This window comes from Schinkia azotoformans, from assembly GCF_035811335.1.
Taxonomy (GTDB): domain Bacteria; phylum Bacillota; class Bacilli; order Bacillales; family Bacillaceae_J; genus Schinkia; species Schinkia azotoformans.
The window spans coordinates 57,672-115,342 of sequence record NZ_JARSMD010000002.1 but is presented as its reverse complement, the minus strand read 5'-3'; the positions used below and the strand labels follow the sequence as shown (position 1 = coordinate 115,342).

General features: G+C 36.9%; 52 protein-coding genes and 2 pseudogenes (2 of these 54 cut by a window edge). 47 read left to right on the top strand and 7 right to left on the bottom strand.

Annotation, left to right across the window (positions count from 1 at the left end; all coding sequences use genetic code 11):
- From P9E47_RS01955 to P9E47_RS01910, 10 genes are all read left to right on the top strand, one after another.
- A protein-coding gene (locus P9E47_RS01955; protein WP_326162480.1) for a hypothetical protein crosses the window boundary here: on the top strand, positions 1-122 show its final stretch. 2,440 nt of this gene lie to the left of the window's left edge; the window shows 122 of its 2,562 coding nt (coding positions 2,441-2,562); its start codon lies off the left edge, out of view; its stop codon occupies positions 120-122.
- Positions 123-159: 37 nt separating this feature from the next.
- Positions 160-2,025, top strand: a complete 1,866-nt coding sequence (gene asnB / locus P9E47_RS01950) for an asparagine synthase (glutamine-hydrolyzing) (RefSeq protein WP_326162478.1) — start codon at positions 160-162, stop codon at positions 2,023-2,025.
- Positions 2,026-2,043: 18 nt separating this feature from the next.
- Positions 2,044-4,008 carry an asparagine synthase (glutamine-hydrolyzing) gene (asnB, locus tag P9E47_RS01945; protein ID WP_326162477.1) on the top strand — a complete coding sequence of 655 codons (1,965 nt, stop codon included), beginning with the start codon at positions 2,044-2,046 and terminating at the stop codon, positions 4,006-4,008.
- A gap of 3 nt (positions 4,009-4,011) precedes the next feature.
- On the top strand, positions 4,012-5,160 hold the full coding sequence (locus tag P9E47_RS01940) for a glycosyltransferase family 4 protein (RefSeq protein ID WP_326162475.1): 1,149 nt from the start codon (positions 4,012-4,014) through the stop codon (positions 5,158-5,160).
- A 3-nt stretch (positions 5,161-5,163) separates the two neighbouring features.
- Entirely contained in the window at positions 5,164-6,405 is a 1,242-nt protein-coding gene (locus P9E47_RS01935; protein ID WP_326162474.1) for a glycosyltransferase family 4 protein, read from the top strand.
- A 96-nt stretch (positions 6,406-6,501) separates the two neighbouring features.
- Positions 6,502-7,872 (top strand): sugar transferase, encoded by a 1,371-nt coding sequence (locus tag P9E47_RS01930; RefSeq protein ID WP_326157272.1) that lies wholly within the window; start codon positions 6,502-6,504, stop codon positions 7,870-7,872.
- A 159-nt stretch (positions 7,873-8,031) separates the two neighbouring features.
- Positions 8,032-9,126, top strand: coding sequence for a non-hydrolyzing UDP-N-acetylglucosamine 2-epimerase (wecB, locus tag P9E47_RS01925; RefSeq protein WP_326162472.1), 1,095 nt, complete (start codon positions 8,032-8,034; stop codon positions 9,124-9,126).
- Positions 9,127-9,143: 17 nt separating this feature from the next.
- The gene (locus tag P9E47_RS01920) at positions 9,144-10,223 is read left to right on the top strand and encodes a Gfo/Idh/MocA family protein (protein ID WP_326162471.1); all 1,080 of its coding nucleotides are present in this window, start codon (positions 9,144-9,146) and stop codon (positions 10,221-10,223) included.
- On the top strand, positions 10,223-10,783 hold the full coding sequence (locus P9E47_RS01915) for an acyltransferase (RefSeq protein ID WP_326162470.1): 561 nt from the start codon (positions 10,223-10,225) through the stop codon (positions 10,781-10,783). Before P9E47_RS01920 ends, P9E47_RS01915 begins: the two co-directional genes overlap by 1 nt.
- A gap of 25 nt (positions 10,784-10,808) precedes the next feature.
- Complete coding sequence (locus tag P9E47_RS01910) at positions 10,809-11,930, top strand: DegT/DnrJ/EryC1/StrS family aminotransferase (protein WP_326162469.1); 1,122 nt, start codon at positions 10,809-10,811, stop codon at positions 11,928-11,930.
- A gap of 370 nt (positions 11,931-12,300) precedes the next feature.
- On the opposite strand, the gene P9E47_RS01905 is transcribed toward P9E47_RS01910, so the two are convergent.
- Positions 12,301-12,522: a YgaP family membrane protein gene (locus P9E47_RS01905; protein WP_326154416.1), complete on the bottom strand. Its 222-nt coding sequence runs from the start codon at positions 12,520-12,522 to the stop codon at positions 12,301-12,303.
- A gap of 185 nt (positions 12,523-12,707) precedes the next feature.
- Here P9E47_RS01905 and P9E47_RS01900 point away from each other — a divergent pair, with 185 nt between their 5' ends.
- The 4 genes and pseudogenes from P9E47_RS01900 to P9E47_RS22895 all read left to right on the top strand — a co-directional run bounded on the left by P9E47_RS01900 (position 12,708) and on the right by P9E47_RS22895 (position 16,015).
- Positions 12,708-14,291, top strand: a complete 1,584-nt coding sequence (locus tag P9E47_RS01900; RefSeq protein WP_326162467.1) for a hypothetical protein — start codon at positions 12,708-12,710, stop codon at positions 14,289-14,291.
- Entirely contained in the window at positions 14,239-14,649 is a 411-nt protein-coding gene (locus P9E47_RS01895; protein WP_326162466.1) for a hypothetical protein, read from the top strand. The genes P9E47_RS01900 and P9E47_RS01895 overlap by 53 nt, the downstream gene beginning before the upstream one ends.
- Before the next feature lie 116 nt (positions 14,650-14,765).
- Positions 14,766-15,310 (top strand): annotated as a pseudogene (locus P9E47_RS01890) (GDP-mannose 4,6-dehydratase); the annotation flags it as partial.
- Between the two features lie 510 nt (positions 15,311-15,820).
- Positions 15,821-16,015 (top strand): glycerate kinase, encoded by a 195-nt coding sequence (locus P9E47_RS22895; RefSeq protein ID WP_407697160.1) that lies wholly within the window; start codon positions 15,821-15,823, stop codon positions 16,013-16,015.
- 112 nt (positions 16,016-16,127) lie between these two features.
- On the opposite strand, the gene P9E47_RS01885 is transcribed toward P9E47_RS22895, so the two are convergent.
- Both P9E47_RS01885 and P9E47_RS01880 read right to left on the bottom strand, forming a co-directional pair.
- On the bottom strand, positions 16,128-16,928 hold the full coding sequence (locus tag P9E47_RS01885) for a M48 family metallopeptidase (RefSeq protein ID WP_326162465.1): 801 nt from the start codon (positions 16,926-16,928) through the stop codon (positions 16,128-16,130).
- A gap of 12 nt (positions 16,929-16,940) precedes the next feature.
- Entirely contained in the window at positions 16,941-17,276 is a 336-nt protein-coding gene (locus tag P9E47_RS01880; protein ID WP_326162464.1) for a TM2 domain-containing protein, read from the bottom strand.
- Positions 17,277-17,816: 540 nt separating this feature from the next.
- Between P9E47_RS01880 and P9E47_RS01875 the strand changes: the two are divergent.
- The 4 genes and pseudogenes from P9E47_RS01875 to P9E47_RS01860 all read left to right on the top strand — a co-directional run bounded on the left by P9E47_RS01875 (position 17,817) and on the right by P9E47_RS01860 (position 20,830).
- Positions 17,817-18,815 (top strand): annotated as a pseudogene (locus tag P9E47_RS01875) (ATP-binding protein).
- Positions 18,808-19,332 (top strand): VRR-NUC domain-containing protein, encoded by a 525-nt coding sequence (locus P9E47_RS01870; RefSeq protein WP_326162462.1) that lies wholly within the window; start codon positions 18,808-18,810, stop codon positions 19,330-19,332. Before P9E47_RS01875 ends, P9E47_RS01870 begins: the two are co-directional and overlap by 8 nt.
- Complete coding sequence (locus P9E47_RS01865; RefSeq protein WP_326162461.1) at positions 19,325-20,071, top strand: HIRAN domain-containing protein; 747 nt, start codon at positions 19,325-19,327, stop codon at positions 20,069-20,071. The genes P9E47_RS01870 and P9E47_RS01865 overlap by 8 nt, the downstream gene beginning before the upstream one ends.
- 135 nt (positions 20,072-20,206) lie before the next feature.
- Positions 20,207-20,830, top strand: a complete 624-nt coding sequence (locus P9E47_RS01860; RefSeq protein WP_003333284.1) for a hypothetical protein — start codon at positions 20,207-20,209, stop codon at positions 20,828-20,830.
- A 49-nt stretch (positions 20,831-20,879) separates the two neighbouring features.
- Here the strand turns inward: P9E47_RS01860 and P9E47_RS01855 are convergent, their stop codons facing one another.
- From P9E47_RS01855 to P9E47_RS01845, 3 genes are read right to left on the bottom strand one after another with little or no spacing between them, the layout of a single operon-like run.
- Positions 20,880-21,644, bottom strand: a complete 765-nt coding sequence (locus P9E47_RS01855; protein WP_326162499.1) for a tyrosine-protein phosphatase — start codon at positions 21,642-21,644, stop codon at positions 20,880-20,882.
- A gap of 58 nt (positions 21,645-21,702) precedes the next feature.
- Positions 21,703-22,410: a CpsD/CapB family tyrosine-protein kinase gene (locus P9E47_RS01850; RefSeq protein WP_326162460.1), complete on the bottom strand. Its 708-nt coding sequence runs from the start codon at positions 22,408-22,410 to the stop codon at positions 21,703-21,705.
- Positions 22,400-23,155: a YveK family protein gene (locus P9E47_RS01845; RefSeq protein WP_407697159.1), complete on the bottom strand. Its 756-nt coding sequence runs from the start codon at positions 23,153-23,155 to the stop codon at positions 22,400-22,402. The genes P9E47_RS01850 and P9E47_RS01845 overlap by 11 nt, the downstream gene beginning before the upstream one ends.
- 827 nt (positions 23,156-23,982) lie before the next feature.
- Between P9E47_RS01845 and P9E47_RS01840 the strand changes: the two genes are divergently transcribed.
- From P9E47_RS01840 to P9E47_RS01745, 20 genes are all read left to right on the top strand, one after another.
- Positions 23,983-25,806: a polysaccharide biosynthesis protein gene (locus P9E47_RS01840; RefSeq protein WP_326162458.1), complete on the top strand. Its 1,824-nt coding sequence runs from the start codon at positions 23,983-23,985 to the stop codon at positions 25,804-25,806.
- 122 nt (positions 25,807-25,928) lie between these two features.
- On the top strand, positions 25,929-27,290 hold the full coding sequence (locus P9E47_RS01835; RefSeq protein ID WP_326162457.1) for an AAA family ATPase: 1,362 nt from the start codon (positions 25,929-25,931) through the stop codon (positions 27,288-27,290).
- Positions 27,283-27,846 carry a hypothetical protein gene (locus tag P9E47_RS01830; protein WP_326162456.1) on the top strand — a complete coding sequence of 188 codons (564 nt, stop codon included), beginning with the start codon at positions 27,283-27,285 and terminating at the stop codon, positions 27,844-27,846. The genes P9E47_RS01835 and P9E47_RS01830 overlap by 8 nt, the downstream gene beginning before the upstream one ends.
- 57 nt (positions 27,847-27,903) lie before the next feature.
- Positions 27,904-28,794 carry a UTP--glucose-1-phosphate uridylyltransferase GalU gene (galU, locus tag P9E47_RS01825; protein ID WP_326162455.1) on the top strand — a complete coding sequence of 297 codons (891 nt, stop codon included), beginning with the start codon at positions 27,904-27,906 and terminating at the stop codon, positions 28,792-28,794.
- A 118-nt stretch (positions 28,795-28,912) separates the two neighbouring features.
- Positions 28,913-32,383, top strand: a complete 3,471-nt coding sequence (locus P9E47_RS01820) for an SIR2 family protein (RefSeq protein WP_326162453.1) — start codon at positions 28,913-28,915, stop codon at positions 32,381-32,383.
- Between the two features lie 167 nt (positions 32,384-32,550).
- Positions 32,551-32,928, top strand: coding sequence for a type II secretion system protein (locus tag P9E47_RS01815; protein WP_326162452.1), 378 nt, complete (start codon positions 32,551-32,553; stop codon positions 32,926-32,928).
- Positions 32,929-34,094: 1,166 nt separating this feature from the next.
- A complete protein-coding gene (locus P9E47_RS01810) occupies positions 34,095-34,730 on the top strand; it encodes a sugar transferase (protein ID WP_326162451.1) in 636 nt (211 codons plus the stop codon).
- A 17-nt stretch (positions 34,731-34,747) separates the two neighbouring features.
- Complete coding sequence (locus P9E47_RS01805; RefSeq protein ID WP_326162450.1) at positions 34,748-35,509, top strand: glycosyltransferase family 2 protein; 762 nt, start codon at positions 34,748-34,750, stop codon at positions 35,507-35,509.
- A 127-nt stretch (positions 35,510-35,636) separates the two neighbouring features.
- Positions 35,637-36,725 carry a glycosyltransferase gene (locus P9E47_RS01800; RefSeq protein WP_326162448.1) on the top strand — a complete coding sequence of 363 codons (1,089 nt, stop codon included), beginning with the start codon at positions 35,637-35,639 and terminating at the stop codon, positions 36,723-36,725.
- Between the two features lie 3 nt (positions 36,726-36,728).
- Entirely contained in the window at positions 36,729-38,246 is a 1,518-nt protein-coding gene (locus P9E47_RS01795; RefSeq protein ID WP_326162447.1) for a nucleoside/nucleotide kinase family protein, read from the top strand.
- Positions 38,246-38,965: a hypothetical protein gene (locus P9E47_RS01790; RefSeq protein WP_326162446.1), complete on the top strand. Its 720-nt coding sequence runs from the start codon at positions 38,246-38,248 to the stop codon at positions 38,963-38,965. The genes P9E47_RS01795 and P9E47_RS01790 overlap by 1 nt, the downstream gene beginning before the upstream one ends.
- On the top strand, positions 38,943-39,848 hold the full coding sequence (locus P9E47_RS01785; protein WP_326162444.1) for a glycosyltransferase family 2 protein: 906 nt from the start codon (positions 38,943-38,945) through the stop codon (positions 39,846-39,848). The genes P9E47_RS01790 and P9E47_RS01785 overlap by 23 nt, the downstream gene beginning before the upstream one ends.
- A 63-nt stretch (positions 39,849-39,911) precedes the next feature.
- On the top strand, positions 39,912-41,162 hold the full coding sequence (locus P9E47_RS01780) for an O-antigen ligase family protein (protein ID WP_326162442.1): 1,251 nt from the start codon (positions 39,912-39,914) through the stop codon (positions 41,160-41,162).
- A 41-nt stretch (positions 41,163-41,203) separates the two neighbouring features.
- Positions 41,204-41,821: a CatB-related O-acetyltransferase gene (locus tag P9E47_RS01775; RefSeq protein ID WP_326162440.1), complete on the top strand. Its 618-nt coding sequence runs from the start codon at positions 41,204-41,206 to the stop codon at positions 41,819-41,821.
- A gap of 20 nt (positions 41,822-41,841) precedes the next feature.
- On the top strand, positions 41,842-43,260 hold the full coding sequence (locus tag P9E47_RS01770) for a lipopolysaccharide biosynthesis protein (RefSeq protein ID WP_326162438.1): 1,419 nt from the start codon (positions 41,842-41,844) through the stop codon (positions 43,258-43,260).
- Between the two features lie 440 nt (positions 43,261-43,700).
- A complete protein-coding gene (gene rfbA, locus P9E47_RS01765; RefSeq protein ID WP_326162436.1) occupies positions 43,701-44,579 on the top strand; it encodes a glucose-1-phosphate thymidylyltransferase RfbA in 879 nt (292 codons plus the stop codon).
- Positions 44,580-44,600: 21 nt separating this feature from the next.
- The gene (gene rfbC / locus P9E47_RS01760; protein WP_326162435.1) at positions 44,601-45,158 is read left to right on the top strand and encodes a dTDP-4-dehydrorhamnose 3,5-epimerase; all 558 of its coding nucleotides are present in this window, start codon (positions 44,601-44,603) and stop codon (positions 45,156-45,158) included.
- A gap of 4 nt (positions 45,159-45,162) precedes the next feature.
- Positions 45,163-46,017 (top strand): dTDP-4-dehydrorhamnose reductase, encoded by an 855-nt coding sequence (gene rfbD, locus P9E47_RS01755; protein ID WP_326162434.1) that lies wholly within the window; start codon positions 45,163-45,165, stop codon positions 46,015-46,017.
- On the top strand, positions 46,018-47,037 hold the full coding sequence (rfbB, locus tag P9E47_RS01750; RefSeq protein ID WP_326162432.1) for a dTDP-glucose 4,6-dehydratase: 1,020 nt from the start codon (positions 46,018-46,020) through the stop codon (positions 47,035-47,037). It abuts the gene before it with no gap.
- Positions 47,038-47,141: 104 nt separating this feature from the next.
- On the top strand, positions 47,142-48,308 hold the full coding sequence (locus P9E47_RS01745; protein WP_326162430.1) for a nucleotide sugar dehydrogenase: 1,167 nt from the start codon (positions 47,142-47,144) through the stop codon (positions 48,306-48,308).
- 73 nt (positions 48,309-48,381) lie between these two features.
- Here the strand turns inward: P9E47_RS01745 and P9E47_RS01740 are convergent, their stop codons facing one another.
- On the bottom strand, positions 48,382-49,065 hold the full coding sequence (locus P9E47_RS01740; RefSeq protein ID WP_326162429.1) for a helix-turn-helix domain-containing protein: 684 nt from the start codon (positions 49,063-49,065) through the stop codon (positions 48,382-48,384).
- A gap of 409 nt (positions 49,066-49,474) precedes the next feature.
- Between P9E47_RS01740 and P9E47_RS01735 the strand changes: the two genes are divergently transcribed.
- The 9 genes from P9E47_RS01735 to P9E47_RS01695 form a co-directional block, all read left to right on the top strand.
- Positions 49,475-49,684: a hypothetical protein gene (locus P9E47_RS01735; protein ID WP_326162428.1), complete on the top strand. Its 210-nt coding sequence runs from the start codon at positions 49,475-49,477 to the stop codon at positions 49,682-49,684.
- 338 nt (positions 49,685-50,022) lie between these two features.
- Positions 50,023-50,493 (top strand): sigma factor-like helix-turn-helix DNA-binding protein, encoded by a 471-nt coding sequence (locus tag P9E47_RS01730; RefSeq protein ID WP_326162427.1) that lies wholly within the window; start codon positions 50,023-50,025, stop codon positions 50,491-50,493.
- A gap of 40 nt (positions 50,494-50,533) precedes the next feature.
- Positions 50,534-50,725, top strand: coding sequence for a hypothetical protein (locus P9E47_RS01725; protein WP_326162426.1), 192 nt, complete (start codon positions 50,534-50,536; stop codon positions 50,723-50,725).
- Entirely contained in the window at positions 50,700-51,041 is a 342-nt protein-coding gene (locus tag P9E47_RS01720) for an rRNA biogenesis protein rrp5 (RefSeq protein WP_326162425.1), read from the top strand. The genes P9E47_RS01725 and P9E47_RS01720 overlap by 26 nt, the downstream gene beginning before the upstream one ends.
- Before the next feature lie 11 nt (positions 51,042-51,052).
- Positions 51,053-52,216 carry a DUF2800 domain-containing protein gene (locus tag P9E47_RS01715; RefSeq protein WP_326162423.1) on the top strand — a complete coding sequence of 388 codons (1,164 nt, stop codon included), beginning with the start codon at positions 51,053-51,055 and terminating at the stop codon, positions 52,214-52,216.
- An 18-nt stretch (positions 52,217-52,234) separates the two neighbouring features.
- Complete coding sequence (locus tag P9E47_RS01710; RefSeq protein WP_326162422.1) at positions 52,235-52,783, top strand: DUF2815 family protein; 549 nt, start codon at positions 52,235-52,237, stop codon at positions 52,781-52,783.
- Between the two features lie 5 nt (positions 52,784-52,788).
- Complete coding sequence (locus P9E47_RS01705) at positions 52,789-54,738, top strand: DNA polymerase (RefSeq protein WP_326162421.1); 1,950 nt, start codon at positions 52,789-52,791, stop codon at positions 54,736-54,738.
- A 135-nt stretch (positions 54,739-54,873) separates the two neighbouring features.
- Positions 54,874-57,276 carry a virulence-associated E family protein gene (locus tag P9E47_RS01700; protein ID WP_326162420.1) on the top strand — a complete coding sequence of 801 codons (2,403 nt, stop codon included), beginning with the start codon at positions 54,874-54,876 and terminating at the stop codon, positions 57,274-57,276.
- 250 nt (positions 57,277-57,526) lie between these two features.
- On the top strand, positions 57,527-57,671 hold the 5' portion of the coding sequence (locus P9E47_RS01695; RefSeq protein ID WP_326162418.1) for a VRR-NUC domain-containing protein. 134 nt of this gene lie beyond the right edge of the window; the window shows 145 of its 279 coding nt (coding positions 1-145); the start codon lies at positions 57,527-57,529; its stop codon lies beyond the right edge, outside the window.

Sequence of the window (57,671 nt, the reverse complement as noted above, 5' to 3'; positions counted from 1 at the left end):
AGGATTTAAATTTATGGTCTGTAAATGCATTTAAACTTGAAAATATTTCAAAGGTAGATAGCCTAAATATCTATATAACTGGACCAATTGACATCGTAGAAATAGATTTTTCAAAGCTATAATTTTGACATAAATTTTGTCATTTACAAGGAGAAAATTATGTGTGGTATATTTGGACAAATAACTAATAGAAAATTAACTAATAATGTTTCCTTAGCACTTGATAAACTAATGCACCGTGGTCCAGACGGAAAAGGTGAATGGACTTCAGAAGATAATCGAGTGTATCTAGGTCATCGCCGCTTAGCGATTATTGACCCGGAAGGTGGCAAACAGCCCTTATCCAATGAAGATGACACGATTTGGATTACCTTTAATGGCTGTATCTATAATTATGTAGAGCTGGCACAAAGATTAAAAGCAAAGGGACATAGGTTTAAAACAAATTCGGACACAGAAGTAATCATCCATGCTTATGAAGAATATGGTGAACAGTGTGTGAATTACTTTATAGGAATGTTTGCTTTTGCATTATGGGATGTTAAGAAACAAAAACTATTTTGTGCAAGAGATAGGTTAGGAATTAAACCCTTTTATTATTCTAGGGTCGAAGGTACCTTCCTATTCGCATCGGAAATAAAGGCCATTTTAGCTTCTGATCTTATTGAACGAAAGGAAGATGCCGAATCTATTCAACAATATTTAGTTTTCCAAACGATAACAAATGATAAAACATTATTTCAAAATGTCAAAAAGCTTTTACCAGGCCATTGCATGATTGTCGATAGAGCAGCCAATGTACTCGAAATTAAAAAATATTGGGATGTAGAATTCAATCTCGATTATACGCGCTCAGAAGAAGAGTTTCTTGAAGAACTTGACTATCTTATTAGAGATGCGGTGAAAATTAGACTGCGTTCAGATGTACCGTTAGGGGCTCATCTATCAGGCGGCTTAGATTCCAGTACGATTGTGACACTAGCAGCCGAATATAATCAAACTGGTCAACCGTTAAAGACCTTTACAGGTGCTTTCAGTGAGGGTGAACAGTTTGATGAAACAAAATACGCAAGATTGGTCGCTGAACGATCCCGTACACAATATATGGAAATTTATCCGGATGAAAATGATTTTATCGAATCATTAGCGAACATTTCCTATTTTATGGATGAACCTTCTGCGGGCCCCGGTGTATTCCCGCAATATATGGTATCCAAACTTGCTGCTGAAAATGTAAAGGTAGCATTAGGCGGTCAAGGCGGCGATGAAATTTTTGGCGGCTATACTCGTTATTTGATAGGTTATTTAGAAGAATGCTTAAAAGGTGCTATTTATGAGAGTAAAACTGATTTGGCATCTTTAGTACCTAATCTTTCTACCATAAAGCAATATGTCCCAATGTTAAAATACTTTTGGTCTGATGGACTATTCGAGTCAGAGGATAAAAGATATTATAAATTGATGGACCGTTCAGGTGGAATTGAAAAATTATATAACCCTGAAATTTTTAGCGGGAATGATTTAATTTTTGCGGAATTTCAGAAGGTGTTTAATGGCTCAAATGCTGACTCATTTTTAAATAAAATGCTTTATTTTGATCTTAAAGTTCATTTACCAGCATTATTGCATGTTGAGGATCGCACTAGCATGGCTGTCGGTTTAGAATCACGTGTCCCATTATTGGACCATCGCATCGTTGAATTGGTTGCTAAGATTCCGCCAGCAATCAAATTTAAGAACGGAGAACCAAAGTATTTATTTAAGCAAGTCATAAAGAATATAATTCCTGAAGAAGTATTATACCGAAAAGATAAAATGGGCTTCCCAGTTCCTTTGCAAAAATGGTATAAGAACAAAGTTGGAGATTATGTAAAGGAAATTCTATTGGACAAACGAGCGCAAGAACGCGGTTTATTTAACATAAAGGAATTAGAAGCCAAAATTAATAATGAAAATGACTTTGGCCGAGCAATATGGGGTGCACTTTCATTGGAGTTGTGGTTTAAGACACATATTGATCAATAATTCTAAAGGGGCATATGTATGTGTGGTTTCGTAGGTGTTTATCAGCTAGATAAACAAAAAGTTGAATCAAACAAATTAATCCATATGAGAGACAGCATCATCCACCGCGGCCCAGACGACGCCGGCCTATATCTCGATAATAACATCGGCCTAGCCTTTCGCCGTCTCAGCATTATCGATCTTAAATCCGGTCATCAACCAATGTCAACGGTTGATGACCGTTATACGATTGTCTTCAATGGCGAGATATACAACTATGTCGAGCTGCGGGAGGACCTGATCAAAAAAGGAGCCGAATTTCAGACGCATTCTGACACTGAAGTGATTCTGCAGCTGTTTGCGGAAAAAGGACCGGAGTGTTTGCAATTGTTGAATGGCATGTTTGCGTTTGCGATTTGGGATAAAGAAAAGCGGGAGCTGTTTTTTGCTAGAGACCGCTTAGGCATTAAGCCGTTTTATTATTATCATGATAAGGATCGTTTCGTATTCGGCTCGGAAATAAAAGCGATTATTGCAGATTCCTCTATTAAAAGAGAGCCAAATTTTGCAGCGATTTACGATTATCTTTCGTTTATGTATGTTCCAGACAATAAAACGTTTTTCAAAGGCATTTACAAGTTGTTGCCAGGTTATTATGGGACGATTTCTGAAGCATCCGGGTTACACATTGAGCAATACTGGGATGTTGACTTTAAAGAAACGAACAAAACGGAAGAGGAATATATCAGCGGCTTGCGCGATTTAATAGAAGATGCTGTGAAGATTCATTTGCGCAGCGATGTGCCAGTTGGCTGCCATCTAAGCGGTGGGTTGGATTCCAGCACGGTGACAGTATTATCGGCCCAAAATCTAGACCAAAAAATTAAAACCTTTTCAGGAAAGTTTGCCGAGAATGAATTTTACGATGAAACGAAGTATGCAAAGTTAGTAGCGAAACAAGCGGGCACAGAATATTTGGAAACAGTGCCGAATCAAGCATGGTTTGAAAATGTGCTACCAAAAATCATTTGGCATATGGATGAGCCTTGTGTTGGACCGGGGATTATCCCGCAATATGCGGTTTGCCAACTGGCGGCTGATAACGTTAAGGTGGCATTAGGAGGCCAAGGCGGGGATGAAATTTTTGGCGGCTATCCACGCTATTTTTTGACGTATGAGGCTTATCTGAAAAATAACAAAGACGACCAAGCCATCCAACATACGCAGAAAACGAGAGTGGCACGTCTTATTAATAAATTCGTATTCCTAAAAGGGTATATGAAGCAGCACGGTGTCAAAACGACGGTGAAAAAGGTTTTTCGTACGATGCAAAGGGATAATGAACTCCAATCCAACTCTTTTCCAGCAATTTGGAGAAATTATAGTACATCCTTTAAGTTCGCAGACATGTCACTCCTGACAGAGCATTTTAAAGAATTCGTCAAAGAATATGACGCGGACAAGGTATTTACACGATATATCAACAATTGCCCGTCTACCGATATATTTAATAAAATGCTCTACCATGATATGAAAGCTTACCTACCGGGCTTATTACAAGTGGAAGACCGGATGAGCATGGCTGTCTCGCTGGAATCACGGGTACCATTATTGGATTACCGGATAGTCGAATATGCGGCATCCATACCAAGTGCCATCAAAGTGAAGGGCCTAGAACCAAAGTATATTTTTAAAAAGGCCATTCAAGGCATTATCCCTGATGAAGTATTAAATAGGAAAGATAAAAAGGGCTTTCCAACGCCGATCAATATCTGGTTTAAGAGCAATCCGAAACTAGTTAAGGATATCTTGCTGGACAAGTCTGCAAAAGAGCGGAATTTATTTAATTCCAAAGCAATCGAAAACATGATTAACTCTACAGAAGATTATAGCTGGCAATTATGGACGTTAATGAATATTGAGCTCTGGTTTAAAATCTATATCGATCAAGACCCTAAGTATGTAAATGCTGATGGATCTATCAAAGAAAAGGTTGCGAAGTAAACCATGAATAAAAAAGTATGTATGCTTGTCATGAATGGGGTTAGCTCTGACCCTCGTGTAACGAAAGAAGCCAATGTCGTTGGGCAAAAGTGCTCCTTAACTGTTGTCGGGGAACGACACTCCCTTACTACAGCTGAACACGAGAATGCCGGCGCTTATCAAATTCAACGGGTGAATAGTATTAAAAAGGAAAACGGTAGCGGTGCTTCGATTTTGAATAAAATCGTCAGAAAATTAGCTTCTACTGTTAAAATTGGCCTTGCCGCCTATAAACAAAATGCAGATATCTATCATGCCCATGATTTCGAAATGCTTCCGGCAGCTTTCCTAGCTGCGAAACTAAGAAATGCAAAATTAGTCTATGATTCCCATGAGCTTTGGATTGAACAGCGTCCTGACTTTCCACCATTGTTTAAAAAAGTCGTCATGATCGTTGAAGGCTGGCTTGTCAAAAGAACAGATGAGATCATTACGGTCAATGAGTCGATTGCCAATGAATTACAAAATCGCTACAAGCTTCAAAAGAAACCGATTATTCTTCATAATTTCACAACGAAGCAAACCGTCACAACTAAGATACCTACAAAACAAGCGCCCGAGCCAATTATCGTCCTTTATCATGGCGGTTATATGAAGGACCGCGGCTTAGAGGAATTAATACAGGCTTTCGAACATGTTACAGGAAACGTGGTTCTCCATCTCAGAGGATTCGGCCCAATCGAAGATGAGCTACGGAACATAGCAAAAGACCTGACGAAGGAAGGGAAAGTTGTCTTTTGTCCGCCCGTGTCGATGAGGGAGCTCGTGACCGCTGCCCAAAGCGCCGATATCGGTATCATCCCGTATAAACCAACGTGCTTGAATAATCTTTACAGCTTTCCGAATAAGCTTTCTGAATATTTAATGGCAGGCCTTGCCGTATGTGCCAGTGATATCCCGGAAATTGCCCGTTTAAATCAACAGGTACATTTTGGAGCGCTATTTGACCCTTTTAGTCCGGAAAGTATTGCCGTAGCCATTAATGAACTTACTGCCGACAAAATGAGGCTGCACAATTGTCGGGAAAATGCCTTGAATTGGAGTTTAACCGCGGGAAATTGGGAAGAGGAAAGCAAAAAATTAGACGACCTATATAATCGATTGTTGGTGTAAATCATGAAAAAAAGCATTTGGATCATTAATCAATATAGTATTACCCCTGAGTATCCAGCCAGCACAAGGCATTATGAATTGGCTAAATACTTAGCGAGGGAATTTCGAGTAAGATTGTTTGGCTGCAATTTTATTCACCATAATAAAAAGTACCGCTTCTATCCTTTTACAATTAGTAAGGAAGAAAAAATGGAAGGCTTCATTTTTCAATGGATCGGTGCCAACTCCTACAAAGGAAATGGAGCACTGCGCAGCATTAATATGTTGTTATTTTCATTCCTGCTACTACTAGTTGGTCTATGTAAAAGGGATAGGCCCGATGTCATTATTGGCTCGTCTCCGCCATTGTTTACTGCTTTTTCATCTTTATTAATCGCGAAGCTGAGACGAACGCATTTCGTGTTGGAAATTCGTGACTTATGGCCAGATTCATTAGTACAAATCAATGGTGTACCGGAAAATAAGAGGATTGTCAAAGTCATGCGCTGGATGGAGCGGACGCTTTATCAGCATGCGGACCGTATCATCGCGCTTACCAACGGAATTTATTCAAGATTATTAGAAAAAGGAATACCAGAAGAGAAGGTTTACTTTTTGCCAAACGGCATTGACATGGATACGTTTAACATCAACGTAAAACTACATGCTTCGAAACGAGAACAGTTAAGGGAAGAACTCCATTATCAGGCAGACGACTTTGTGTTTGTTTACGCCGGCTCCCACGGCCCAGCCAATGACTTATATCAGATTATTGACGCTGCAGAACAATTAAAAGAGAAAAACCATCTTAAATTTTTGTTGATTGGCTATGGTCCTGAAAGAGAAAACTTAATAAAAGCCGTTGCCGACCGGAAGCTTACAGATAAAGTGACACTCTTGCCGTCTGTCCCCAAGGATCAAATAAACGATTATTTAACAATGGCAGATGCCTTTATTATTTGCTTGAAGAATATCCCACTGTTTAAAGACGCACTCCCAAATAAATTATTTGATTATATTCTTCATGATAAGCCGATTATTTCAACAGTTAACGGGGAAATAGAGAACGTATTAACGACCTATAAAATTGGAATGTACGGTTCTTTAAGTGAACGAGGAAACCATCATTTAGTTAATGTTTTGAAAGCTGTAGCAAATCATCAAATTCACTGTGAACCTGGTCAAGGTCTAGAAATTATTCAAATGCATTTTAGTAGGGAAAAACAAGCACGACAGCTTGCAGAATGGCTACATCAGTTGAGTTGAAATAACTTGGCAATAATACCTATAAAATAACATACTTTAAACCCTCTAGTTATGCTAAACTTAAACTATGAAAATAGCGAAACTAGGGGTTTTTTTATGCAAATTGTAGAAAGACGTAGAAAGGCGATTATTCTTGTGGTCGACTTGCTTTTAGTGTGTGCGGCCTATATATTGGCCTTTTATCTTCGTTATGATGAAATTCCACAAAGAAACTGGGAATCATTTATCTCGTTAATACCGTGGATTCTGTTAATTTCTTTATTCTTTTTAGCCATTTATGATTTATATAATTTGAGCAGAAAAGGCAAATGGGATATTATTCGCAATGTGTTGGTGGCTTCTACCTTTATGAGTTTTCTAACGATGTCATTCTCATTTTTATTTAGAGAGTTTGCATTACCAAGAACCATTGTATTGCTGGCCTTTTTGATTGAAATATTCCTTTTAATTGCGTGGAAAATTTTGTTTAAAAAATTTTCTGAACAAAAATTTGAAGGAACCGTGCTCGTAATCAGCGATGACATTTACGAAAAAGATAAGATGATTGAACAAATAAAAGAGAGCCTCGGCAAAACTGTTATAATTAAAGAAATTGGCGCACAAAATTCAACAAGTAAGGTTAACAACTTGATTGAAACGGTCGATTATGTTTTCGTCGGTTCTAGTGTTGCTGGTGAAAGCCGCTCTGAGTATCTATACCATTCTATCAAAAATGGAAAAATTGTCTTTGTCATCCCCGACCTTTACGATTTAATGCTATCAAAATCGTCGATCACATCTGTGGGGGATACTATGGTTATGGCGGTCAAGCCATTTGGGCTGTTATGGGACCAACTGTTATCGAAAAGACTCTATGATATTATCTTTTCCGCTTTGGTGTTAGGATTGTTGGCACCGCTGTTTCTCATTATCGGCATCATCATCAAGCTGGAAGACCCAAAAGCACCTGTTTTCTATAAACAAAAAAGATTAGGCAGGGATAATAAAGAGTTTACGATTTATAAATTTCGCTCGATGGTCAATGGTGCTGAAAAACAAACAGGACCGACTTTAGCGACAGAAAATGATCCTCGGATAACAAAAGTTGGTAGTTTTATTCGAAGAACTCGGATCGATGAACTTCCGCAGTTTTGGAATGTATTAAAAGGCGATATGGCTGTCGTTGGCCCAAGACCTGAAAGAGAGTTCTTTATCAATCAATACATGCAGGACCATCATTATTATGGCTACCGGACAACCGTGAAGCCGGGAATCACGGGGTATGCTCAAGTGATGGGGAAATATACAACCGATGTCGAGGATAAACTTCGATTTGATTTATATTACATTCGGAATTATTCTTTTTGGTTGGATATTGTTATTCAATTAAGAACGGTTATTGTCCTGTTCGACAAGACGAAAGCTGAAGGTGGGAAACAAGTAGGATCTCCAAAAAAGGTTGATAAGAATGTACCGATGAATCTTTGAAACTGGTTATGACATGACCTGTCTTTTTTGGCAGGTCTTTTTTGGTTTTGTTAATTTGATGATATGGCAGTATATAATTTGCTACTTTATGTTACAATGAAGTCAAAAACTACCTAGTAGTTATAGTATGGAATATTGGATGAAAGGGTAATGTAGAAAATGAAAATTATCACAATTATCGGTGCTCGTCCGCAATTTATTAAAGCAGCACCTTTTTCTGAAGTATTCAGAAAAGAAAACGAAGAAATATTAGTACATACAGGTCAGCATTATGATACCAATATGTCTGACATTTTTTTCGAAGAATTGGGCATCCCGAAACCGGACTATCATTTAGGTGTAGGCTCCGGTGGACATGGGATGCAAACAGGTCGGATGCTTGAAAAAATTGAAGAAATTATTGTAAAAGAAAATCCAGATGGGTTGCTTGTCTATGGTGATACAAACTCTACCTTGGCAGGCGCATTAGCGGCAAGTAAATTACATATTCCGGTATTCCATGTCGAAGCAGGTCTACGTAGTTACAATAAAAGGATGCCTGAGGAGCAAAACAGAGTACTTACAGACCATCTTTCTGATTTGCTTTTATGCCCAACGGCTACAGCTGTACATAATTTAGAAAAAGAAGGCGTTACAGCTGGTGTCATCCAGACTGGCGATATCATGTATGATGTCGTGGTGCGAAATATTGAAATCTCCAAGAGCCGCTATGCCAATGGTGCTTGGTTAGAAGAGTTAAGAAAGGAAAATAGCAATTTTCCTGCTTTGAAAGAAAAGGACTTTCACCTTGCGACCATTCATCGAGCTGAAAATACTGATGACCCTAACAAACTGCGCTCCATTTTTGCGGCATTTGAAAAAATGGACAAGCCGGTGCTGTTGCCACTGCACCCAAGAACGCGGAGGTTAATAGAGGATTACGATATTGAAATCAATAATACAATCATTATAAAACCTGTGGGTTATTTGCTCATGCTATACTTAACAGCCCATGCTTATATGGTTGTGACCGATTCCGGCGGACTGCAAAAGGAGGCTTATTTCCTAAAAACACCTTGTACAACATTGAGGGATCAAACAGAATGGGTCGAGACGTTGGAAAATGGCTGGAATGTGTTAAGTCCAATTGAAGTAGATAGGATTTTAAAACTAGTGACTAGGGAATTAACGTGTTTATTACATCCGCAGCCTCCGCTATTTGGAGATGGTCATGCGGCAGAGAAGATTAATAAGGCCATTTTAGAATTTAAATAAGTAAGAGGGGGAGTATCATGACTTTGAAATATGCCTTAATTGGATGCGGAAGAATTTCACCGAATCATATCGCGGCAGCAATCAAAAATGAACTTGAGATTGTGGCATTATGTGATATAGTACCTGAAAATATCAAGGATAAAATCTCAAAATTCAACTTACCGGAAGCAACTCATCGCTATACAGACTACCAGGAGATGCTGGAAAAGGAAAAGCCGGCGTTAGTAGCCATTTGTACGGAAAGCGGCAAGCATGGTCAAATTGCTTTAGATTGTATTGAAGCTGGAGCGAATCTGATCATTGAAAAACCAATCGCTCTTTCACTCGAGGAAGCGGATGAAATTATTCAAAAAGCGAAAGAAAAAGGGGTAAAGGTAAGCGCCTGCCACCAAAACCGTTTTAATAAATCGATTCAAAAAATTAGGGAAGCTGTAGAACAAGAACGCTTTGGCAGACTGCTCCATGGTGCGGCCCATATCCGTTGGAACAGGGGTGAAGATTATTATAAGCAAGCTCCGTGGCGTGGAACATGGGAACAAGACGGGGGGGCACTGATGAATCAGTGCATCCATAATATTGACCTGTTGCGTTGGATGATGGGCGATGAGATCATGGAAGTAGTCGGTATGACCGATAACCTGAAACATAACTTCATCGACGCAGAGGACTTAGGGCTTGCGCTTATTAAGTTTGCTAATGGCAGCTATGGCATTGTCGAAGGGACGACGAATATATTTCCTACGAATCTTGAAGAAACATTGTATATATTTGGTGACAAAGGCACTGTTAAGGCAGGCGGAAAGTCGGTCAATATTATTGAAGAGTGGCAATTTGCTGATAAGTTAGATGACCCGGATGAAGTGAAAGAAACCTATCATGAAAATCCACCAAATGTATATGGGTTTGGGCATAATCCGCTCTATGCTGACGTGATCGATGCAATTCTGACTGATCGCGAGCCATATGTAACAGCAGAAGATGGTAGAAGAGCTTTAGAACTTGTATTGGCAATCTATAAATCAGCAGCCGAAGGGAAAAGCGTCAAGCTTCCACTGGCGAAATGTAGTACATTGGATTTCAAAGGCAGGTTTAATTGATGAGCTATTTTGTCCATGAAAGTAGTTATATAGATGAAGGGGTTACGATAGGTGATGGCACGAAAGTGTGGCATTTTTGCCATGTCCAAAAAGGCGCTAGTCTTGGAGAAAAATGTTCACTTGGCCAAAATGTCAATATTGCCAACAATGTGAAAATCGGCAACGGTGTTAAGATTCAAAATAATGTATCGGTTTATGAAGGCGTTGAATTGGAGGATTATGTTTTTTGTGGTCCTTCAATGGTATTTACGAATGATTTAACGCCAAGAAGTAAATATCCTAAAGGCACGGAAGGATATAAGCGGACATTGGTGAAATACGGAGCATCGATAGGGGCAAACGCAACGATTGTCTGTGGCCATACGATTGGCCGCTGGGCGATGATTGCTTCCGGTGCGGTTGTCACAAAAGATGTTCCTGACTATGCTTTAATGGCAGGGGTCCCTGCGAAACAAATTGGTTGGGTCTGTGAATGCGGCACAGTGTTAAAAAACGAATGGAAATGTCAAGAATGTGACCGGGAATATACACTTAACGATGGGGAACTGCAAGAGAAATAAATCCTATTTTGATGGAGATTGATAAATGATGGAATTTAGAGATTTAAAGACACAATACGAAAAATATAAAGAGGAAATTGATGCTGCAATTCATGAAGTTATCACCAATGCCCATTTCATTGGCGGTAAAGAAGTGGCGGAACTGGAACAAGAATTAGCTGACTATGTTGGTGTAAAGCACTGTATTACTTGTGCCAATGGCACGGAAGCGATGACGTTAGTGATGATGGCTTGGGACATTAAAGCGGGAGATGCTGTTTTTGTTCCAGACTTTACGTTCTTTTCAACGGGAGAAATTGTCTCCTTTAGAGGGGCAACTCCCGTTTTCGTGGATGTCGACCGAGACACATTTAATATTGATCCAGTAAAATTAGAACAGGCGATTGTCAAAACATTGGAAGAGGGTAGGTTAACACCAAAGGTTGTTATTCCAGTTGACTTATTCGGCCTTCCTGCCAATCATGGGGAAATAGCAGGAATTGCTGAAAAATATAATTTACTAGTGTTAGAAGATGGCGCCCAGGGATTTGGCGGTAATATAAAGGGGAAACGAGCCTGCAGTTTTGGCAATGCTGCAACGACTTCGTTCTTTCCGGCCAAACCGCTCGGCTGTTATGGTGATGGCGGGGCAATTTTTACGAATGATGGTGATTTAGCAAAATTACTGAAATCCTTAAAGATTCACGGCAAAGGCGAAGATAAATATGACAATGTGCGGGTTGGTGTGAATTCTCGACTTGATACAATCCAAGCAGCCATTTTAAAAGTAAAGCTGAAGGCATTTATTGATCATGAACTGGATGATGTGAATCGGGCTTATCAATTATACAATGAGAGGCTGACTGGCGTCGTTGAAACCCCTATAATTCCTGACGGTTATTATTCAAGTTTTGCCCAATATACGATTAAGCTTAAGAATAAGGAAGAGCGCGATGAATTGCAAGCGAAATTGAAAGAACATGGTATTCCGAGCATGATTTATTATGTGAAACCAATGCATAAGCAAGGAGCTTTCTCCGATTTGCAGTTTACTGATGACGACTTTGCAGTCACGAATGAACTCTGCGATATCGTCCTTTCCTTACCAATGCATCCTTATCTGAGTGTGGAGGAAATCGATAAGATTTGTAATGTAATAAAAGCTTAGTGAAACATATGTGGAACGAGGGGACGGTTCGCACGTTCCAAAATATGCGTAAAATCAGGCTGCAGGGACGTTTGTTTCCTGCAGCCTGATTTGTTTTGACATGGAACATGCGAACCGTCCCGCTGTTCTATTTTTCATATTTTCGTAATGTTCGTTCTATATATTTTCTATAATTTGTTGGATTCCCTTGAAATATTTCTTTTGAATTATTCATTTTTCTCCAATACCTCCAATAGTTCCTCCATTTCTTCCCACATCTCAAGTTGAGCTCTTGAATAATTTTTAACTTTCCCTTGATGGGACAAGGGGTCGGGAACTCCGGCCTTAAAGACGCATGGGGACAGTTTTTTACTTTACTTTTTATTCCAAGCTAGTTTCTTACGCAGCATTTTTCTTCTTTTACTCCAATTGCTTTTAATATGAGTGCCAATGGGCAAAATCCTGTAAGAGAAGCAATAATCAACATGAAGCCAACAAAACCTGTGAAAAAGAGCCAATTGCTGTTGACAAAAATACTTAATAAAACACTGCCTAAAACAAAAATTCCAGCAAGAAGATGGATGATTGAACCTTTTGATGGACAAATATTCATTTTTTTCCCCCTATAGCATTAATTACCCTATATGGTATTCATTATATGTTATTATTCAATGCAAAGCCAATATTTTCTTCCTTTTAGTTTTATAGTTTAGACACAGGGTCGGGAACTCCGTCCCAGAAATGGTTCACCTCCCCCGTTTCTGTAACCACTTTATAATGACTTCCGGGAAGTCCGCTGTGAGTTTTGCGCCGAATGATGCCGTCACACGCGGGGAAATGGCCGCTTTCGTCCACAAGGCAGGAAAGGTCAGTAAAGAAGTGGAGGAATCACCTGTGAATCAGGTTCCTTGGGTAAATAGCGGTGTTCTTGAAAAAATAACGAGCAATAGTGTGAAAATTTCAGGATTAACCTATTCATTGGCAAGTGGTGTAAAAAATATCCTTGGTACACATAATGACGCCGTATTGAATGGGGCAAAAATTGAAGTTGAACAGTCCAATGGTTTGATTAAGAAGATAGAAAAATTAGAGTTAAACAAAAGTGGCCGTTCATCATCAAAAGTAGTGCTTGATGGAAAAAATGGCACCATTGATGGTGATTTAGTCATAAGTGCGGATTACGTAACCGTAGAAAATATGACAGTTCAAGGTGATTTTATAATAACGAACAAGTTGAAAAATGACTTCTATGCAGAGGATTTAAATGTTAGAAGCGACACCATGATCAATAGTGACGATGGTGGCAAAATTGTATTCGAAGACTCCAAACTTCAAGCTGTGAAAGTCAATAGTGAAGATGTCCGTATAGAAGCAAGAGGAAGTACGACTGCAAACTATTTTATTTTTACAAAAGATGCAACGATTATTTCTGAAAAAACAATCTCTAAAATTATTGTCGATAAAAAAGACGTTGACCTCATACTTGGCACAAACACCAAAGTATATAACATCGAATTGCCACGTAGTGTCGACCTTAAAGATGTCGTAGCAAGCCGGTCTCAAAGGGAAAATATTGAACACATTAATGGATGGGATAATCCGGAGTATGATCCTTACGATTATTATGACGATGATGATGATGACGATGACGATGACGATGACGTCCGTTACATTAACGGTGGTCATTATGGCAAGCTTACCATTCGGGAAGATGCCCATATTCGAAATGTATCCGTTGATGAATTAATTCTTGATCCGGGTAATAACGGTGATGTGACATTAAATAATGTTGAAGTTGACTACATTACGATAAAATCTGGAGGGACGAATAGTATTCGATTGATTGATACAACAGTATTTAAAACTATAACAGTTGAAAATGATCGAACAATCCGCATTGTTTTTGGGTCTGGAACGGATGTTAATAGGGTCATTCTAGAAACAGCTACAATTCTCGATGCCGGCACTTCCAATGCAGATATTAATGAAGTAGAGATTCGACCAACTTCGGGAAATGATGTCATATCATTTAATGGGGATGCTTTTTCTAACACGTATGTGGCAGTATCAAAGCCTGCTTTTGTGGAAACAGTCAGAAATACAGAATTGAGAAAAATTGCTGTAACGGCCGAGACGGGTTCGGTTTTCTTGGAAACTGCTACAAATACTCTCTATATTTCAGGAAAAGCGGAGGTTATTATCGATAACACAAAAATAAAAGATGTAATAATGGCTGCGCTGCAAGCCGTTTTAAATATTCGATCATCTGCGACGATTGCAGGTACATTAACCATACTGGAGGACGGAACAATTAAGGTTGCTAATCACATTGATTGTCACCCCAGTAGCAGATGTGGTCGAAGATGGAGAAACAACAATTGAGGTAGACGTATCAGATGGTAAAGAAACAATTCAGGTTGCTTTTACACTCCAAGTAAAAAATATAATATATGCTATATTATTACCTCTGCGTGAATTAAATGAAAGGGAAACCGCAAGATATACAGTGCCCGAATCAGTAAGCTATGAAAAGTACAATCTCTACACATTTGTACCAGGATCAGTTACTTCAACTAAAACAGAAGTTGCAACAGCAACTATCGGGAGTGGAGGAGTATTAGAAATTAAAGCAAACGAAGTAGCCACAGATACAACCACAACAATAACAGTAGAAGTCACAAGTAGTAAAGGAAAGATTCTTCTAACATTTGATGTCAATGTAAAAAACGTTAAAGAGTAGGAACATGGGGACGGTTCACGCGTTCCAAAACATGTATAAAATCAGGCTGCAGGGACGTTTGTTTCCTGCAGCCTGATTTGTTTTAACATGGAACACACGAACCGTCCCTGTGTTTTCATGGTGAAACAAAAGCGATGAGTGAGCGGATTCTAACTGATGTAGCAAAAGCAAATCCCTATTTTTCTGTTTCCATCCTACGGTATTTTAACCCTGTTGGAGCTCATGAAAGTGGCTTAATTGGAGAATCACCTAAAATAACCTTATGCCATATGTTACTCAAGTGGCTAAGGGGAAATTAGAGAAATTGAGAGTCTTCGGAAATGACTATCCTACGGTTGATGGTACAGGAGTACGTGACTATATCCATGTGGTGGATCTTGCTAAGGGACATGTCGCTGCATTAGACCATTTAACGGAAGGCGTTCATAACTATAATTTAGGAACGGGAAAGGGAACCAGTGTGCTAGAGCTGGTCAAAGCCTTTGAAGAAGCGAATGAAATTAAAATACCTTATGAAATCGTGGACCGTCGACCTGGGGATATCACTGAGTTTTATGCAGATGCATCAAAAGCAAAGCAAGAACTAGGATGGACTGCAAAACGTGATATTATCGCCATGTGCCGGGATGCTTGGTGCTTTGAGAATGGACAAGGGGAGTAGTGGCTGGTTCTAGAATTGTGCAAAAGAACCTTCTATATGTTTAGGCAAAGCTCCTTCAGTAGAAATACATATACACAGGGGGCTAGTGCCTTTCTTAATCCTAGGGATATTTGTGGATTTCATGGTTTACCGATATTTTTTCAATCGGGTTTTTTAAAGTTTTGGTCGTTTTTAATTTGCGAATCACCAGTCTAAAGGCTTCAATTGAAATGGCAAGCACTTTATCCGTTTTCTCCTCACAGCTATTTTTATAAATAGCTATGGTCACCTGTTTTTGATAATCCAAAATGACAGAAAGTTGACGGTATTGCCTGTCCGGAATTTGACGATTATAAGTTTTTGGTGCCTGTCACCACCCGAAAAATGTTGAGATTTGTAGAATAAAAAAATGAAAGTTTTTGACTTATGACTTGATGAGGATAGGCTCTGTGGAGATGAATAACATACCTACAGGGCTTCTCATTTTCTAATAGAAAAATAAATGTGAAAAAATAAACATTATAGATTTGAATGAGCGGTCAAAAATCAATCTTATTACTATCTGGCTCACTTGGTAAAGGTTATGAACAGCTTTATGATTATTTTGTGAGTTGTCGATCGATAATAAATGAACCTATTAGTTTACAAGATTCAATGGAAAATGCGGAACAACTACTTTTTAATTCCTCACGAGACATAACTAGGTTTATCAAATTAATAAGTTAGTAATTTCATAACCAAAATTGACACTTCGTTAGGGGAAGTGCCATTTTTGGGAAATAAATTCATCTAATTTATAATTGCATTAAATTATGAATAATAATACATTACTTTAAGACTAACTTTCAGTAATGGTAATTGACTTTTTATTTTTGTAAACTGTCTGAAATCCAAAATACTCAGGAAATTCGTTAAAGTATTCCACTTCCTTGATTCTTAAAGGTAGTGGTGGATGTGTCGATAAGATATCATTTAACCAAATAAAAAAACCAGTCTCTCTTTTATGGTTTATTTTAAAATCTTCGACATTTACGTCCATAAATAGTGTTTTTCCAACTGCTAATATTAATAATGCATTAACAGAAGCTTTTGCATTTCCAATATAAGCAGTTGCAAATCGATCACATGTATATTCACAAGCACGACTATATGCATTCCCAAGAAAGGGGATCCACATAGCAGGTAGAATTAATGAATTCTTAGTAATATGATTTCGTTGAATATGTGCAAGTTCATGTGCAATGATAAAGTTTAACTCATCATCATGTTTGTCCTTCGTTATTTCAACAATTTCAGAGTAAAGAACAATAAAATTCCGACCAAAGAAACGTGTTGCAAAAGCATTTAGTAAACCATCTGATTGAATAATAAAAACATCAGGAATATCCCTAATTCCCATTTTTGCTGATATCTCTTGAACCTTTTTATTAATATTGGGGAATTGATATTCAGATATTTTGACACCATTTGATCGAATTTGTGCAAGGGCAAGGCCATGAAGGATAACAGTAATTAAAATACCAATAAGAATATATACTATCCCAATTACAGAGATAATAAGCGATAAATACATAATAATACTAATTACTAGACAAATAGTATAATATGTTTTTTCATTAGCATGAATTAACTTTTCCATCATAACTCCTACTTAATCCAAAGTCGCAGCTGCTTCATTCATTTTTGCTTTTTTCATCAGTTGAATATCTTGGATGATATTCATCTCTATCTTTTCATTTTCTTGTCTAATCATACCACTTATCAAAAATAAATCGATCAATGCCCAAATACCTAGACCGCCCAATGTTAATGTCTGCGCTATTGCTGTACCGGTTCTACCTAAGTAATAACGATGTCCTCCTAATGAACCTAGGAAAAACCATAATAGCCAAGTAACAACCACCTGTTTTTGGCGTTTTTCCATTTCCGATGAAAGCATTTGCAGTTCTTGACTTGTGAGTTCTTGCTTGGATAGCATATTTTGCATAAAAATTCCTCCTAATTTAATGGTAAATACTATTAAATTTTATATCAATCAAATGGAAAATTCCACATAAAATGTGATTATGTGTAAAAATTGAGTAAAAAATGTAGTTTTATAGTATTTGTTAACGTTTTTGTATAGATTTCTCTAGGAAAGAAGCAAATGAACCGCCCCTAAATTAGTTCTGGGTGCCTGTGACCACACGAAAATTATCGAAATTTGCAGGGTTGATAAAATCAATAATTATTTGTTAAAAGGAACAAGAGGGAGTAGTACTCCTTGTCCCATGATTACTAAAATCTTAGGATGCACCTGGCTGTTCGTTGCATTTACTTTTCTAGTACATAGTAATTTCGTTTAATGTTATTTGCTGACCACTTTAAAATTTATGATGGAAAATGAAATGTGTCAGTTTGATAAAAGAAAAGCAATTATAGGATTATGCATAAAAATAGTTTTTTTGGAAGGTACACCCTATTCCTTGTCGAATATTTATGAATAATGAGGAGATTTTAGTTTTCTACGGGGAAAGAGGTGTAGCTTGTGAATATTGCCAAATTTAAAGTTCAGCCTAGAGTTGTTTATTTGCTTAGTAATCAATACAGGTCCTCGGAACAAGCATTGAAGGAATTGGTAGATAATGCTTGGGATGCTGATGCTGAGCATGTACATATTACAATTCCAATGGAACTTTTCTCTACAGAATCGATAATCATTTAAGATGATGGTGTAGGAATGAGTGCCAATCAAGTAATAAATGACTATTTAAACATTGCTTACAACCGAAGACCCCGAAAGGGTGAACTAACCCCATTTAAGAAAAGAAAAGTACGAGGACATAAGGGAATAGGTAAATTTGCTGGTCTAGTTGCAGCTAGTCAAATGGAAGTACAGACTACTCACAATAAGATCACATCCACACTAGTGATTAATAAAGACGATCTGTATAACTATGATAATGATCTTGAAGAACTTAATATTGAGGTTATTTCGAGGGCATCTGATAATCCTAGTGGAACCAAAATTATTCTTTCAGGTTTAAATCAAACCCTTAATCTGCCATCTATTGAAAAATTGCGCGAATTGCTCATTTTTGAATTTGGGCGTCAGCCGGACTTCTGCATTTATATTAATGAGGAAAAGGTTACCTTTGAAGATATTCAGGGAACAAAAAAGGCTTTCACAAAAAGGTTGAATGAGACTGGGAATATAACTGTATCCTTAGTCATTTCTGATCAGAAAAAGAGTCTTAAAAATCCGGGACTAATTATTCGGGTTGGAGGCAGAGTTATTGGAGAACCAACGTTTTTTGGATTAGAGCATGAATCTTTAGTTCCAAAGAAATTTTTAAATCGTATATATGGAGAGATTGAAGCAGATGGATTAATAGAAGCGGTTAATTCAGGCTGGGATTATATTTATAAAAACAGCAAAGGATATGCAGAATTAACAAGTTTTATGAAGAGATTTTTAATAGAAGAACTTAAAAGTAAATTCAAAGATGAAACAATCGAATTGGAAAATGAAATTCTACATGAATGAATACTGGGATATCATGAAAAAAATTGAAGAGGCAAGTGCAAAGGATGTTGATTCATTGGCCACAGCACTCAATATCTTCGGTATTATGGAACTGTCTAATGTAGCTAAACAAGCTCAAAAAAGAATTGAGTTTTTGGGACACTTAAATCAACTTATATCTAATCCAAAGACCTTAGAAAAAGAAATGCATATTGCGTTGGAAAATAATTTGTGGATATTCGGAATTAAGTATTCAATGAAGGCATCAAATGAAACCTTGAAAAATGTGATCTCAAATTACTGTCAGCAGAAGTTCAAAGGTAGTAGAGCGAATAAAAGACCGGATCTTTTGCTTGCCAATGATATTTTAAATAACTATCTAATTATTGAATTTAAAAGACCCTCAAAATATATAAAATTCATTCAATCCTTGGATTTGTTAAGTGAGGCACAAAGGGTATGGTTGCAGCATATAATACCAATTCGTAGACAGAAAATATTAGAGTGGTTTGGAAAGGAGGAAGAAAATTATGAGTAATGTTCATACACTGCTAGTTGTGTGGCAAAATAAAAATAATCGTCTGTATTATCATATTGGGACTCTTTCTTATTATAATAATCAGTACGAATTTACTTACACGCATTCAGAACAAGGCGGGCGAAAGTTAGGTGATGCAATAAAAAACGGTTATATACATCATCCGGCTTTTCCTAATCCTAGTAAGGTTTATCGATCAAATACTCTTTTTCCTGCTTTTGATCGCCGATTACCTTCAAATGACCGTTCGGATTTTAAAGCAATTCTATCTGATTTAGGTTTAGATGAAAGGTCTACGAAGATGGATTTGCTTCAACAAACTCGTGGTCGACTAGCGAGCGATACGTATTCTTTTGAACAACCTCTTCGACTTGAAAAGGATGGAAAACTACATTCTAGTTTCTTTGTTCACGGAATGCGTCATCGGAATTTACCGGATCAATGGTATTTATGGTTAGCTAAAAGTGATTCGCTAAAATTAATACCTGAGCCTACTAATAACTATGATCCTAACGCTGTAGGCATTTACACTCAAAGTGGGAAACATCTTGGATACGTACCTAATTTTTATAGTAAGGCTGTCTTTTCATTATTGGAAAATGGGGCTGCCCCTTCTGTTAGAGTGGTCTATCTTAATGAAAAGTCAACCCCTCATTGGTGGTTAAAAGTGGACTTTCAATGTGAGATCCCTTCCCTACAAGGTACCACATCTGATGAATTAATCCCTGTTATGCAATGAAAGCGAAGAAGTAAAGATGTAATTTTTTTGCCTCTTTTTCGAGATGTCAGATGTCTTGTTTTGGGAAAAATATTGGTTAAAAAAGAAGTCAACTTATGTTAAAATATATTCAAAAATGAATTCGGGGTACACTTTATGAAAAAAATTATTTTATCAATCCTGCTATTACTAGTTTTAGCTGGTGGGGGAACGGCCTATTATTTTCTGAAAGTAAAAACATATGATATAAGTCAGGATGCTAAGCTTCAAGAAATTGTTGCTGATGAGGATTATGACATTGTCCTGCCACCACAGGACTCCCCAATAGAAGCGACTGATCCGCAAACAGAGAACGGCGGTGTTTCCGAACAAGCGCCAAATGACGATAGCAACCCCACTTCAACTAACAGTACTGCAAAACCAGGGGTGACAGCGGAAACGATAAAAGGTAAATATCGACCATCCTTTGAAAGTTTAGAGTCTCAAGCCAATGGGAAAATTAATGCTTTAGTAGGTCGGGCTATAGGTGAGTATAAGGAAAAAAAGGCAAGTGGCGAAAAGATTTCTTATAGCTATTTTTTAAGTAAATATAAAACAGCTGGTGAAGCATTGGAAGCGAAGACAGACCAAGCGTTTAATAAACTCTATGGTGCCTTGCAAGAAGATTTGAAAGCTCATGGCTTCGACCCAAATGAAGCAGCAGAATTCCGCAGCGCCTATGAAGCTGAAAAAAAAGCAAGACGAAATGCCTTGCTTTCAAGCGCAATGGAGAAAATGTAAGGAACATGGGTGCGGTGATGGAACAAGCGAACCGCCCCCATGTTCCATCCTAGAATATCCCCAAAAACTTCTTCTTTTTAATTCGTTCCGGTTGTCCGGCATAAACCGTTTGATTACGCACTACAAGCTCGGCATTTTCTTGAAAATAGAAGCGGGCTTCTATCCCATATTCTTTTTCTACAACCTCATATGCTTCTCTAAGTTTAAATGAACGTGAAGTAACATTATGGGCGTCTGAAGCTATAAAATGGGCCATTTGTGCTTCGATTAATTCGAACGTAAACTTTTGAATTTTTTTTCCGAAATGTCCCGTAGCGGATGAGGCTGTTACTTGTGTTAAGATCCCTTTTTCAACAAGATGATAAAGGGTATCTGGATGACTAATAATTTCCGAATTTCGTTCTGGATGAACGATAATTGGTTTTAATCCTTTCACTTGCAAGTCAAAGAGCAGGCGTCCCGTGTATCTTGGGACATGACTTGAGGGTAACTCAATTAAAATATAGGATGTGTCCGCAATGGTTTGAAGCATGCCTGCGTCATAATCCTCGGAAATCTCTCCAAAAATACGGTTTTCCTGTCCTGGCTGGACGACGATATCGATTCCTTCCGCTTTTAATCTATCATTATAGGTTTGTACGTTTCGAATGATGGTTTGTTTAGGATTTTCATAGCTTCCGTTTTTATGATGGGGTGTTGCAATGATTGTTTTGATGCCTGTTTCAGCTGCATGTCTTGCCATTTCAAGACTAGCTTCGATTGTTTTTGGTCCATCATCAATATTCGGTAGGATATGACAGTGTAAGTCTATCATCATCTATTCCTCCAGTATTAAAAAAATAAGTGGGACAAGGAACCTGTCCCTCGTCCCACTACTTGTTTCCATAATAGTAGTAATAATTGCTTTGTTTTTGATCTTTATGATTTAAGACTGCGCCTAATAGTTTTGCCCTTGAATTCTTTAATAACTCTGTTGCTTTGATTGCCATATCATATTCTGTTTGGCCGCTTTTTGTAACGAGGACGACACCGTCTGCAAGATTTGCAAGTATTTGAGCATCGGTAACAGCTAATACTGGTGGTGAATCGATGATAATGATGTCAAATTGCTCCGCCACATGTTCAAGAAGCTTTTTCATTGCATCGGATCCAAGCATTTCGGCAGGATTAGGCGGAATCGGTCCACATGTTAAAACGCTTAAATGCTCAACTTCAGAGCTTTTGATTGCTGCATCACAAGCTGATTGTCCGGTTAAAATATTTGTTAAACCAATCGTATTATCAAGCTGAAATGTATAATGTACGGTAGGTTTACGTAAATCACCATCAATTAATAAAACTTTTTTATTCTGCTGTGCAAAGACTACAGCGAGATTGGCGGTAGTTGTTGATTTTCCCTCACCGGGTCCGGCTGATGTAACAACAATGGTTTTATAACTTTTATCTACCGCTGAAAATTCTATATTTGTGCGGATTGTTCGATATTGTTCAGAGATTGGTGATTTCTTATCAAAATGAGTGATTAAACTACGAAATTTGCTATTTGTCGTGTTTAGCTTTTTCTTCCGTCTAAGATTCAACTTTTTCACTTCCAATCTTTGCAGCAAAGGCTGGCTGCTGTCGTTTATTCTCCTCTGCGTCTAAATTAATAACTGTAATAATCCCAAGAACCGGGATATCAAGAATTTTAGTAATGTCTTGTTCAGACTTAATTGTATTATCTAAATATTCGAGTAAGAAGGCAATACCAACACCGGCCATTAATCCGACAACAATAGCGATTGCAATATTCAACACCGGCTGTGGTTTGATTGGTGATGGGTTTTCACCAACAGTGGCTTTTGCAAGAATATTTACGTTATTAACATTCATAATTTTAACAATTTCCCGTTGAAAGACAGTTGCTGTTGTGTTGGCAATTTTTGCTGCTAATTCAGGATCAGGGTCTTGGACAGTAATGGAAACAACCTGTGATTGGTTTTGACTTGCCACAGTGATTTGATTATTCAATTGATCATATGAGTGATCAAGCGCTAATTCCTCTATAACTTTATCCAAAATCGCTGGACTTTTAATGATGACATTATACGTATTAATAATCTCAAGATTGCTACGGATAGCATTTACGTCATACACAGCCTGATCATTACGAGACTGATTGACTAGAATCTGGGTAGAAGATTGATAGATTGGCGTTAATACAAAAAAACTTATGATAGCACTTGCAATTGCAGCAACACTTGTTATCGAAATAATTAACCAAATCCGTTTTTTCAACGTTTGGAAAATTTCTATTAAACTAATCTCTTCCATCGTTTCCTTCATTTTATTTCCTCCATGCTTATTTTTCAAAAAACTAGTTGTAATTATAACATACTCTCTACTGATTATATTATAAATCTTGGATTTTTCTATAGATGGTAGGTTGTTTTTCAATAAAATTATTAGAAGTAGTTTTTACAGGTGTACTATTCTAAATTATAAAGTGATTTAATTTGACAAGTATCGACAAGGTAAAATACATAAAAAGTAGGTCTAAATACCCGTTTGTTAACCAAAATTATACATCTTATTGACCATTAAATATAATGCGAGTAAAATAATTACTCAGGTATTGTAAAAATTCGTAAGATTTTAAAAGGGTATGGTGTATTTTGTTAGATATTTTGATTACTTCCAAAACTAGAGTGAAGTTGTTGGTTAAGTTTTTTGGAAATCCAAACACAAAAAGCTACTTGCGAGAACTGGCAGATGAATTCGGTGATTCGACCAACTCAATTCGCATCGAATTGAATCGAATGGTAGAAACGGGCCTTCTTAATGTTTGGTCTGAGGAGCCCTACAAAGTCTATCAAGCTAATAAACAACATGAGTATTTTACGGATATACATAATATAGTTTTGAAGATGATTAATAAGAGATGCACATAAGTCTGTTTTCGGTAATGTCTCCTCGCCGTTATCAATGGGGGCACTCGGTCATGCTGTGGGTCAATAGAATCAGTACCTTAGACGCGGGTCGTCGCTAGTGTGATGTGAGGCGGGGTTAGATGCCCTTACTTATAAATGAAGATTCTCGATAGGCTGTTTTTGTTTAAAGCAATTTATCTAGAGTCTTTATTTCGCTAATGTGAAAATAGGGGGGGATGGTTGGTGTCGTATCGAAAACGGGTATTATTTTTGGTGACAATTGATTCAATTATCGTATTAACTGCAATCTTTTTCAGCCAGTACATACTTGATACGAAGAATGTATTTACACCTTTTTTGTTTGTGACGGCTTTTTCATTATTGATTGGTCATCATATATTTGCTTATATTTTTAAACTTTATAAAAAAGTTTGGCAGTATGCGAGTATTGGAGAATTAATCGGTATTTTTAAGGCGATCACATGGACGATTGTATTTGCAGGGATTGTGCAAGGGGTTATTTTCCATGATGTTTATTTTCGGGCGCTTGCAATCACTTGGATGCTTCATATGTTATTGATAGGTGGGGCAAGATTTTCTTGGCGTCTCTATCGTGACACATATGTGAAGCAAAATGCAAATAAAAAGCGGACGCTTGTGGTTGGGGCGGGAGCTGCTGGAACGATGGTTGTAAGACAGCTACAGCATAATAATGAAGCAGAACTGTTGCCGGTTGCCTTTATTGATGACGATAATCATAAGCACAATCTGGAGATTTTAGGTGTGCCCGTTGTGGGTGGGATCGAATGTATTGAAAGTGTTGTGAAGGAAAAAGAAATAACAAATATCGTGATTGCGATTCCTTCTTTAAGTAAGAAAGAATTAAATAAGATTTTCCAAGAATGCTCGAAGACAAGGGCAAAAACGCAAATCTTGCCGATGATTGAAGATTTAATGAGTGGGAAAGTTTCGGTCAATCAGTTTCGGGATGTTCAAGTGGAGGATTTGCTTGGAAGAGAGCCTGTCCAGCTAGATTCAGAAAGTATCGTTGATACAATTAGCGGAAAGACAGTGCTAGTAACGGGTGCTGGCGGTTCGATAGGTTCGGAGATTTGTCGACAAATTGCTAACTTCAATCCTAGTAAACTCATTTTGGTCGGCCATGGCGAAAATAGTATTTATTCGATTGATATGGAATTAAGGCAAAGCTTTTCTGGGAAGATTGAAATTATCCCTGTTATTGGCGATATCCAAGATCGGGCACGAATTTTTTCAGTTATGGAAATGTACAAGCCTGATGTGGTTTATCATGCAGCAGCCCATAAACATGTGCCATTGATGGAATATAATCCGGTCGAAGCGGTTAAGAATAATATATTTGGAACAAAAAATGTAGCGGAGGCTGCGGATACCTTTAGTGTCAAAACGTTTGTAATGATTTCGTCTGACAAGGCGGTTAATCCAACAAATGTAATGGGAGCAACAAAGCGATTTGCAGAATTAATCGTGCAGCAGATGGCAAAACAAAGCCAGACAAAGTTTGTAGCTGTACGATTTGGGAATGTACTAGGGAGCCGTGGAAGTGTTATTCCACTCTTTAAAAAGCAAATTCAAGCAGGCGGTCCGGTTACCGTTACTGATCCTGAGATGACTCGCTATTTTATGACAATTCCGGAAGCATCACGATTGGTGATTCAGGCGGGAACATTGGCGCGTGGTGGCGAAATCTTTGTTCTTGATATGGGTGAACCGGTGAAAATTGTTGATTTAGCGAAGAATTTGATCAAGTTGTCCGGGTACTCCGTTGATGAGATCGGGATAGAATATACAGGATTACGGCCTGGAGAGAAGATGTTTGAAGAACTATTGAATGAAAATGAGGTCCATAAGAAGCAGGTGTTTCCGAAGATTCATATTGGCAAGGCTGTAGTGATTGAGCGGAGAGTCTTGGATTATTTTATGGAGAATTATGAGCAGATGAATGCGGTTGAAGTTAAAGATTATTTATTGATGGTAGCAAATAATCGGGTTGAAGAAGAGGCGTTTTTGGAGTTGGTTGGGAGTTAGTGGAACACTAGAACCGTCCCTGTGTTCCAGTATAAAATCTTGTAATCTTGTATAGACTAGTAACAATTGGAGTAATGATGATAAAATAGGAATAAGTATTGTATGAAAAGGTGGTGGGATCAATGGAGCAGTCTTGGGTGTTATCCATTCGTGACTTTGGAAAAATTAAGAGTGGTGAGATTGAAATTGCCCCATTCATGTTATTTGTTGGTGAAAATAATAGCGGTAAAAGCTATGTGATGTCGCTGTTGTGGGGCGTGTTAACAGAGGCGCGCAAACTGTTTCCAAATGATCCTCCTAGTAGTCAAGCGTATCGAGAGGTTGATCGGCTTATTGCCGCTTCTACTGGGCAGTCAACTCAGCTTGATAATGAAAAAGCAAAGATCTTCATTAACTGGTTTAATGATATATTGCGAGTGAAAAAAAATGAATTAACGAAACGTATTTTTCAAAGAAAAATAGATATAGGGACACTCAGCATTGAACAGTTTCGCCGTTCTAGACCATTGGAATTGAAATTTGATCATAAAGAATCGATCGAAGGAACGAGATATTCTAGCGGGCAACATTATGTGCGAATCCCATATTCTGACCGGAGCAAAGAGCTCGCTACAGAGCGGTATCGAATGGCGAAATATATTACGTGGAAATTATTAATGGATCAATTAAGTTCTCCGTTATATCCTGCAGGAGAACGCACGTCAATGAAGTCGCGGGCAATTGGAGAAGCTCTTTATTTACCAGCGTCACGTACTGGGTTTATGTTGGCCTATAAAACTCTTGTGCAAGAGATGATGGAACAGGCTATTGATGGTGATGTTGAGAGTGCGAATTTACAATTCACACTCCCTGTATACCGCTTTTTGCAAGGGTTGATTCGGTTGGATGAGGGCACGTCATCAGCTTATGAAGATATTGGGGAATTTATTGAAGAACAGATTCTTCAAGGAACGATGGAACAAGAAAAAGGGATTATTCCTTCGTTTTTTTATCAGCCCCAAGGGAAAAAGAATAAGCTACCATTATTTATTACATCTTCCCTTGTTACAGAATTGTCTCCGCTCATTTTGTTTTTGAAGTCTAAAACAACATATAGGTCATTGTTCTTCGAAGAGGCAGAGGCACATCTTCATCCGCGGGTACAACGAATTCTTGCTATTGCATTGGTGAAGCTTGTCAATCGGAAAATGCCTGTTTGGCTAACAACACATAGTGATATTCTTTTTCAACAAGTTAATAACATGATGAAGTTAGCTGCTCACCCACGGAAAGAAGAATTAATGGCAGCAAGAGGTTATACTGAGGAGGATGTCCTTTATCCGGAGATGGTTCGAGCATATCAGTTTCAATCAAACAATAGACAAACGACCATTACAAGATTAATAGCAACTGAAAATGGGTTTCCGGCACAGACATTTAATAAAGTTATCCTAGATTTAAATGAAGAAACGTATGCTTTTCAAGTAGGTGATGAGGATGAATAATCTTCAATATTTCGTCGCTAATTTCTATGAGCAAAATGATAAAGGTTATGTAACGATCGTTGAAACGGAAAAACAAGGTGAAGCAGAGCTCACCGTTCATAGTGATAAACAAGCCATTTCTTTTCGCATTAAAGCCGGAAATGGCTTTACTTATTTGGCAATACCTAATACCCCAGATGGGTTGGTATTTGTGAAGGATGAAAACAATGATTGGAATCTTCATATTTTTGAATGTAAGAAAACCGTAACAGAAAAAAGTTGGGATAAGGCGAAAAAGCAGTTTGCTGGCGGTATTCTTAATGCGCATATGCTGAGAGGATTGCTTAATGTATCCGACTTTGCTTCGATTAAAGCGTACACCGTATTCAGGGAAGATAAATTACTGGAGAATACCCAAGACCCAAGTCTTCTTCGGCAGCCTGTCGGAGTTCGTATCAATAAACCTCGCTTTACAGATTGGAAAGAACCCAATCTATCAATTCTTTGGTATGGGAAGGTAGAGCATACTCCAATTCGATTGGATAGTAATGGAGTTGGGGAGTTTAGGCTAGAGTAAAAAATTAACCCATGTTTTACTAGATTGTTAAAGTATATATCGTGGAGGGAGAAATAGATGAAAAAGGTTAGAAAAGCGATTATTCCTGCTGCAGGGTTAGGAACAAGGTTTTTACCAGCAACAAAGGCACAGCCGAAGGAAATGTTGCCGATCGTAGATAAGCCAACGATTCAATATATTATTGAAGAAGCGGTTGCTTCTGGGATTGAGGATATTATTGTTGTAACGGGTAGAGGCAAACGGGCGATTGAGGACCATTTTGATAAGTCTTATGAATTGGAAGAGACTCTTGCTAAGAAAGAGAAATGGGATATTCTTGAAGAGGTGCAGGGGATTAGTAATCTTGCAAATATTCATTATATCAGACAGAAAGAGCCTAAAGGGCTTGGGCACGCGATTGCTTGTGCGAGTCGCTTTATTGGCGATGAGCCGTTTGCGGTGTTATTGGGGGATGATATTGTTCATTCACCGGGGAAGCCAGCATTAAGACAGTTGATTGATGTGTATGAGCGGTTTAATTCATCGGTTATTGGTGTACAGCAAGTTTCGGATGAGGATGTTTCGAAGTATGGGATTATATCGGTGAATAATGGTGAAATTGAAAAGGATGTTTTTCGGATTCATGATCTGGTGGAAAAGCCGAAACGTGAAGAGGCACCTTCTAATTATGCGATTATGGGGCGCTATATTTTAAGGCCGGAGATCTTTTATGTGCTTGATAATGTGAAGCCGGGTGCTGGTGGCGAGATTCAGTTAACGGATGCTATTAAGTTGTTGAATGAGCAGCAGATTGTCGTGGCCCATAATTTTGAAGGAGTACGTCATGATGTTGGGGATAAGTTTGGGTTTATTAGGGCTACGATTGAGTTTGCGCTTGAGAGAGAAGATTTGCGTGGGGATGTTTTGGAGTATTTGAGACGGGTTGTTGAGGTGGAAAAGGTTTTTTAGTTGGTTGGTTAAGGGGGGCCCTTTCGGGGCTTAACCCCTGATTACTTTGGCCTAACCAACCAATAACTAACCAACTAGTTTAATGCAAGCCATTCTAATGAAATGGAGGTGAGTTCTATTGAATTCCTATATCACCCAATATCAAACCCATCTTGATTATATTAAACAAGCACTGCGTAAAAATAAGATTTTCTTATTTGTTGGTGCAGGGTTATCTTTAAATGCAGAGAAGAAAACGGTGCAAACGAAGGAAAGGTTTAAATCGTGGCCAGAGTTTATTGAGCAATTAGGGGGAAAGATTTGGCCAGACTTATATGAAAATAATAAAGAAGAGTTTTTTCGGAGAATTTCAGGCGATCATTTAATGATTGCTCAATTATTCGAAGAAGAGTTTGGAAGAAATGCTTTTTATGAAGAACTGCTCGAGGCTGTGCCTTACAAACGCTACGTTCCATCAGCTATACATAAGAGACTCTTAGGTAAGAGCGGATGGACGGGCTTTATTACAACGAATCAAGATTGTTTGATTGAGAGTACACTTGATCAGCTCCATATCCATTATGATGTCGTCATCGATGATTTAGATATTGCGGCGAAAGAAGCGGCAACAAAAGTGTATAAGGTACATGGCACAATGGAACGGCCTTCTAGCATTATTTTTACAGAGGAGCAATATCGTACGTATGAACAATTGCATCCCCTTCTTTATGTAAAACTTAAAGCGATTTTTGCGGAATATCCCGTTGTTTTCATCGGCTTTAGTCTTTCGGATCCGAATTTCAAGCTCATTCACGGCTGGGTGAAAGACGTTTTAGGAACGGAATACCAACGTAAGGCCTATGCGTTTGTTTTTGAAGATAGTATTGATCCATATACGAGAAAATATTGGGAAAAGCGAAATATCATATTGATTCCGATGAAGGTGGATGCACAAAAAGGCAAGAAAGCATCCTTTTTCGAAGCTATCAATCAGTATATGGATTATTTTGAGGCGGAACCTGAAAAAAAGAAGATAAAGAATGAAAAAGATGGTAAGAAATTGTTAGCTCTATTGGAACAGAAGACGTGGAGCGATCGTGATGTCGAGGACGTTTCTAATCTGCTAGCGAGGTTGGGGGCGGATTTTGAAAGCAATGTAGAATATTTGCGTGATTTTATATATGGTTTAAGAGACAGCGGTCGATTGTCAACAGTAAATGAAAGTCAGCTTTTAAAAGTATTGGAATCTGTTTACCCGTTTGTGGGACCTGGATTTCAAATGACGAACCAATCGATTGTTCAAGAGTTGATTCAGGTCATAGAGGGAAATCCGAAGATGAATAGTGGTGACAAACTATTTCAATATTACTTGGAAAAGATCCTCAACTACTTAAATTACAGTGCGTCTGATAAAATAGAGAAGACGATTGAACATCTTATTGAGAAATACGAAAATATGCCGGCACAGTATAAAAATGAATTTTACTTTATATTAATTATTATCAATAAATTCAAATTGAACATAAATAATGTCTCGACCTACTTACAGAAAATCGAACAAAAGGATGTAAATATTCAATCGCTGAATCAAATGGGGCAAGCCCATGTGTATTTGGGAGAATATTCAACCGCTTTGCAATACTTTAATCGCGCGATTCAGCTCGCTGAACAAGCACAGGATGATTGGAATCTGTTTGTTGCCCTGCAATCTAAGCTTGATGTTCTTTCGCAGAATAGCAAACCATCTGAAAGGTCATACAGATCCGAGAAAAAGAAAGTGTATGAGAATTTAGATTCATTAAGGCAAAAGCTGAAAGAAACAAAAAATAGCCCATATGAAGAATTAATTAAATATGAAGGTTTGAGGAAAGAGTGGGTAGAGTACATCGAGTGGAAAAATCGTCTAAAGCCAAATCAAGAAGGCTTTAACTCACGAAAGATGGATACCTACTATACTATCTATCATGCTCTATTATTTCTTGAACAACATGGGTTGCCACCATCCTATTTTTCAAGCTCCAAATACGAATTGTTTGGTGAGGTTTGTCTGGAAAATGGGGAGGTTGTCGAAGCCGTTCGCTGGTTAACCTATTTCGGGCAAACTAAGCAAGTGGAACATTTATTTCAGCTTGAGCATCTGGCAGATTTACGAAAAGATGAAATTCAGGAAGCTTATCGCTATTTAACGAATAGTTTATATCAGATTAATATAAGACTAAAATTATTTCAGGAATTACAAATCTCCTCCACTTATATAAAATGGATGACGGTCATTACGAAATTATTGAATCGTTTCATTCACGTGCTGACCGATGAAGAAATGAGTAGGGTAGCGGAGCTTTGTTTTGACACGTTTACTGAGCTTAAGAGGTTAAAACTTAAGTATGATTATCAAATTCAAGAAAATATCATAAAAGCCACTATTGATGTCCATTATTACCTTAATAGAAAAGAAGATTGTGAAAAGGTTCTTTATTTTTTTGAGCAATGTTATCAAGATTTTAGATTATGGGGAAGCTTTTTGTCCTTTAATTGGAAAATGGCCAAAAACGGAGATCGTGATGCAATAAAAGATGAAATACTCGAGTGTTTTTTGAATGATTCATCTTCAATAGGTGCGGCTTTAGTTTATGATTGGCTAGATGCTGGACTATTGAGTGAAGCCCAACAACAATTTATTTTCAAAAAAATTTACGGCACCAATCCGCTAACTAGCAGAAATCCACTTACTGGAAGGGATAAATGGCTTGAAGGATCATTATTATTGTTGCCATTTTTCGAAGAAACGCTAGAAAAAGGTCAATGTTCAGCCATTATTCAAAGTGCCATTACTTTCCTAAGAACATCGACTTCGAGTATGGATGAAAGAACGGTTTATCAGTTGGCCAATGTTGTAGAGTTGATGGATGAGTCTGGGATTTTGGAATTAATGTGGATTTGTGAAGATAAAATAAAGCAATCCGAAACTGAGCGAAGCCGTCATGAGTTTATGCGGCCCTTTTCAACAATCGGGATGACAACAGCATATTTGACGTTTTTATTTAATGGCTATAAAAACAATGTAGTCGAGATGGGCCTGCTAAGAGAAAAGCTATTTGCATTTCCGCAATGGGGATATGGTGTCGGTCAAATTATAGAGTGTTTAGCAGATGAACCATCCTTCAAACGACAATTAGTCGACTATTTATCCGCGGGTGTGTTAAATAGTGAAACAAGACCAATCATGAGTGGTTTAGTTGGTTTCTATCTAAAGGGCACTTGCAAGCAGGAACCGCTTGATAGCGGGGGAATGCAGTTGCTAGAGCTTCTGTATATGAGTTTGCTAGATTCAAATATTGAGACGGGTAAAGGAGCATTGGCGGCGTTCACTGAGATTATCAGAGGTAGTGATAGTGATTCAATCGCTTGGCTCGATATCGGGAAGTTAATTACTTGGACGGAGTCCTATAAAGACAAACATCATATTCCATACTTAGTACACTTGGCGCATCTATATAGGTGTTTGAAACAAGTTGTAACGGATCAGGGGTTGCTGGTTAGGATAGATGAAGTGGTGGATGGGCTGAAAGAGTCACATTATAGTTCGGTAAGAGTTGTTTTTAAGGGGTAGTGGATAGGTGGTTAGTAGTTTGTTGGTTAGGGGGGCGCCCCTTGCGGGGCTTGTTTTGTCCTTATTGTTGTTTGTGATGAGGGGTTAGCAAGGAAGTTGGTTACGCTATGCGCCCCTTCGGGGCTTACTATGTTTAGTTAAAAAGATAACCCATGGAGATGTGTGATATGGATAATGGAGGAGATTATCAAACGTATTACAACCAAGGGTTTACTCTCATTGAATTGCTAACGGTGATTGTAATATTAGGAATATTAATGTCAATTGCTGTGTTGTCTGTTTTGGGTGTTACGGAACGTACGGAAACGGAAGTTTGTGAAGCGAATCGTCTAGAGCTTGGAAGGTATTATCGTGTACACTTGATTGTTGAAAGTAAAGTGCATACGAGTACTGCATTTAAAGAGTTCATGCTTGGTTATGGGGATGAGATATGTCCTGTTGGTGGGGAAATATCTTATGACGACCGCAAAGTTGAATGTAGTGTTCATTCTGTAGCTGCTAATGGTAATGACGAAGGCGATGATGGTGAGGTTCCGTATTTGTGAAAATGGAAGGTTTATTAGCCCTTTCGGGCTTTGTTAATTGATTTGGAGGCAGTTTGTTAACTGGCTGAGTGCTAACCCCTTTGATGCAATAAATAACAATGAGCAACTACTGATTGAGAATTTTGAGTAGTTCAAAGAGTGTGGGTTTGAATCCTCACTGAATAGAGTGATAGTTTGCATTCATCCCTCCATTTGTGGAAGTGAGGGACTTCTGCTGCTGAATGAAGTTAAATGTATATTGAATGGCGATAATTGATTGGGAATTGAGACGCGAGTATGTTTGGTAGATAAAAATCATATTGTTAACCAATCCATATAAACGAGGTGAACTGATGAACCCAAGAATAATCATGTATTAGACTGAAGATGGATTAACTAAAATAGAAATAAATTTTGATGGTGATACTGTATGGCTTAAATAGATCAAATGGCAGAGCTATTTCAGAGGGACAGGTCTACAATCTCGTGACATTTTAAAAAATATTTTTACTGAAGGCGAGCTTGAGCGTGATTCAGTTGTTGCAAATTTTGCAACAACTGCGGCTGATGGTAGAAGCGGATAAAATCAGGTGTTTTGATTTTTTGGGCAACGTTGATTTATCAGGCCTTGCGGACTTGGGGGATAATGGAAATTACTGAATGGTAATGAGGAAGTCAGAATGGTTAATAGATAACCACAACATATTGTGTCGGAATCGGTGGAAAATCATAAAAACATACAATATATGGGATTTATCTATATAACATAGTACCATTTTGTCATTATATAAAGATAAAATGTCTAAAATCAGGTATTTCGATTATGAAAAACGTTGATTTGACGGGCTTTTTAACAACCTAAAATATGGGGAAATATTGAATAGAGTTAAGGAACTGAGTATCGTAGTTAGATTAAATGCTGGAAACCTTGCGGGATAAGGGTTTGAGGTGTTTTTAGTGAGATTTATAGATTGATTGAATGGTATATATAATAGGAAGAAACTCGGTTTGAAGTGCCAAAACAGTAAATATCTATTTCGTATTTGCTTGGTAGATTGAATAGATAGTACGAGGTGAGTATCAGTTATGGATACTATTTTAGTGGTTTAGTAGTTGGTTGGAAACATATAGCAATGTTCCAATTAAGTCCTAATCTACTAAAGTACAAATTTAAGGAGTGTAGCTGGATGTATATGAAGGTTAAAAGATTGACAGATATCATTCTTTCTTTAATAGGACTAATTGTTTTATCCCCGATATTTTTGATTCTCATTGTGGCCATTAAGATTGATTCAAGAGGTCCGGTTCTGTTTAAGCAAAAGCGTATTGGTATTAACAAGACACATTTCAATATCTTAAAGTTCCGTACCATGAGAATAGATACGCCGAAGGATACTCCAACTCACTTATTAGGTAATCCAGAACAGTATATTACAAAGATGGGTAAATTCTTGAGAAAAACCTCACTTGATGAGCTTCCGCAGATTTGGAATATTTTTGTGGGACAGATGAGTATTATTGGGCCAAGACCAGCACTTTGGAATCAGTATGATCTGATTGCTGAACGGGATAAGTATGGTGCTAATGATGTACCACCTGGATTAACTGGTTGGGCTCAGATTAATGGTAGGGATGAGCTACCAATTGAGGTGAAAGCAAAATTGGATGGGGAGTATGTTGAGAAGGTTAGTCTTTGGATGGATGTAAAGTGCTTCTTTGGGACCATCGTTAGTGTTCTGAAGAGTGATGGTGTTGTTGAAGGTGGAACTGGAGCAATAGGGAAGAAGGAAGTAGTGAGTAGCAAAGAGCCGATGATGAAATAAAGATTGGGGAATTAAAAATGAATAATCAATATTTAGTGTCTATTGTAACACCAGCTTATAATTGTGAGGACTTTATATCTGAAACAATTGATAGCGTATTAGCTCAAACATACTCCAATTGGGAAATGATTATAGTTAATGATAAGTCAACTGATAACACTGTAGAAGTTATTAATAAATATGTACAAAAAGATTCCAGGATAAAATTAATAAACCTAAACGAGAACTCAGGAGCTGCCGTAGCACGTAACAAAGCTATAGAAAAAGCGAAGGGAAGGTTTATTGCCTTTCTTGATTCGGATGATAGGTGGAAAAGGGAAAAATTAAAAAAGCAAATTGATTTTATGAATAACAATAATTTTGGTTTTACTTTTACTGCATATGAATATATAAAGGATGAAAATAATAGCAAGGATAAAATATTTAGTGTACCAGAATCACTCAACTATACGCAGGCTCTGAAAAATACAATCATTGGTTGTTTAACTGTAATAATTGATAGAAATATTGTTGGTGATTTTAGAATGCCGTTGGTTAGACGAGGCCAAGATAATTTGACTTGGTTGATGTTACTTCAAAAAGGCAATATTGCATACGGTCTTAATGAAAACCTTGCTGAGTACAGACTTGTAAATGGTTCTCTTTCAAACAATAAATTTAAAGCTCTAAAAAGACAATGGTTTAATTATAGGCATGTTATTAAACTTTCGTTATTGAAATGTATTTATTATTACCTATGGTATATTTTCAATAATGTAAGAAAGTATTACTTTTCTTAATTTAGTAAAGTTAGTTTATATTATTTTAAAATTATTCTAGAGGGAAAGACTTTGAAAATAATTGTTTCATCTGATATTTAAACTGTTTTTTTATTCTAGATATTGCGAAAATAAAGTGGGGTTATTAATGAGAATAGCATTTGTTTCTTCTGGGAACTCAGTTCATGTAAAAAAGCTTGCAAATGGATTAGTAAAACAAGGTCATGAAATTACATTATATACATTACCTAATCATAATAGACTAGCTAATGCTTTTAATAACAGGGTAAATATAGTATTTTTACCTATTGGGGGGAAAATTGGATATTACCTAAATGCGCCTTTCCTGAGAAGGTTACTGAAAAAAGGTAAATACGATCTTATAAACTCCCATTATGTTAGTGGGTATGGAACACTAGCTAGAATAGCTAATGTCCACCCTCTTGTCACGGCTGTTTTTGGTAGCGATGTTTATAAATACCCTTACCAATCTAATAATAATATGCGAAGGGTTATAAAAAACTTAGATACTGCTAAAGTGATAACTTCGACCAGTAAAGTAATGGAAGATGCTGTAAGAAATTTTTATAAAAGGGATAAACCGATTTATATAACGCCTTTCGGAGTAGACATTGATATCTTTAAACCACTAGATGATATAAAAGATACAACTACATTTGTATTCGGAATTGTCAAAAAACTTGAAGACACTTACGGAATACATTATTTGATCGAAGCATTTTCAATTTTGTTAAATAGTATAGGTACTGAAAATAGAAACAAGGTATATCTCTCAATATTTGGTACTGGTTCAAAAGAGGATGAATATAAAAAGCTTGTGGAAAAATTCGGAATTTCTGACCGCGTAAAATTTAATGGGTTTATAAAAAATGAGTTGGTACCACATGCATTTAACAGTATGAATGTTGCATGTTTCCCTAGTGAAAGCGAGAGTTTTGGAGTAGCAGCTGTTGAAGCAATGTCCTGTGGAATTCCGGTAATCACTTCAGATGCTTCTGGATTTACCGAGGTCGTAGAAGACTCCAAATGTGGTTACATTGTCCCCAAAAAAGACATAGATGCACTTGCTAATAAAATGGAAGAAATGTTTTATATGGATAGGGAAAAACTAGAAGAGATGGGGAACTTCGGATACCAAAGAATTCGAAAATTGTACAACTTCGAAAACAATTTAAAAACATATATAGAGGCGATTTCAAAGGCCATTGAGGTGTAGACTATGGAGTTATTAATTGTTAGAAATCTAATTGAAAGATTAAATCAAGAAGATGTTAAATACTGTCATTGGAAAAGTAACCAACATGTTGCTGATGCATTTAAAGGCATTGATGATATAGATATGCTTATTGAACAAGAGGATATATTAAAATTAAATGTAATATTAAATGAGTTGGGTTATAAAAGATTTAGGTTACCAGAAAAAAGAGCATATATTGGAATTGAAGATTATCTTGGCTTTGACAAAGAGCAAGGTAAATTTATTCACCTTCATTTACATTATCAACTTACCCTGGGAGAGAAATTTCTTAAAGGTTATCAATTACCTTATGCGAAAACTGTATTAAACAGGAGGATTTTTGACAAGGATAATAATATTTATATTACTTCCCATGAAGATGAAATGTGGTTATTGTTGGTTAGACTCGCCTTAAAACTGCGTCATAGGGATATTGTGAAATTGTTTTTGGGTAAGGATATATTTGGAAAATCAACTCGTACAGAATATAAATGGCTCCAAAAAAGTATAGATAAAACATTATTTAAAACAAGAATTATAGAGTTATTTGGTGAAACTGTAGCAGCTTTAATGCTTTCTATTATCGAAAAAGAGTTGCAGTATAAAACAATAATCTCTCTAAACAAAGTGATCAGAAAGAGACTTAAGGCATTTAAGGGCTTTACAATTGTTGGCGGAACAGTAACTCGCTGGTTACGAGAGTATTTTAGGATTTGTCAAATGTTTCATAATAATGTTTATAGGGGGGCAAAAAGTTATAGAAGAACACCTATATCTGGTGGGAAAATTATTGCATTTTTAGGACCAGATGGTGCTGGGAAATCAACTGTTATTAATGAAGTTTACAGAAGGTTGCAACCGTTGATGGATGTAAATATGTTTTACCTAGGTAGCGGAGATGGCCAAAGTTCATTACTAAGAAAACCATTAAAAGGTGTATATAATGTTTTTTTGAAAAGAGGTATTCTAAATAGAAAAAGCAAAAAAGTTGATAGAAATGGGGAAACTTATCGTATTGAGGAAAAAGGAAAGGCAGGATTAATAAGAAAAATTGGTCAACTTCCTTGGACTTATACGCTAGCAAGAGAAAGAAAAAAGAAACTTTTGAAAGCGAGACGATTCAGAAATAAAGGATACGTGGTAATCACTGATAGATATCCGCAAACCCAGGTTAAGGATATGTGTGATGGTCCTCGATATTACATGAATAAAAATATTGAACAATCACTTTCAAATGAATTGTCTATTAGATTTGAAAGAAAGAGCTTTGAGTTGGCTAATATCGTTAAGCCTGATGCAATTATAATCTTAAAGGTTTCATCTGAAATAGCGTATAAACGTAAACCTGATGAAATAGATTTAGAATCTCATAAAAGATTAATGGGGACTATTCTAGATTTGAAATTTGGTGAAGATACCAATCGAATAGTATTAGATGCTGATCAACCATTGGAAAGTGTTATTCGTGAAGCTGTCTCTGCTGTGTGGAGGAACTTATAATGATAGTAGAATTTATTGGACTACCAGCATCAGGGAAAACAACTATAGCTAAACATATTCATTTGCAGGATTCTATTGGAAATAAAAAGGTAAAATACCCTTTATATAATATATATAAGTATTCATGGTTTAAAAGAAATCTTTTTAAATCATTAAGCGTATTAAAATATATTGTAGTTAATCCGTATAAATCTTTTAAGCTGTATATGGCTATATTCAAGACAAACCAGAGTAGCTGGGCTGATTTAATTAAAGTTTACTTTAACTATATATTTCTTATAGTTAATTATCTTAAATATAAAAATTGTGATGATATTATTCTGTTTGATGAAGGCTTTCTTCATAATATGTGGGCTATCTTATATGCATCTAATAATAAGTCAGATAGTATTGATCTTAAAGAATTTATAGTAAATGGGTGTTTGCCGAATATCGTAATTAAAGTTGATTGTAATGCAGAAATTATTATTGAAAGATTATTTTCACGAAATTCAAATACTAGAATTGAAAAAGAAGACAATATTGTTGAAAAGGTTAAGAACTCAATTAATGAAATAGGACATATTATTAATAGCGCTAGATCTATCACAGGGGATTTTAATATTGATTTCTTTAGTGTAGATAATAGTAAGGATAATGATTTAAATATCCACGTAGAAAATATTATATCATTTATCCTAGAAAGGTTAGATAATTATGATAGGCATTGTAATCCTTAACTATAAAACATGGGAAGATACTATTGCATGTATTGAATCAATTCAAAAAACTACTAATTGCAATTATAAAATATATGTGGTGGATAATAAGTCGCCAGATGATTCTTATAAACAGCTACAAGCTGCTCTTGGTAATAATAACAAAGTAACTTTAATAGAGGCTGATAGAAATGGCGGGTATTCAGCCGGGAATAATGTAGGTATTAAGCTAGCTTTAAATGATGGTGCAGAAGCGGTGTTACTTTCTAATAGTGATATTATATTTTATGAGAATTCAATTGATATTATCAATGAGTACATTAAAAAAAATCCACAAGTTGGTATTGTTGGACCAAAGGTTATACTACAGGATGGCAGAATTCAGCATTTTGTTAGGGAAAATTATACATTTTATAATTATATCTTTTCGAAGAAGCCCTTTGTTAATTTAGACTTTTTTGGAATTAATAATAAAACAATGAATAAAAACTATAAATATGAAAAGGAATTGCAGTTTTCCGGTATTTTGTCAGGCTGTTGTATAGCATTAACAAAAAACTATTTCAAAAAATGCGGATTACTGGATGAAAATGTTTTTCTTTATTATGAAGAAGCAATTATGTCTTATAAGGCTCAAAAATATAACCTATTAACTTGTTTATTACCGGAATCTAAAGTTTTGCACAAGAGTTCAGTTTCTATTGGGAATAAGCAAAGTGCATTTTCGAGATATCACAGATATTATAGCTCAATGTATTTCTTACGCAAATATGTAAAAATTAATATTCTTGAATATTCCTTAGTATTTATTATTAATTTTATGCCATTTTTGATAAATAGCATCAATAAAAAAGAGTATAGAAAAATGTTGAAAACATTTATTAAAGAGAGTAAAAGACTTTAGTAAAGGAAACAATATAAATTTATTATAATATTTTAGATTATTTATTTTAGAAAGAGGATAAAAATGCAAAATCCAGTTTCAGAGTCAGGATATAGTGTATTAAATAAAAAAAATCAACTGTTTAAATTTTTTTTCGTCGCAATTACACTTACTATGTTGTTGATTTCAGATATTAAGTTCATTTTTGCAATAGCAATTCCTCAATTCCCAGCTTTAAATACAATATTGCCCGTTTTCATACTTTTCTTTTGCGTTTTACTTTTGTATAGAAAAAGTTGGAAGATTGATTGGATAACTTTATCCTTATTTATGAGACTAGGCTTTGCAATTGCTACAATGCTATTTGTATCATATTCTTTCTATGATTCACTGAAAGCCGTATTCGTATTTACTGCAGCCATTTTAACATATTACCTATTCTTCAATTCGATTATATCTAAAAAAACCTTTTCTAATTTAATTGCCTTTTTTTTGTTAATTCTATCTATTCAAACGATAGGGTCTTATATAATGAACTATGCTAATTACTCTGTACTCTCTAAAAGTTTGATACAAATACCAATTGGTAGATCAAATTATATTGCTACTCTAGCCTTAGTATGTGTAATTTTTTTGTTTTTTATTAAAGGAAAAAATTCATTTCAAAAAATAGCACTATTAATGGGAATGGCTACACTATTTTTGACATTTTCCTTTGGTGCAATGGTATCTTTAATTGCTGTTATCATATTTTCAGTGGTTGGGCAGAGGGGCTCTAAGATAAAAAAAGTCCTTGTAATGTTCTTACTTTCATTGATTCTTGTTTATTTAATTTTTATTTACTTTCCTAATTATAGTTCTGTTAGTGAAGGTGTTATATCCACTATTAATAAAAATATATCAATGAAAATAACTTATTTCTTAGATGGAAATTACGAAAGACTATTTTCGGATAGATTTATATTATATGAAGAGTCCTGGAATAACTTTTTAAGCAACCCGATATTCGGAGGATTTAATGGTTTGGATTTTAGAGGAAGATCTATATATAAACCTCACAATTTATTTTTAGAGGCACTTTCAAGCTATGGTATTTTAGGATTTATAAGTCTTTTAATACCTCTACTTATTTTATACATTAGAATATCCTTTTCGTTAAAATCTTATCAAAGTAATGTTGTTCGTGCTTGTTCATTAGCACTTCTTGGGGGAGTCATACACGGACTTGTTGAACCGAATTTTTTTACGTTAGCATTTGAGTTTTTATGGTGGGCGATGGCCGGATTTGCAATGTCATATATTGGCCAGCTTAAAAAAGGGAACCTTAAAGTTTAATTTATAAATATATATTAGAAAAAGTAGCAGGAGTTGATAGGATGTTGGTAAGGAACCTCTCAAAAAGTATTAAATTATTACTTTTTAAACAAAGGTGGAGAAAAAATAATTATCATAATTATACAACGGTAAAGAATATTTTTCCTATCGAAAAGGTGAGTGTAGGAGTTAAAACATATGGCGCGTTAAATGTCAAAACTTATGGAAATCCAAAAGAAAAATTGATAATTGGGTCATTTTGTTCGATAGCAGGTGATGTGAAGTTTTTATTGGGGGGGGAGCATTATTATAAGGGACTGTCGACATATCCCTTTAAAAAGTATATTTGTGGATTAAGAGAAATTACCCTAACTAAGGGTCCTATAGTTATACAAGATGATGTATGGATTGGAGAAGGAAGCTTAATCTTATCTGGTGTTACAATTGGTCAGGGCGCTATAGTTGCTGCAGGTTCTATAGTAGTAAAGGATATCCCACCATATGCAATATATGCTGGTAACAAAGTTATAAAATATAGATTTTCGGAAGATATTATAAATCAATTATTAAATTTTAATTTTTCTAACCTAAATGATGAAATTATTAAAAATAATATTGAGTTTTTATATAGTGAACTTGATATTCATATGTTGAATAATTTTCACCAAAAATCTATTTAAAATGATTGGAGTAAGGGAGGATGAATGTTAAAGGAAGCTCATTTATAAAAAATTATTTTTATAGTATTGCGGCTAACAGTATATCTTTAATAGTATCTGTTTTGGTAGTTTTAATCATACCTAAATTAATAGGTGTTGAGGAGTATAGTTATTGGCAACTATATTTATTTTACGCATCTTATGTGGGATTTTTACAATTCGGATGGAATGATGGAATATATTTAAGATATGGTGGGGTAGAATATAATAAACTAGATAAGAAGCTTTTTTTTTCTCAGTTTTGGACATTGGTTGGCTCACAAATAATCCTCTCGATAATAATAATAATTTTGGCTCATTTTGTAAGTAATGATATTGATAGGCAATTAATTTTCTTTATGATTGCCCTTTGTTTAATTATATTGGGTTCACGAGCGATGCTTATTTTTATATTGCAAGCAACAAACAGAATCAAAGAATATTCACACATTATATTGCTTGATAGAATATTATACTTTTTTTTAATTAGTTCCTTTATTTTAATGGGTGTAAGAAATTATGAATTCCTGATATCAGCAGATTTAATAGGTAAATTAATTTCACTATTATATGCTATGTTTATTTGTAAAGATATTGTTTTCAAAAAAATAAATACTTTTCATATAAATATACAAGAAATCACAAAAAATATAAGTGTTGGTATTAAATTAATGTTTGCAAACATAGCTAGTATGTTAATAATAGGTTCTGTTCGGTTTGGAATAGAACGTTCATGGGATATCCTAACATTTGGCAAAGTATCGCTTACATTAAGTATTTCTAATCTTATGATGTTATTTATTAATGCTTTAGGGACTATTATGTTTCCTGTTTTAAGAAGAACCAATGAAAATAATTTACCAAATATTTACTTGAAAATGAGAGATTTTTTAATGCCACTTTTGTTAGGAGTATTAATAATTTATTATCCACTAAGAGTACTCTTATCAACTTGGCTTCCTCAATATGAAGATAGTTTGATGTATATGGCATTGTTATTTCCAATATTTATTTTTGAAGGGAAGATGGCACTATTAATTAGTACTTATTTAAAGACCCTTCGAAAGGAAAAATTGATGCTAGGGATAAATTTTGTTTCTCTTATCATAAGTATTATATTTACATTCTTTACTACTCAAATATTAGAAAACTTAGACTTAGCGGTAACATCAATTGTCCTCCTCTTAGCTTTCAGAGGTGCTTTAGCTGAAATTATTTTGTCAAAAGTTCTTGAAATCTCTTTGTATAAGGATATAGTGTTGGAGTTAATATTGTCAGCAATGTTTATATTAACAAGTTGGTATATTAATTCATGGTTATCAGTCTTTCTTTATATGATTTTCTATCTCGGATATTTAATAATAAAGAAAAAAGATATTGTAGCTTCAATACAGAATGTTAGATTACTAATTAAATCATAAAATAAATCCTAGTATTGTGATATTTAATATGTATTTGGCATTTAATTTTTATATGAAACGGCAATTAAAGACTTTCACTCAAATATGAATGAAGTTTCATTGCCCTGTCGCTTGACATGGAGCCTCTGCGGGTATAATATCTCGCAAGGGAACAAGCGTGGAATTTGTAAGCCACATACCCATCACTCCATGTAAAGCGGTGGATATACAGTAAATATTGCATACTCTTATTGCCAAACACTACTTTTTTAATTGCCAGCTACAATTTAATATAATTAAAAAGCCTACTGAAATCTATTAACAAAAAGATGCATATTATTAACTTACTTATTCCAAAATTATGGGTTACATTTAAAACTTAAGGTGAATTTTCTATTTACTAATATATCAAAGTGAGCTAAGGAATAATAATAATTCGAAAAATTAAGGAGAAAACAATAATGAAAGGCATTATTTTGGCTGGTGGAAGTGGAACACGTCTATATCCACTGACAATGGTAACCAGCAAACAACTATTACCAATTTATGATAAACCAATGATTTACTACCCGCTTTCAACTTTAATGCTTGCTGGCATTCGAGATATCTTAATTATTTCAACCCCTGATGACACACCCCGTTTTAAAAATCTGTTAGGTAACGGGTCACAATTTGGTATCAATCTTAAATATAAGATACAGCCGAGCCCTGATGGATTAGCTCAGGCTTTTTTAATTGGTGAGGAATTTATTGGAGATGATTCTGTTGCCATGATATTAGGAGATAACATTTATTATGGTAGTGGGATGAGAAAGATACTTCAACGTGCAGCAAAAAAAGTAAGTGGAGCTACTGTATTTGGATATCATGTGCAGGATCCACAACGTTTCGGGGTTGTAGAGTTTAGTGAAGATGGGAAAGTTATCAGTGTTGAAGAAAAGCCAAAAATACCAAAATCTAATTATGCTATTACTGGGTTATATTTTTATGACAATCGTGTAGTTGATATTGCAAAAAATGTTCAACCTTCTGCACGCGGGGAACTTGAAATTACTTCGATTAATGAGGCTTATTTAAATCTAGGTGAATTAGAAGTGGAATTATTAGGACGTGGATTTACATGGTTAGATACAGGAACACATCAAAGTTTAGTTGAAGCAACAAATTTTGTTAAGACAGTTGAAGAGCATCAGGGAATTAAGATTGCTGCACCTGAAGAGATTGCATATATTAACGGTTGGATAACTAAGGAACAATTATGGGATTGCGGTGAAAAACTTAGTAAAACAGGATATGGTCAATATTTAATGAGAGTAGCTAATGGACAAATTCAATACTAATTGAAAGAAGTGAAAATGTGAGTGGATTTTACTAAAACTGATTTAGACGGTGTAATAATAATGGAACCGGCTGTATTTGGCGATCATCGGGGCTGGTTTATGGAAACTTATAATGAGACAAGTTTGTTAGAAGCTGGAATTAACATAAAATTTGTACAAGATAATCAATCATTTTCAGCTGCAAAAGGTACATTAAGAGGACTACATTATCAATTAAATCCTAAAGCACAAACAAAGTTAGTACGTTGCACAAGAGGGGCTATTTATGATGTTGCTGTAGATATTCGAAAAGGGAGCCCTACCTTTGGAAAATGGTTTGGAATTGAATTGTCTGCGGAAAATAAAAGGCAATTATTAATTCCTAAAGGTTTTGCCCACGGATTTATGACTCTTACTGAAGACGTAGAAGTTCAATATAAAGTAGATGAGCTTTATGCTCCAGACTGTGATCGGGGCATCATTTGGAATGATCCTCAAATTGGAGTAGAATGGCCTATTGATATTAAACCTATTTTATCTGAAAAAGATGAAAAGGCACCTTTACTCAGGGATGCCGAGAACAACTTCAGCTTTGAGTAATGCTATGAAGATATTAGTTACAGGCTATACTGGCCAACTTGGGTTTGATATAGTTCAGCGCGGAATTAATCTTGGATTGAACATGGTGGGCATAGGGTCAAAAGATTTAGACATTACAAACCGAGTAGAAGTTATTGATTATGTAAAAGAAATGAATCCAGATGCCATTATTCACTGTGCTGCTTATACCGCAGTTGATAAAGCAGAAGATGATAGAGATGCATCTTGGAATGTAAATGTTGAAGGAACAAAAAACTTAGCTCAAGCTACAAAAGATATTGATGCAAAGTTCATGTATATTAGCACAGACTATGTGTTCAATGGAGAGGGAGAATCACCATTTAAAGAAACAGACACACCCAATCCTATTGGTTATTATGGACTAACAAAATATGAAGGTGAACAGTTAGTACAGCGGTTGCTGGATAATTGGTTTATTGTACGCATTTCATGGGTTTTTGGTATAAATGGAAACAACTTTGTTAAGACAATGTTAAAATTAGCAGAATCTCGAAATGAATTAAATGTAGTTGGGGATCAAATTGGCTCTCCTACTTATACATTTGATTTAGCACGTTTGTTAATATATATGATTCAAACTGATAAATATGGAATCTATCATGCCTCTAACGAGGGTTTCTGCAGCTGGGCTGAATTTGCTGAAGAAATTTTTAGACAAGCTAACGTTGATATAAAAGTCAATTCCATTACTACTGAAGAATACCCAACTCGTGCAGTCCGGCCTAAGAACTCAAGAATGTCAAAGCAAAAGCTTGTGGATAATGGATTTGCTCCATTACCAGTCTGGCAAGATGCTGTTAAGAGATACTTAAAGGAAATACCACAAGAGGTGAAATAGATGAAAAAGAAGAAAGTACTCGTAACTGGTGGTGCAGGTTTCATTGGTGGAAACTTTGTGAAGTACATGGTTAAGAAATATTCAAACTATGATATTTATAATTTAGATTTATTAACATATGCTGGAGATTTATCTAAACATCGGGATATTGAGTCAAAGGAGAATTATTTCTTTGTTAAAGCAGATATTGCAGATCGTGAAGTAATAATGCCTTTGTTTGAAAAAGAGAAGTTTGATTATGTCGTTCATTTTGCGGCAGAAAGCCATGTGGATCGTTCTATCACTGATCCGAGTGTTTTTGTTCGGACAAATTTATTGGGAACACAAGTTCTTTTAGATGCAGCTAAGCAAGTAGACGTTACAAAGTTTGTACATGTATCAACAGATGAAGTGTATGGAGAACTGGATTTTGATCCAAGTACATTTTTCACAGAAGAAACACCGTTACAACCGAATAGTCCATATAGTGCAAGTAAAGCATCGTCTGACTTATTAGTTCGTGCATATCATGAAACATATGGTCTGCCAGTAAATATTACACGTTGCTCAAATAATTATGGGCCATATCACTTTCCGGAAAAGTTAATCCCATTAACAATTTCTCGAGTTTTAAATGAGCAAAAGGTTCCTGTATACGGTAATGGGAAAAACATCCGGGACTGGTTACATGTTCTTGACCATTGTGCTGCGATTGATTTAGTCATGCATGAGGGTGTAAATGGTGAAGTTTATAATGTTGGCGGGCATAATGAAAGAACAAATTTAGAAGTCGTTAAAACGATTATTAATACTTTAGGAAAATCAGAGAATTTAATTGAATTTGTTAAAGATCGATTAGGACACGATAAGCGTTATGCCATTGATCCTTCTAAATTAGAACAATTAGGTTGGAAACCAACATATAATTTTGAAACTGGTATTGCTCAAACTATTCAGTGGTATCTTGATAACAAAGAATGGTGGGAACAAATTATAAGTGGAGAGTATCAGAATTATTTTGAAAAACAATATGAAATTTAAGTTCTATTAGAGGTAAAGTGCTTATAAGGGACTATCAAATGAGGGTTCTGTTTTTGTTCTGCACAAATATTTAATACAGTTATTGGGAGAAGGATGGAACAAAAATGAAAATTACTATTGCTGGAACAGGTTATGTTGGGTTATCCAATGCAATACTGTTAGCTCAACATAATGAGGTTATTGCGCTTGATATTATTCAAGAAAAGGTGGATATGATTAATAATAAAAAATCACCTATTATTGATAATGAGATAGAAGAATATTTAGCAAAAAAAGAACTGAATTTAACAGCAACAACAGATAATTATAAGGCGTATAAAGATGCAGAGTATGTTATTATTTCTACACCAACAAATTATGATCCGGAGAAAAACTACTTTAATACAAGAACCGTTGAAGCTGTTATCGCAAACGTACTATCAATTAATCCAGATGCTATTATGGTTATCAAATCAACAGTACCGGTAGGATATACAGAGAAAATAAAAGAGAAATTTGAAACCGAGAATATTATCTTTTCACCTGAGTTTTTAAGAGAAGGAAAAGCTTTGTATGATAACTTATACCCTTCTCGAATAATTGTTGGTGAACAATCTGAAAGAGCTAGAGTATTTTCTGACTTATTAGTTCAAGGTGCTATTAAAGAAGATATCCCTGTGCTATTTACGAATTCAACAGAGGCAGAGGCTATTAAACTATTCGCTAATACCTACCTTGCGATGAGAGTCGCATTTTTTAATGAACTAGATTCATATGCAGAAGTAAGAGGATTAGACACAAAACAAATTATCGACGGCGTTGGTCTAGATCCTCGTATTGGTAATCATTATAATAATCCTTCCTTCGGTTATGGTGGCTACTGTTTGCCTAAAGATACAAAACAGTTATTAGCCAATTATGCTGACGTACCAAATAACATCATGACGGCTATTGTTGATGCAAATCGGACTAGAAAAGATCATATTGCAGAGATGATCATTAATAAGAATCCTAAAGTGGTAGGGATTTATAGGCTAACAATGAAAATGGATTCAGATAACTTTAGACAATCAGCTATTCAAGGTGTAATGAAGCGCATTAAAGCAAAGGGTATTGAAGTTGTTGTATATGAGCCTGCACTACATGAAGAAACATTCTTTAATTCTAGAGTAATTAATGATTTTGAAGAGTTTAAGAGAGTTTCAAATGTAATCGTAGCGAATCGATTGTCTGATGACCTTCGTGAAGTAGAGGAAAAGGTATACACAAGAGATTTATTTAGTAGGGATTAATAAATTTGACCCGCTAGGCTGTCTTATTTTGCAGCTTGGCGGGTCGCTTTTTTTTTTGCTTTAGTACGTTAACTTATAAGAAATGAAATTCTTCATAATCAGTTCCTCGTAAAATAATTATGCTCGTCTCAATGTCTAAATGAATGGGTTTGAATTTGATAAATTGCTCCGCTAATAATCGATTTTCCATAACTACCGAATATTTGGTAATAGGTTTATCATAAACAGCAAGCCTGCCAAACCTAAGCAGAAGTTGTTGTCGCCCCATCCCCATTCCAGTTGGGTATTTACTTACATCCCTTGTATAAAGAAAATCAATATGCCATATTTCCTTCCCCTTAATAGCTACAATATCTCCAACTGATCCATGACTATGCCGTTCTATATTATACCCTTGTGAAATTAAATTAGGAGTTATATATTTTATTGCTCTTTCCTCAAAGTTTTTAATATGCTCTAGGTGTTGGGATCTACTTTCATTTTTTATCACTTTCACTTCAAAAGCAGTTTCTCCTGTATAATCTTTCGATAAATTAGTAAAATACTCTGGGCTTACCTCTAATGCTTCCGATAATATGAAGATTTTTTCGTATGGGAGATTTTTAATTCCCCCAGTTTCATATCGCTGTAAAGTTGATTTACTTATTCCAGTTTTATCAGCTAGATCTTGATATGTCATATTGAAAAAAAGTCGTCTTTCTTTTAAACGCCTTTGTAGTATTTCTAAATCAGTTTTGCTCATTTCATTTTTATTCACAATATTGCCCTCCGTATAATTACTACACCCATATTATAAGTTACTTAAATGAAATATGCAATTTTTAGTTAAAGTTGCATATTTAGGATTTACAATACCATCCTATACTACTATAATAGATATTGTTAGCGGGAATAATTTCCCATTATTTTTTCGACCTATTTCCCAAATATGCAACAAATATATTAAAATTGCATGAGAGAAGGTATAGATAAAATGACATATTGTAAATATACATAACTAGTTTCATTATGAAGCTGTGACATTCAGCCTAGAAAGTATGGACTTTATATTAAAATACCGCTGTTCCCCTTGTTAGAACATATGTTCCATTATAGAATAATAATAGTGAGTATCCAAATAATTCAAATGTTATGTCTATGCATCCAGACAGTTGGGAGGAAAACAAATGAATCAAGAAGCTATTATAACAAGAGTAGAATGCCCTGCCTGTGGCCACAGGCTGATGGATAAGAAGGATGGAGCAGTTGGTAAAGTTCAAGTGAAGTGCCAAAAGAGCAAACATGTATGGGAAGTTGACCTTGGCACCGATGAATTTAAATTAATAAGTGGAAGACCTATACCGAGACGACAAGGAGTCAGAAAGTTAGAGGGTTAACATGTTTCGAGAGCTACCTTAAGGGCCGGATATGATTGGACAACAATCGTATCAGGTCCTTTTTTGTTTTGTTATTAAAATATGAAACCACGATTATACCGAGCGAGGATTCAAAGAATTACCCAGGCCGGATATCGCTTCTTTTTTGAAGGAAGTGGTTATGCGGCTTTTTGTGTTCTTTGAATTACAAATATTCAGTACCGAGCAACGGAGTCGTGGTGAACTACCTAATAGCCGGACAGTAACTAAGTCAATTTTGCTTAGTTATTGTCCGGCTTTTTTTTGTTTTCTTTTCTTTTTTTCCTTACGGCTCCTTGCCGGTCAAGGAGGAAAAGAAAATGGACAGATTCATCTATATTGGCAAGGAGCAAGTACAAGTCAGCGAAGAGATTTACAAGGAGTATTACAGAATGAAGCGTCGTGAGCGTTACCTAGAACAGGACATTAAGGTTGGGAGCATTGTTGTGGATGCGGAAGCGGAAACGGTTGATTTTATTGATAGCAAAGAGGATTCAATGGAACGGCTCATGGAGCAGGGTACATATTTTGAGGATGAACAATTGATAGAAGATATTCTGTGCGATAAAGCAACACTATTAATCTTGCAGGAAGCAATGACAGCGCTTAATGCGGAAGAACAAGAACTGATTAAGGATCTTTATTATAACGACCTGACTGTAAGAGAGGTGGCAAAAGAAAAAGACATCTCTCATGTGGCTGTGGTGAAGCGGCATAAAAAAGTTTTGGACAAACTTAAAAAAATTTTTTCTAAATCTGGTTACCAAACTACCCTCCCCATTGGCAAATAAGTGAAGGGGATTATTCAACAGGAAAGGAGGCTAATCCGAAATGACAACTCAGGTAAAGCAAGGAAACAAAATGATGGTTGCAGGCTCGCATCAAGAAATGCAGGAGGAAATGGTAGGTGTGCTTACGGCTATCAGTATTGTTTCTAAAAGACTAGCAAATCGATTGATTCAACTAAATGAAGAGAATGGGAAAGGAGAAAAAGAACATGAGCAAAACGAAACTCGCGCTTGATGTTGTAAATGACTTGCGGAATTTAGCGGGAAGCATTGAAACTTTGGTGTTTGCATTAGAAAGCAATCAAACGGCCTCAGCTGTTCCCGTTGAGGAAAAACAAACGAGAGAGAACAAGGAACCAAAGAAACCAGCACAACCGCCAAAAGCTAAATTACCAACCTTGGAAGAAGTCAGGGCAAAACTTGCGGCACTTTCTCAAGATGGAAAACAGGTACAAGTGAAAGAGCTGATTACGGGATTTGGAGCAAAAAAATTAAGTGATATTCCAGTTGAAAAGTATCCAGAGCTTTTAGAAGAAGCGGGGAAACTTTGATGAGGAATGCTGTGAATCATTCAGAAAGAGCTCATGCGAGTTTAAGTGCTTCTGGTGCGAGTCGCTGGTTAGCTTGTCCACCGAGTGTTCGGTTGTCAGAGCAGTACGAAGAAACAACAAGCGTCTTTGCCAAAGAAGGTACCTTCATGCATGAGCTGTCGGAAATCTATTTGTCTCACGAACTAAAACACATAACAAAAGCTCAGTTGAACAAAAAGCTGAAGCAGATGAAACAAAATGAATTTTATAACCCAGAAATCGAACAAGCTGTCCAAACTTATGTTGATGTTGTTACTGAAAAAATGAATGAAGCAAGGGTAACTAGCAAGGCCCCGCTCATCCTCATTGAAGAAAAAGTTGACTTTAGTCCTTGGGTTCCAGCCGGTTTCGGTACCGGGGACGTAATTTTAATCTACGGCAATCGGCTAGAAGTTATTGACCTTAAAGGTGGCAAAGGGGTCAAGGTTTCTGCAGTGGAAAACCCACAAATGCGCCTGTACGCTTTGGGTGCATTAAACAACTTTGGCGTAATCTTCGACATCGATTCCATTTTGATGACCATTGTGCAACCAAGATTAGACAATATCTCCACTGAAGAAATGCAAGTGGATGAACTATTGGGGTGGGCAGAATCAGTGGTCAAGCCAAAAGCGGAATTAGCATTTAATGGCGAAGGTGACTTCATGGCTGGCGAGCATTGCCGTTTTTGTAAGGTGAAAGCAACTTGTAGAGCAAGGGCAGAAGAAAATCTGAAACTTGCCTGTATGGATTTTCAGAAACCACCACTACTTACAGATGATGAAGTAGTAGAAGTGTTAACTTCTATCGACCAGCTTTTGAGCTGGGCAAAAGATGTTCAAGAATATGCATTGACTATGGCCATGGATGAAAACAAACAGTGGCCGGGCATGAAGCTTGTGGAAGGTAGGGGCAGCCGAAAGTACACCGATGAAAATGCAGTTGTTGAATCACTTATTGAGGCTGGCTTTAACGATGATGTGATTTACAAGAAATCCCTTAACACAATTACTGCTCTTGAAAAAGAGCTTGGGAAAAAGAAATTTGAAGAGGTGCTTGGCACTCTCGTTACCAAAGCACCGGGCAAGATTAAGCTCGTACCTGAAGAGGACAAACGACCAGAAATAAAAACTTCACCAGAAGTAGATTTTCAATAAATGAGGAGGAACGAAACAATGGTAAAAATTACGATTGGAACAAAAGAAAACCCAGTGAGATTCAGTTATGCCAATGTGTATCAGCCTGTTAGCGTGAACGGAAGTGATTTGAAGTATTCGGTAAGTATCATTATTCCAAAGTCGGACAAGAAGACCATCAAGAAAGTCAAAGATGCTATTCAAAAAGCCACTCAGGAAAACAAGGACAAGTTTGGCGGGAAAGTACCTGCTAGCTTGAAGATCCCTTTGCGAGATGGGGATGTGGATCGGGAAGATGATGAAGCTTATGCTAATTCTTATTTCATTAATGCCAACAGTAAGATTAAACCTGGTCTTGTAGATGGTGATTTAAACCCGATTATTGATCCAACTGAGTTCTACTCTGGTTGTTACGGAAGGGTCAGTCTGACTTTTTATGCTTTTAATGTAAATGGCAATAAGGGCATTGCAGCGGGATTGCAAAATATTATGAAAACAGCTGATGGCGAGCCGCTTGGTGGTCGTAGCAGTGCTGAGGATGACTTTGCAGATGATAGTGAAGAAGACGATGACGATATTTTAGGTTGATATCTATGAAACTATTATCGATTGATATTGAAACATACAGTAGTGTGGACCTCGTAAAATGCGGGGTCTATGCCTACTGTGAATCAGCCGACTTTGAAATTCTCCTTTTTGCCTATGCAGTTGATGAGGAAGAAGTCCAGATTGTTGATATAGCCTCTGGAGAGAAATTGCCGGATGCCCTGTTAAAAGCCCTTACGGATCCTGCAGTGATTAAGACAGCTTACAATGCTAACTTTGAACGCACTTGTTTAGCTAAATTGTTTGGTAAACCGATGCCACCGGAACAATGGCGCTGTTCATCCGTTCACGCTTTAATGCTAGGCTTACCGGGGCATTTAGATGGCGTGGCCAAATGTCTGAAGCTGAAAGAGCAGAAAATGAAGGAAGGGAAAGCTTTAATTCGCTATTTTTCCGTTCCTTGCAAACCTACGAAAGTGAACGGTGGGAGAATTCGAAACCTGCCGGAACACAATCCTGATAAGTGGCGAACTTTTAAGGATTATTGCAAACAAGACGTTGAGGTGGAACGGCAGATTCGAAAGAAACTGGAGGCCTTCCCCATACTTAAAATGGAACAGCAACTTTGGGAGCTGGACCAAAACATCAATGATGAAGGAGTTTTGATTGATATTAGCTTAGTCAATCATGCCATTCAGGCAGACACCGTCTTTCAGGAAAACCTCTATAAAGAGGCGGTTAGTTTAACCGGATTAGAAAATCCAAATAGTCCGGCACAGCTGAAGGGCTGGTTGCAAACGCATGGATTAGAAGTGGATAGTCTTGCAAAGAAAAACGTCGAAGCGCTAATGGGTGAAGTGGATAATCCAACGGTCAAACGGTTGTTGGAATTGAGACAAGCCATGTCAAAAACATCCGTCAAGAAATACGAGGCAATGGAGCGGTCCATTTGTAATGATCAAAGAATCAGAGGGTTGCTGCAATTTTACGGAGCCAATCGCACAGGCCGATGGGCCGGAAGGCTCGTTCAAATTCATAACCTGCCAAGGAACAATATGAAAGATTTACAGGTTGCAAGAGACCTGCTAAAGTCCGGAAACTATCAAGCCTTAGAACTTCTGTTTGATAATGTACCGGATGTTTTATCGCAATTAATCCGGACAGCGTTTATTCCATCCAAAGCACATCGTTTCATTGTAGCGGACTTTTCAGCGATTGAAGCAAGGGTGATTGCTTGGATCGCAGGTGAGCGTTGGCGGATGGAAGTGTTTCAATCCCACGGGAAGATTTACGAAGCTTCTGCTGCACAAATGTTCAAAGTACCGATTGAAACGATAGGTAAAGGCAGTCCGCTCAGACAGAAAGGGAAAATAGCAGAACTCGCTCTTGGGTATGGAGGTTCAAAAGGAGCCTTAAAGCAAATGGGGGCATTGGAAATGGGTCTGACTGATGAAGAACTACCAGAGTTGGTTTCTGCTTGGCGTGAGGCCAATCCCAATATCGTGAATCTTTGGTGGGATGTTGAAGCGGCAGCCATCAAAGCGGTGAAAGAAAAGGCAGTTGTGAAAATGCAGTATGGTCTTACCTTTCATTATACAAAAGGGATTCTGTTCATTACCCTGCCGTCAGGTCGTTCCCTTGCTTATGTTCGACCGAAAATCGGAATGGACGAGCGATTTGGTAAAGAACAACTGACCTATGAAGGAATTGAACAAGGCTCGAAGCAGTGGGGCAGGATTCCTACCTATGGAGGAAAACTGACGGAGAATATTATCCAAGCCATTGCCAGAGATTGTCTAGCTGTATCGATGCTTCGGTTGGCTGAAGCGGGATATCAGATTAACTTCCATGTTCATGATGAAGTCATTCTTGATGTTCCTATCGGAACAGGATCCATGGAAGAAGTAGAAGAACTGATGGGGCTGCCAATTGTTTGGGCTCCGGGATTACCGCTGAATGCCGATAGCTTTGAAACGGATTATTACAAGAAAGATTAAAACGAACAGGAGGAAATGATAGGTGAATAGATTACGAGTTTTTAACATCCAGAGGCATTTCCGGTGCCTAACAAAAAGAGAGGTACCTTTAATCAAACGTTTGTTTAAATCTGCATAAAGCAAGAGGTGAGCTCTATGATCACACAACCAAAAATGATAAAGAGGTTGCAACATGATGGATTATTATCCATCGCCACCGGCAGGTCAAGAAAAGAAACTAATTGGAAAAACCGAGAAATGTCATGGCTGGAGCTCGTTAATAAACTGGGTCAAACAGTCAGAACGCATGAAACCTACGAGGAATATAAAAAGCTTTCCAAGATAAAACAGGATGAGATTAAAGATGTCGGTGGTTTTGTTGGTGGAACGCTACGGGGTGGCAGAAGAAAGCAGGATAGTGTGGTGTGGCGGCAACTTGTCACTCTTGATGCCGATTTTGTAAAAGGGGACTTATGGTCTTCCGTTGAGACCATGTTCGGCTACGGGTGCGCGATGTATTCCACCCATAAGCATCATCCGAAAAACCCAAGGCTTAGACTCGTGATTCCCTTATCAAGACCAGTGACCACAGATGAATATGTACCAATTGCCAGGAGAATTGCTGCTGACCTTGGGATTGATTTTTTCGATGATACGACCTACCAAGTGCACCGGCTCATGTATTGGCCATCGACACCTTCTGATGGGGAGTTTGTTTTTAAAGTGTTGGATGAGCCATGGATTGACCCTGATACAGTTCTAGCTAGATACCCGGATTGGAGAGATTCTTCTTACTGGCCGGAGAGTTCAAGAACGGTGCATGAGCGAAAGAAGCTTGCTGATAGGCAAGGAGATCCGAAAGCAAAGGATGGAGTCATCGGTGCTTTTTGCCGGACTTACTCAGTTGTAGATGTGATTGAGAAATACTTAAGTGACGTCTACGTTCCTTGTGAAGATCCAAACCGATACACGTATTCAGCTGGCTCCACATCAGGTGGTTTGGTGATTTATGAGGATGGCGATTTTGCTTATTCCCATCACTCTACGGACCCGACAGGTGGAAAGTTATGCAATGCCTTTGATTTGGTGCGAATTCATTTGTTTGGTGAATTGGATGAAACGGTGAAGGAAGGGACACCGATCAACAGGCTCCCTTCTTATAAAGCAATGGTCGAAGAAGCCTTAAAGGATAAGCAGGTAAAGCTGACATTGGGGAAAGAACAGTTAAGCCTTGCCGCAGAAGATTTTGAAGAGGAAAAGATGGAGTGGCTGGCAGAACTCACAAGGGACCAGAAAGGAAACATTGTCTCGAGTGCACCAAATGTCATTCTCATTCTTGAACATGATCCTGCTCTTAGAAGCAGGATTGCCATGAATGATTTTGTCCACCGGGTTGTTATCAAAGATGATTTACCTTGGCGGAGTGCAGAGCGGGGAGAATACTGGTCTGATACAGATGATGCCAGTTTACGAAATTACCTATACTCCGTCTATGGCATAAAAGGAGCCGGGATTATTGGAGACGCATGGAGTGAGGTTGCTGTTAAATACGCCTTTCACCCGATTAAAGATTACTTGGACAGCCTCGTTTGGGATGGTCAAGAGCGGCTGGAAACCGTGATGATTGATTATCTTGGTGCCGAAGATAATGAGGCAGTCCGAACGTTTACCCGAAAAATTTTAGTGGCTGCGGTAAAGAGAATCTATCACCCAGGCTCCAAATTTGATTACTGTGTGGTCCTTGTTGGCCCTCAAGGTGTCGGGAAAAGTTATATTATCAAGCTCCTAGGTAAAGAATGGCACTCGGACTCCTTAATGACCGTGAAGGGCAAAGAAGCCTACGAGCAACTTCAAGGGGCGTGGATTTTGGAAATGGCGGAGCTGACAGCAACAAAGAAAGCAGATACGGAAGCAGTTAAGCATTTTATTTCTAAATCCGAAGATACGTTTCGGGTTGCTTATGGCAGGCATAATGAAACATTTAAGCGGCAGTGCGTGTTTTTTGGAACAACTAATGATTATGATTTTTTAAATGACCCAACCGGGAATCGTCGCTTCTTGCCGATAACGGTAAGTGGTGGTGGCCGTAAAAATATGTGGGAAGATATGACCGAAGAAGAAGTCGACCAGATTTGGGCCGAAGCTAAAGTGTTGTTTGAACAAGGTGAATCGTTAGCTCTAGGGAAAGAAATCGAAGAAAAAGCCCAAGAGATTCAAGCGGCCCATACCCAAGAAAATCCGATTGCTGAAAGCATCCGAAACTATCTGGAAACCCCAGTGCCAGTGAACTGGTATGACCTTGACATTGGTACAAGAAGAGCCTATTTGCATATGGACCAACCAAATGAAAAATCCGAGAAGACCATGAAGCTGAACAAGGTGTGTGCCCAGATGGTGTGGGAGGAACTTTTTCAAAAAGATATATCCATCATGACGAGGTATGATGCGAAAGAAATTAATATGATCATCCAACACACCCCAGGCTGGAAAAGAGTAAGTTCCATTCGATTTGATAATAGTTATGGAACACAGAGGGGCTTTCGACGAGAAGAATTGTAAACACGTAAACTTTGAAAGAATTTGATTGTTTACACCTCAAGTCTTACTACTCCTTATTTATATACCTTGTAAACATGATAAACATATATATCTATATAAGAGAAATAAAGAATATGATATATAGCCTATACCCTCTAATAGCCATATATGTATTGGTTAATGATTTTTATGTTTACTTGTTTACGAGAACGCTGAAAGGCTTGTGAATACTGGTTTTTGGCTGTAAACAATTCATTTGAGGTGCAGATAGATGAAAGAAGTGACGATAGAACAAAGGCTGAAGAAGAAAGTGAAGGAACATGGCGGATTGGCACTAAAGCTGGTTTCTCCAGGTTTTGCAGGGGTGCCAGACCGGCTGGTGCTCTTTAACGGTGCAAAGGTCGCCTTTGTGGAAT

Excerpts from the sequence above, each read along its gene's own strand:
- asnB (WP_326162478.1), top strand. The coding sequence starts at position 160 with ATGTGTGGTATATTTGGACAAATAACTAATAGAAAATTAACTAATAAT.
- asnB (WP_326162477.1), top strand. The coding sequence starts at position 2,044 with ATGTGTGGTTTCGTAGGTGTTTATCAGCTAGATAAACAAAAAGTTGAA.
- P9E47_RS01940 (WP_326162475.1), top strand. The coding sequence starts at position 4,012 with ATGAATAAAAAAGTATGTATGCTTGTCATGAATGGGGTTAGCTCTGAC.
- P9E47_RS01935 (WP_326162474.1), top strand. The coding sequence starts at position 5,164 with ATGAAAAAAAGCATTTGGATCATTAATCAATATAGTATTACCCCTGAG.
- P9E47_RS01930 (WP_326157272.1), top strand. The coding sequence starts at position 6,502 with ATGCAAATTGTAGAAAGACGTAGAAAGGCGATTATTCTTGTGGTCGAC.
- wecB (WP_326162472.1), top strand. The coding sequence starts at position 8,032 with ATGAAAATTATCACAATTATCGGTGCTCGTCCGCAATTTATTAAAGCA.
- P9E47_RS01920 (WP_326162471.1), top strand. The coding sequence starts at position 9,144 with ATGACTTTGAAATATGCCTTAATTGGATGCGGAAGAATTTCACCGAAT.
- P9E47_RS01915 (WP_326162470.1), top strand. The coding sequence starts at position 10,223 with ATGAGCTATTTTGTCCATGAAAGTAGTTATATAGATGAAGGGGTTACG.
- P9E47_RS01910 (WP_326162469.1), top strand. The coding sequence starts at position 10,809 with ATGATGGAATTTAGAGATTTAAAGACACAATACGAAAAATATAAAGAG.
- P9E47_RS01905 (WP_326154416.1), bottom strand. The coding sequence starts at position 12,522 with ATGAATATTTGTCCATCAAAAGGTTCAATCATCCATCTTCTTGCTGGA.
- P9E47_RS22895 (WP_407697160.1), top strand. The coding sequence starts at position 15,821 with ATGAGCGGTCAAAAATCAATCTTATTACTATCTGGCTCACTTGGTAAA.
- P9E47_RS01885 (WP_326162465.1), bottom strand. The coding sequence starts at position 16,928 with ATGGAAAAGTTAATTCATGCTAATGAAAAAACATATTATACTATTTGT.
- P9E47_RS01880 (WP_326162464.1), bottom strand. The coding sequence starts at position 17,276 with ATGCAAAATATGCTATCCAAGCAAGAACTCACAAGTCAAGAACTGCAA.
- P9E47_RS01870 (WP_326162462.1), top strand. The coding sequence starts at position 18,808 with ATGAATGAATACTGGGATATCATGAAAAAAATTGAAGAGGCAAGTGCA.
- P9E47_RS01865 (WP_326162461.1), top strand. The coding sequence starts at position 19,325 with ATGAGTAATGTTCATACACTGCTAGTTGTGTGGCAAAATAAAAATAAT.
- P9E47_RS01860 (WP_003333284.1), top strand. The coding sequence starts at position 20,207 with ATGAAAAAAATTATTTTATCAATCCTGCTATTACTAGTTTTAGCTGGT.
- P9E47_RS01855 (WP_326162499.1), bottom strand. The coding sequence starts at position 21,644 with ATGATAGACTTACACTGTCATATCCTACCGAATATTGATGATGGACCA.
- P9E47_RS01845 (WP_407697159.1), bottom strand. The coding sequence starts at position 23,155 with ATGAAGGAAACGATGGAAGAGATTAGTTTAATAGAAATTTTCCAAACG.
- P9E47_RS01835 (WP_326162457.1), top strand. The coding sequence starts at position 25,929 with ATGGAGCAGTCTTGGGTGTTATCCATTCGTGACTTTGGAAAAATTAAG.
- P9E47_RS01830 (WP_326162456.1), top strand. The coding sequence starts at position 27,283 with ATGAATAATCTTCAATATTTCGTCGCTAATTTCTATGAGCAAAATGAT.
- galU (WP_326162455.1), top strand. The coding sequence starts at position 27,904 with ATGAAAAAGGTTAGAAAAGCGATTATTCCTGCTGCAGGGTTAGGAACA.
- P9E47_RS01815 (WP_326162452.1), top strand. The coding sequence starts at position 32,551 with ATGGATAATGGAGGAGATTATCAAACGTATTACAACCAAGGGTTTACT.
- P9E47_RS01810 (WP_326162451.1), top strand. The coding sequence starts at position 34,095 with ATGTATATGAAGGTTAAAAGATTGACAGATATCATTCTTTCTTTAATA.
- P9E47_RS01805 (WP_326162450.1), top strand. The coding sequence starts at position 34,748 with ATGAATAATCAATATTTAGTGTCTATTGTAACACCAGCTTATAATTGT.
- P9E47_RS01800 (WP_326162448.1), top strand. The coding sequence starts at position 35,637 with ATGAGAATAGCATTTGTTTCTTCTGGGAACTCAGTTCATGTAAAAAAG.
- P9E47_RS01795 (WP_326162447.1), top strand. The coding sequence starts at position 36,729 with ATGGAGTTATTAATTGTTAGAAATCTAATTGAAAGATTAAATCAAGAA.
- P9E47_RS01790 (WP_326162446.1), top strand. The coding sequence starts at position 38,246 with ATGATAGTAGAATTTATTGGACTACCAGCATCAGGGAAAACAACTATA.
- P9E47_RS01785 (WP_326162444.1), top strand. The coding sequence starts at position 38,943 with ATGATAGGCATTGTAATCCTTAACTATAAAACATGGGAAGATACTATT.
- P9E47_RS01780 (WP_326162442.1), top strand. The coding sequence starts at position 39,912 with ATGCAAAATCCAGTTTCAGAGTCAGGATATAGTGTATTAAATAAAAAA.
- P9E47_RS01775 (WP_326162440.1), top strand. The coding sequence starts at position 41,204 with ATGTTGGTAAGGAACCTCTCAAAAAGTATTAAATTATTACTTTTTAAA.
- P9E47_RS01770 (WP_326162438.1), top strand. The coding sequence starts at position 41,842 with ATGAATGTTAAAGGAAGCTCATTTATAAAAAATTATTTTTATAGTATT.
- rfbA (WP_326162436.1), top strand. The coding sequence starts at position 43,701 with ATGAAAGGCATTATTTTGGCTGGTGGAAGTGGAACACGTCTATATCCA.
- rfbD (WP_326162434.1), top strand. The coding sequence starts at position 45,163 with ATGAAGATATTAGTTACAGGCTATACTGGCCAACTTGGGTTTGATATA.
- rfbB (WP_326162432.1), top strand. The coding sequence starts at position 46,018 with ATGAAAAAGAAGAAAGTACTCGTAACTGGTGGTGCAGGTTTCATTGGT.
- P9E47_RS01745 (WP_326162430.1), top strand. The coding sequence starts at position 47,142 with ATGAAAATTACTATTGCTGGAACAGGTTATGTTGGGTTATCCAATGCA.
- P9E47_RS01735 (WP_326162428.1), top strand. The coding sequence starts at position 49,475 with ATGAATCAAGAAGCTATTATAACAAGAGTAGAATGCCCTGCCTGTGGC.
- P9E47_RS01730 (WP_326162427.1), top strand. The coding sequence starts at position 50,023 with ATGGACAGATTCATCTATATTGGCAAGGAGCAAGTACAAGTCAGCGAA.
- P9E47_RS01725 (WP_326162426.1), top strand. The coding sequence starts at position 50,534 with ATGACAACTCAGGTAAAGCAAGGAAACAAAATGATGGTTGCAGGCTCG.
- P9E47_RS01720 (WP_326162425.1), top strand. The coding sequence starts at position 50,700 with ATGAGCAAAACGAAACTCGCGCTTGATGTTGTAAATGACTTGCGGAAT.
- P9E47_RS01710 (WP_326162422.1), top strand. The coding sequence starts at position 52,235 with ATGGTAAAAATTACGATTGGAACAAAAGAAAACCCAGTGAGATTCAGT.
- P9E47_RS01705 (WP_326162421.1), top strand. The coding sequence starts at position 52,789 with ATGAAACTATTATCGATTGATATTGAAACATACAGTAGTGTGGACCTC.
- P9E47_RS01700 (WP_326162420.1), top strand. The coding sequence starts at position 54,874 with ATGATCACACAACCAAAAATGATAAAGAGGTTGCAACATGATGGATTA.